Here is a 55,848-nt window from a genome sequence, read left to right as displayed (position 1 = left end):
AGTCCGGCAGGCGCCTGCCAACAGGGCCCGATTTGGCCACTGGAGGGCTGCGCGGCTGATGGGGCTGGCAGCAGACCCCCGAGCATTCCCTGGGGGCGGGTGTTTGCAGAGGCCCCGTTTGTAACAAAAAAGGTGAATGGTCCTCTTTCCATTGTCGGGGAATTTGCCGACAAGGCAGCATGACCGATACGTCCCGTCCCCCCGCCAAAGGCCTGCCGCCACATCTGCGCCGGCTGTTTGCAGGGCTCATCCTGTCGATGATCCTTGCCGCGCTCGACCAGAGCATCGTCAACACCGCCCTGCCGCGCATGGCCGGCGATCTGGGCGGGCTTGCGCATCTGAGCTGGGTGGTGACGGCCTTCATGCTGGCCTCGACCTCGGCCACGCCGATCTTCGGCAAACTGTCGGACATGTTCGGGCGCAGGGCCTTCCTGATCGGGGCGATCAGCCTGTTTCTGGTGATGTCGATGCTTTGCGGTCTGGCGCAATCCATGCCGCAGCTCATTGCCTTCCGTTTCCTGCAAGGGGTGGGGGCCGGGGGGATCATGACGCTGACCCAGACGGTGATCAGCGATGTGGTCACCCCGCGCGAGCGGGTGCGCTATCAGGGGTTCTTCTCTGCGGCCTTCGCCTTCTCGAGCCTTGCCGGTCCCCTGCTGGGGGGCGGGCTGACGACCGCGCTCTCGTGGCGCTGGGTGTTCTATATCAACCTGCCGATCGGTCTTCTGGCGTTGGCGCTTCTGTGGCGCGCGCTGCCGCCACCGCCGCCGCGCAAACCGCACCGGATCGATTACGAGGGGGCCGCACTTCTGGTGACGGGCGCCTCGTCGCTCCTGCTGCTCTTCAGCCTCGGTGGTTCGCTCTTTGCATGGGGATCTGTGGCGTCCTTCGCTCTTGGCGGGCTCGGCCTGCTGGCGATTGCGCTTTTCCTTTGGGTCGAGACGCGGGCCAGAGAGCCCGTGATCACGCTTCCGCTTTTCCGGATCGGGGCCTTCTCGACGGGGGTTCTGACCATGGCCTGTATGGGCTTTGCCATGATGAGCGCGATGGTCTTTCTGCCGCTCTATTTCCAGCTTGTTCTGGGGCTCAACCCTGCGCAGGCGGGCGCGATGATGCTGCCGCAGATCCTTGCGATGGTCCTGACATCGATCTTTGGCGGCAGGCTATCCGCGCGGCTGGGGCGGCCCAAGGTCTTCATGGTCACGGGGATCGGGCTCGAGGCGCTGGGGCTTGGCACATTGGCGGTGCTGGCCACCTATGCGGCGCCTGTGCCCGCCTTCTGGGGGGCGCTGGCCATGCTGGGCTTCGGGATGGGCATCGCCATGCCCAATGCCACGGCCATCGTCCAGAACGCGGTGCCCAAGGCCAGTATCGGCAGCGCCACCGCCACGATGTCCTTCCTGCGCTCGCTGGGCGGGGCGTCGGGCGTGGCGGTCTCGGGCGGGGTGATGGCGCAGGGCCTCTCGCAGGGCTTGCGCCATCTGGGGGGCGATGTCGATATCGGCGCCATCGTGAATGGCGGGATGGAGGCGGTGGCACAGCTCCCCGCAGCCATGCGCCCCGAGATCGAGGCGGCTTTCCGCCATGCGATCACCGGCTCCTTCGAGATCGGGGGGGCGGTGATGAGTGTGGCCTTCATCCTGGCGCTGACGCTGCGCAATACTGGCTTTGCACCTGCAGATATGCCCCACGAGGGAAGGAAGCCGGCAACAGACCGCAACGTCTAGTCCTTCGACATTTGGACCATCAAACCCGCCCCGCCCGCGGCTGGATCAGTGCACATCCCGTCGCGGCGCATTGCAAGACGCTCTTCGGCCAGGATCACGCCGGGGCGGGTATGGATATGCCCGACAAGTTCTGTGCGCCGGAAAAGCCGAGCGCTACATTTGGCCGGTTGTTCCGAGACGTCGATCCCAAAGAGGCCTACTGGGGTAGCCCGCTCGGGCAGGTCAATCATCTTCGCCATGATGGCGCGGTTTGCAACCCTGCGTGGTCTGCTCGCGTAAGGCGGCCTCGCAGCCCGTGAGGATGGAAACCTTCCGCTGCTCCAGATCCGACGCCACGGGCCAGCTGTCGTGGCCCCGCTTGCCATCGGTGTCCAAAAGCAACCGGTTGTCGTGACGTTCCCGTTAATGGGAAGGCTCAGGAACAGCGCGGAGCGATGCTTGCGCAGGCATCCGATGCCCTTCCTTTCCCAGACGGGCGGCATTTATAGGGTCGAGTACCGGACGTCGCGGGGAGGTTCCAGAATAATAAGATGCCAGAACCATAATCTTCCCGAGGGCAGGGGCAAAAAGGATATATGCCGGTGGTCAAGCCTTTGCCGGTATATCTGCGGATACGGATACGGATGGTGGCGGGTCTTGATCAAGATCTACAGGCCAAGGCAATGCGCCGTGCGCCCCTGCACATCCCAGATTCGGAAGGTCGAAATTACGCTGAGCGGTTCGCCCCCGGCTTTTCAGGCGGGACGGGATCGCAAATGAGGTAATATCACATTGCCTATATTTTATCACAATCGGTGAAATATTAATCACAACAATCCTGCCCGATTGGAGGCTATGCAAGGATTTCATGTCAGGCTAGCCGAAGTTTCCAATATTAATCGATATTTTCCAAATGGATAGCGGGTTTCTGATCCAGTCAAGACACATGCGGGTCTCTATATATAAACAGATCAAATATGATGAGTTAAAACATAATCCAGTTCTATATTGGAATCCGGTGCGGATGCTGGCGAATATTGCGGGGTAGGGACGCGACCCAACAAGTGTCCCCCTCCCGATCCGGCAACAGGAACCCATTATGACCCGCACCCTCCTTCTTACGACTGCCGCCCTTCTCGGGCTTGCAACCTCCGCTCTGGCCGAGCCCGCAGCCATCAAATCCGATGGATATAAAGTGGCGCTCGACGGCACTTTCGCCCCCCATGCCATGCCCACGATGTCGGGCGAGGTCGAGGGCTTCAATATCGATCTGGCCAAGGCGATCGGCGAGAAGCTGGGTGTGCCGGTCGATGTGACCGCAGCGCAATTCTCGGGTCTGATCCCCGCGCTGCAGGCCGGCACCTATGATTTCCTCGTGGCCCCCGTGACCGTGACAGAAGAGCGTGCCTCGAACCTGCTCTTCTCGGAAGGGTTCATGGATACCAATTTCAGCTTCGTCGTGCCCAAAGGCTCCGATCTGTCCGGTGCGGCAGGGCTCGATGCGTTCAAGGGCAAGACCATCGCTGTCAACAAGGGCTCGGTCTATGAATCCTTCCTGAGCGAGCACGCGGCGGACTATGGCTGGACGGTCGTGACTTTCGGCACCACGAGCGACGCCATCCAGGCCGTCACCTCGGGACGTGCGGATGCCTCGCTCGGCGGCTCGACCAGCGCTGCATGGGCGGTCAAGAAGAACCCTGCGGTCGCGCTGTCCTACGAATACCCGACGGGTCTCGTCTGGGCCTTCCCCTTCCGCAAGGATGACGCGCCCACCCGGGATCTGATCGATAGCGTTCTGGAATGTCTCAAGACCGATGGCACTATGGCATCGCTCTCCGAGAAATGGTTCGGCGTCGAGCCGACCAAAGGCACCACTATCGTCACCCCCACGCCGGGTTATGGCACGCCGGGCTTTGATGGCTATGACCCGACCGAGCACGACGTCACCTGCACGTTCTGATCCATCGGAACGGATGTGACGTCACAGGCGAGCCCGTCGTCCTCCCCCGGACGGGCTCGCCCCTTTGGGCCCCGCGGGCCCGCAAGACCCAAGTTCCCGAAGAGGCACCCGATGACCCAGCCCCGCACCATGCTCGAGATCCACGCGCTCGAGAAACGCTTCGACCAGACCGAGGTGTTGAAGAATATCGACCTCAAGGTGCGCGAGGGCGAGCTGGTATTCGTGATCGGTCCGTCGGGGTCGGGAAAATCCACCATGCTGCGCTGCTGTAACCGGCTCGAGGAGCCGACCTCGGGCGCGATCATGATCGATGGAGAGCGCATCACCGACATTCCCCGCCGCGATCTGGACAAGATGCGCCTCAAGGTGGGTATGGTGTTTCAGGGCTTCCATCTCTACCCGCATATGTCGGTGCTGAAAAACGTGATGCTGGCGCAGGTCAAGGCTTTGGGGCGGTCCAAGCCCGAGGCGGAGGCCCGCGCGCTCGAGATGCTCGATCAGGTCGGGCTCAAGCACAAGGCCCATGCAAAACCCTCCGAGCTGTCGGGCGGCCAGCAGCAGCGTGTGGCCATCGCCCGCGCGGTGGCGCTTGATCCCAAGGTGATGCTGTTTGACGAGCCGACCTCTGCGCTCGATCCCGAACTGGTTGGTTCGGTGCTCAAGGTAATGAAGGAGCTGCGCGAAAAGGGCATGACCATGCTGGTGGTCAGCCACGAGATGGCCTTCGCCCGTGAGGCCGCGGACCGGGTGGTGTTCATGGATGGGGGCTATGTCATCGAACAGGGCCCGCCGGAGGAGATCTTCGGCAATCCGCAATCGGAGCGCCTGAAGACGTTCCTGTCGCGTGTTTCGGGGCATGAGGCGGCCTGATGCGGTTTCTCGATACGTTTTTCAACCCCGCCGTGATCGACAAATACCTGCCGCAGGTCGTGGCGGCGATGGGCGTCACGCTCTATCTCGCGGTGGCCACGATCGTGACCGGCGTCGTGCTGGGCGGGCTGCTGGCCTGCCTCAGGGCGGCCAATCTGAAAGTGGTGAACTTCTTCATCATCGTCTTCGCCGATATCATGCGCGCGTTGCCGCCGCTGGTGCTGATCCTGATCTTCTATTTCGGGATGCCCTCGGTGGGGCTGAACCTCTCGGCCGAGGTGGTGATCTGGCTGGTGCTCTCGGCGGTGCTGACAGCCTTTGCCGAAGAGATCTTCTGGGGCGGTCTGACCTCTGTCTCCGCAGGCCAATGGGAGGCCGGTCGTGCCACGGGCCTCTCGAAGTTGCAGACGCTGGCCTATATCGCCTTCCCGCAAGCGCTGCGCATGGGCATTCCGCCGCTCGTCAACCGCGTGCTGGCCACCACCAAACTCACCGCGCTCGGCTCGGTGATCGGGGTGAAGGAGATCCTCTCGGTTTCTTCCTCGGCGCAGAGCTTCTCGGGATCGGCTACGCCGCTGACCATGGCCGCGCTTGCCTATCTGGTGATTTTCATCCCCGCCGTTATTGCGTCCCACTGGGTGGAACGCCGTTTCACCTACCGGACGTAAGGGGCGCCCCATGGATATGTTCCTGACCACATTCTTCAATATCGACATCATGATGCAGGCGCTGCCCCTGCTTCTCAAAGGCGCCGTCACCACGCTGGAACTCTGCGCCGTGGTGATCGTCTGCGGTCTCTTTGGCGGGCTAATGCTGGCGCTCGGCGCGCTCAGCCCGCGGGGCTGGCTGCGTTGGAGCGCGGTGGTCTATATCGACCTCTTCCGCGCCATCCCGCCGCTTGTGCTGCTGATCTTCGTCTATTCGGGGCTGCCATTTGCGGGGATCGAGCTGTCGCCCTTCGTGGCGGTGGTGATCGCCTTCTTCATGAACAACTCGGCCTATTTCGCCGAAGTGTTCCGCGCAGGCATCAATGCCGTTCCCAAGGGCCAGACCGAGGCTGCGCGGGCCACGGGTCTCTCATCCACACAGACCATGGTCTCGGTGGTGCTGCCGCAGGCTGTGCGCAACGTGTTGCCTGATCTTCTGTCGAACACGGTGGAGGTGGTGAAGCTGACCTCGCTCGCCTCCGTCGTGTCGCTATCCGAGCTGCTTTACTCGGCCAATATGGCCCGCTCGGTGACCTATAACGCCTCGCCCCTTGTTCTGGCGGCGCTTCTCTATCTGGCCGTGTTGTGGCCGCTGGTGCGGGTGATCTCGCGCTTCCAGCGTGGCCTGGCCGTGAAATAACCCGAAAGGAAGACTGAAAATGACCAAGATGATTATCGGCGGCGCCCAGATCGGCGGCATCCAGAAAGCGGAGACCCGCGAAGAGGTTGTCGCGCGGATGATGGCGCTGATGGATCAGGCGCATGAGAAGGGCGTCGAATTCCTGACCTATCCGGAGATGACGCTCACAACATTCTTCCCGCGCTTCTATGTCGAGGATCGCGCCGAGTTCGACCACTGGTTCGAGACCGAGATGCCGAACCACGCCACCGCGCCGCTCTTTGCCAAAGCCAAGGGCTACGGTATGGGCTTCTCCTTCGGTTATTGCGAACTGACGCCCGAAGGCGAGCATTTCAACACCTCGATCATCGTGTCCCCCGAAGGCGAGATCGTGCTGAAATACCGCAAGACCCACTTGCCGGGCCATGCCGAATACGAGCCCGAGCGCAGCCACCAGCACCTTGAAAAGCGTTACTTCCTTGCGGGCGATACCGGCTTCAATGTGGTGCGCAATCAGGGTGTGATCATGGGTCTGGCAATCTGCAATGACCGCCGCTGGCCGGAAAGCTGGCGCGTGATGGGGCTGCAGGGCGTACAGCTCGTGACCATCGGCTATAACACCCCTTCGCAGAACAATCTCTCGAAGGACGAGGGCATCGAGCGCCGCGTCTATCACCATGAGCTGTCGGTCTGTGCAGGCGCCTACCAGAACTCGACCTATGCGGTGGCCGTGGCCAAATGCGGCATGGAAGACGGCAACCATATGTTCGCAGGCTCGATCATCGTCGATCCCGACGGGTTCGTGATTGCGCGTGCGACAGGCGAGGGCGACGAGCTGATCGTGGCCGAGGCCGATTTCGACAAATGCGCCTTCGGCAAATCGACGGTGTTCAATTTCGAGGCCCATCGCCGCACCGAGCATTACGGTCTGATCGTGTCGCAAACCGGCGTGAAAGAACCCGCGCAATGACATTCGATACCGTGATCCATGGAGGGACCGTGGTCACCGCCGACGGCCTGTTCAAAGGGGATCTCGGTATCAGGGACGGCCGCATTGCGGCCGTCTGCGAAACACTGCAGGGAGGCGCGCGCCGGATCGATGCCGGCGGACGTCTCGTGATGCCCGGCGGGATCGAAACCCATGCCCATATCGCACAGGAAAGCTCCTCGGGCGTGATGAGCGCCGATGACTATCTCTCCGGCTCGATCTCGGCGGCCTTCGGCGGCAATTCCTCTTTCATCCCCTTTGCCGCACAGCATCGCGGGCAATCTGTGGATGAGGTGATCGCGACCTATGATGCGCGGGGTTCGCGCTCGGTCATCGACTATAGCTATCACCTGATCATTTCCGACCCGACCGAAACCGTGCTGCGCGAGGAACTCCCCCGCGCATTCGCCCGTGGCATCACGTCCTTCAAGGTCTTCATGACCTATGACCTGATGAATTTGGGCGATGGGGGGATGCTCGACATCCTGAGCGTGGCGCGCGCGCATGGCGCGATCACCATGGTCCATGCCGAGAATAACGACATGGTCAGTTGGATGAATGGGCGTCTGGCGGCCAAGGGGCTGACCGCCCCCAGATATCATGCCATTTCCCGTCCCGAGCTGGCCGAGGAAGAGGCGATCAACCGCGCGATCCAGCTGGCCAAGCTCGTCGATGCGCCCCTGTTTATCGTCCATGTCTCCACCGCGGGCGGCGCCGAGATCGTGCGGCGCGAGCAGTGGAATGGCGCGAAACTCTATGCCGAGACCTGCCCGCACTATCTGGCGCTGACGCGCGATGATCTCGATCGTCCCGGTATGGAGGGGGCGAAGTTCATGTGCTCGCCGCCGCTGCGCGATGCGGCCACGCAAGAGGCGCTCTGGAAACATATCCGCATGGGCACCTTCGTGGGGGTCCATTCCGACCACGCGCCCTACCGCTATGACGAGACGGGGAAATTCCTGAACGGAGCCGATGCTCCCTATCCCAAGATAGCCAATGGCATGCCCGGCATTGCCGCGCGTCTTCCCTATCTCTTCTCCGAAGGGGTGGTAAAGGGCCGGATCACGCCCGAACAGTTCGTGGCGCTCTCGGCCACCAATACAGCCAAAGTCTTCGGCTGCACCACCAAGGGGCGCATCGCACCGGGGTGGGATGCCGATATCGCGATCTGGGACCCCGAGGAAACCCGCACGGTCCGGCTGGCCGACCAGCATGACAATATGGATTACACGCCCTTCGAGGGGATGGCGCTGACCGGTGTGCCGAAACTGGTGATGACCCGTGGTCAGGTGATCGTTGAGGAGGACAAACTGGTGGCGCGCGAGGGGCAGGGCCGGTTCTTCGGTCGGGCGCCGGCGGATCTGCGCGCGACCTCCGGTTATATGGCCAAGGAATTCGATCCAAGGCAGAATTTCGGAACGGAGTTACGTTGATGGGTAAGATCCTGATCATCAATCCCAATAGCGCGCAGGCGGTGACCGAGGGCATTGCCCGCGCGGTGGCGCCTCTGGGCCCGCATTTCGAGGCGGTGGGCATTGCCCATGGCCCCGCAACGATTGCCAGTGACGAGGATGTGGCTCGCGGCGGTCTCGATGTGCTGGAAATGGCGCGCTCGCGCCCCGATGCGCGTGCCTATATCACCGCCTGTTTTTCCGATCCTGGGCTGGATCTCCTGCGCGCCGAAGGGGCAAAACCCGCGATCGGCTGTCAGGAGGCCGCGATCCTGACGGCGCTGGCACGAGCCGACCGGTTCGGGATCATCGCGCTTTCCGAGCGGTCGATCCCGCGCCATCTGCGCAAGATCCGCCAGATGGGGGTTGAGGCGCGGCTTGCGGGCGAGCTGGCGCTGCCTGGTGTCTCTGCCGAAGCCTCGGGGCGCGATGAGGCCGTCTACGGTCTTGTCTGCGCGCGGGCGCGCGAACTGGGGGCTGCGGGTGCGGGGGCCATCGTGCTGGGATGTGCCGGCATGGCGCCGATCAGGGCACGGCTCGAGCGCGATACGGGACTTGCGATTATTGATCCGGTTTTGGCAGCGGCGGCAATCGCACTCGGAACGATCCTGGGGTAACATGCCTCAAAAAGGATCGACCAACATGGAAAAAATCGAGGGCCTGCCGGATATCTCCTTGCGATTGCTGGAGATATTTGCGGCCATGATGCGGTGCTCGACCACCGTGGAAACGGCGGAATTTCTGGGCATCTCACAGCCTGCGGTCTCGGCGGGGTTGCGCCAGCTGGAAAGCCAGCTGGCGTTGACGCTGTTTGACCGCACAGGGCGGCGTCTGCAGCCTACCGCAGAGGCGCGTGACCTCTTCGAGGAAATCCGCCCGCTTTTCGGGCTCTTGCGGTCGTTCTCGACGCGGGCGCGGGATATGCGCAGCGGGCGGGTCGGACGTTTGCGGGTGATCGCGACGCCGCCTCTGGGGTATTCGCTGGGCCCCAAGGCCCTGCGCGCCTTTCTGGCAAGCCGCCCCGAGGTCACCATTTCCTATGATGTGCGGCGTCTGGCGAATGTGCTGGAGGCGGTCGAGACGGGGCAGGTCGATATCGGGCTCGTGCTCAATGCCGAGCGGCTGGAGACGGTGAATTCCGAGCTGATCGAGCGCAGCCAGATGGTCGTTCTGGTGCCCGAGGAGGATCCGCTGGCGCAGGAGGTGCAGATCTCGGCACAGCAACTGGTGGGCCGTCCGCTGGTGGGCATCGATCAGGCCTCGCATCTGGGGCGGCTTGTGGCCAAGAGCTTTGCCACCGACAATGCGGCCTTCCGGCCCCAGATCGAGGTGCGCTACTGCCAGACTGCGGCGGCGCTTGCGGCGGGTGGTATGGGGGTAACGATCGTCGATCCCTATTCCGCCGAGCCCTATCTGCAAAAGGGTCTGGTGGCGCGGCCCTTCGTGCCGGCCTGCGAGATCCGCGCCTCGATCCTGACACGGAAGGGCGTTCCGCATTCGAGCCTTCTCATGGGCTTCGTCGAGGCTCTGCGCGGGAGCCTCGAGAGCTGAGTCAGGCCCAGTAGATCAGGCTCTGTGGAGCGGCGAGACGGGACGGAAGCTTCCGGCTTGGGCGATGTGCACCCGCAGCCCGAGGCTTTCGGCGCGTGCGCGGCCCTCGGGCGGCACGATCATCGTGGTGCCCTGACCCACCACCTTGCCACGTTCGAGGATCGCACGGCCCTCGCCATAGCTCAGCACCGGTTTGCGCGCGGCCAGATCGATCACCGTCACATCCGCATCCGCGCCGATGCCCAGATGGCCCTTGCTACCCGACAGGCCCATCATCCGCGCCGGAGCGACCGAGGTTTTGTGCACGAACTCCGCCAGCCTCAGCGCGCCGAGATGGACAAGTGCCAGCCCGCGCTCGCACAGATCGTTGCGCGGCAGCCCCCCGCCATCCGTGGCCAGCGCATCGATGGCGAAACTGCCATCGTCGCGTTTGAGAATGGCCAGCGACAGGCTGGTTTCGGGCGGATTGACGAAGAAACTCATACCGATATCGGTCATCGCCTCTCGCCAGGCCTGCACGGCAACTGGGCCGGTTTCCAGATGCGTGACACCATCCTCGTAGAGATGGATCCACGCCCAGCCCTCGGCAATCGCCTTGGCCATACCGTCGAGATCGGGGGTGTAGCCGCCCGCGATCAGGTTGCGCTGGGTTGCGACGCTTTCGGGGATGCCATTGGAACATTTGGCCGAATTGCCATTGATCGGGGCCAGATAGCTTTCGGACCAGATATTGGGATGGGCGCTCAGGATCCGGGTCGCCTCCCATGCCTCGAGATGGGCGGAGGCCTCGAAGCCGCGCGCATAGGCATTCACATGCGGCAGATGCAGCGGATGCCCCGCCGCCAGATCGCAGGCCTCGCGCATCCCGTGCAGGTTCTGCGGAGTTTCGAGCGTGCCTGCATGGAAGGCCACATGCGCACCCTCGCGGGCGCAAAGCTCGATCACGCGGCCAGAGGCAGTGGCCGAGAGCGGAAAATGCCCGCCAAGGATCTTGAGCCCGACCGCCCCCGCCTGGCGGGCTCTGGCCAGTGCCGCCTCGAGTTCGGGCATGTCGGGATCCGTGCCCTCGACCGTATGGCCGGGGCGGATATAGTCGATACAGGCCAGCGTCAGGCCGGTGCCGGTGCGGGCCGCGATCTCCATCACGCTGTCAATGGGGCCGGCCATGTCGAGGGCTGTGGTCACCCCCGCAAGCGCCAGCATCCGGTGGCCTGCGGCGCCGCCCATCCAGTTCGAGACATGGACATGGGAATCGATGATGCCGGGTAGGACATGCAGCCCCGTCACATCCTCGACCCTGCGCGCGGGCGCGGTGATCTTGGGGGCGACCTCGGAGATTTTACCGGCCTCGAAGGCGATGTCGAACCGCCCTTCGCGAGCGGAGACGGGGTCGCACAGGATCCCGCCGCGAAGGATCAGATCATACATGGATCACTCCTCGATCGCGTCGCTATCTGCGGGCGGGCGGTCCCCCATATGGCGCGCAACCAGATGGACGAACACCATGAGGATCATCAGGGGCACCGCGATCGCCACCCAGAAGGTGGTGAAGGGCAGCGCCTCGGCCATGGTCTTGGAATGGCGCAGCAGGAAGCCGCGGGCGAGGTTGAGGTTCGGCCCGACGAAGCAGTAGAGCAGGATCGGTCCGAGATAGATCACGACCACGATCGAGCGCAGGAGTTCCGCCCCCGTCTGCAGCCAGAGCGGGCCGCCCTTCACGCTGTTCATCAGCGCCGGATCGAAGCGGCGCTTGAAGGCCATGCTGGCGCCGATGAGGCCGGCCCAGATCATGGCGTAGCGTGCCGCCTCCTCGGTCCAGCTTGGCGGCTGGTCGAAGAGATAGCGCGCCACGACCTGCAGGAGCACGATCCCCACAAGGAGGACCAGCGCGATACAGGTGACCACGCTGGCGAGACGATCGAGAACCGCACTGGTCCTCAGGATAACGGTTCTGATCGGTCCCATGTCCCGCTCCTTACTTGCTGTCAGCTGCCGCTTTGGCATCCTGCCATGTTTTCAGCTCGTCCGCGGTCAGGGTCGTGGCCCAGAGCGGCTTGGCCAGCGCTTCCATCTTGTCACGCTCGCCTGTGGCCAGCGGGGTGATCGTCACGCCCGCTTCTTCGAGCTTGCCATCCACTTTCGAGGACCAGTCCGCAATCCACTCGCGATTGGCCTTGAAACCGGCGGCAAGCGCCGCGTCGATCTGGGTCTTCTCCTCGTCCGAGAGGCCCTGATACCAGTCATCCGAGATCATGACCGCGCGGGTCGAGGGGAAAAGATCGGCGGGGGTGTAATATTTCAGGAAGCTCGTATGGCCGGTGCGCAGCGAGGAGGAGGGCGGATTGAAATAGCCATCGGTCACGCCGGTCTGGATGGCGTTGGCCACCTCGGCCCAGGCGATCACGGTGCCATGGGTGCCGAGCGCTTCCATCAGCGAGAGCTGCTCGCCATTGAGCGCGCGGAAGCGCAGATCCGACAGGTCCTCGACGGTGGATACGGGGTGCTTGGAGTTGTGGATACCCATCGGCGTGCCGATGATGTTGAGACCCTCGAAGCGCACACCGGTTTCGAGCATGGGGGCGTTGAAGGCCTCCATCATCGCGGGCTCGCTGGTTATCTTGTCCATCTCCGCGTCATCGCTGAAGAAGAAAGGCAGGGTCGCGCCCTTGAGCAGCGGCGAGAGCGAATAAGCGGTGGAGATCGCGCCCAGATCGATCTCGAGAAGGCCGGTCGAGACCTGGTCGAGGCGTTCCTTTTCCTTGCCCAACGTATCGGAGGGGAAGAGCGAGACGGTGAAATCGGTGCCTTTGAGCGCATCGCGGAAGCCATGGGCGAAGGCGGCCTCGCCATTGATCTCGGCATCATCGACATTGTTGAAGCCGATCTTGATCTCGGAGGCCTGCAGCGCGGTGGTGCCGAGAAGGAGGGCCGCAGTGGCCATGAGGGGAGCAAAACGGGTCATAGGGAAGATCCTTTGGGTGGGAGGGTCAGTGCAGGCCAAGCGCATGGGGAAGCGCCAAGGTCAGGGAAGGGACATAGGTCAGCACGAAAAGCAGCGCGATTTCGGCCACGAGGAAGGGCAGGGTCACGCGGATGAGCGTCCAGTATTCGAGCTTCACCACGGTCGAAAGGATCAGCAGGACCGACCCCAGCGGCGGCGACAGCAGACCCACGGTGATATTGAAGCAGATCACGATCGCCAGATGCACAGGGTCGATGCCCATTGCCAGTGCCGCAGGCACGAAGATCGGGGCGAAGAGGGCCACAGCCGCTTTTACATCCATCACCATACCGGCGCCGAGGAAGATCGCGTTGATGAGCATCAGATAACCGATCGGGCCCAGGCCCCATCCCTGCACGAGATGCTGGATCGCCTGCGGCCATTCCTCGAGGGCGGCGATATAGGAGAAGGTGGAGATGGCGCAGAGCAGGATGAAGAGCCCACCCAGCATGACGGCGGTGCGCATCAGGCTATCGAGGATGCCGCGGAAGGTCAGATGGCCGTAGCCCATCCCGACGACAATGGCGGCAAGCACGGCCACCGCAGCGGCCTCGGCAGGCGTCATGATGCCGAAAAGCGTACCGCCAAGAATGATCGCGGGCAGCATCAGGGCCGGGATGGCGCGCAGGAGCGACGGCCAGAACCGCGGAAGATCCAGATCCTTGCCGCCCGGATGGTCGTCGCGATGGGCAAAATAGGCGTTCATTGCCATCAGCATGACCGCGAGCAGGAGGCCCGGAACGATACCAGCAGCGAAAAGCGCGGTCACATTGGTGCCCATCAGCGCGCCGTAGAAGATCATGATCGAGGAGGGTGGAATGATCGGCCCGATGATCGAGGAGGCACCGGTGATGGCCGAGGCATATTCGCGCGTATAGCCGCGGCGTTCCATCTCGGGCACAAGCGAGTTGCCGAGGGCCGCCGCATCCGCCGTGGCCGAGCCCGAGACACCGGCAAAGAAGACGGATGTTACCACATTCACATGTCCGAGCCCGCCTTTGAGGCGGCCGAAGACCGCCATCGAGAATTCGATCAGCGCATTGGCGACGCCGCCGCGGTTCATCAGGTCCCCTGCCAGAATGAAGAGCGGCATTGCGAGGAAGGCGAAGCTGTCGAGCTGGCTGAAGAGGCGTTGGGGAAGCACGGCGAGAAACTGGTCCTTGCCGACGGCCAGGAAGGTCAGGACCGCAGAGGCTCCGATCAGGTAGGCGATGGCCGAGCCCGCCACAAGCGAGATGGAAACAAAGACGATGATGAAGAGTGCGGGCAAAGCCAAGTCCAATCACAGGTAAGTTTTCTGCGACACAGTCAGTATCGCCGCTGGATGGAAAGAGGGAGGAGCTTCTAGAAGTATAGTCCAGGTTTATATTAACAACATTAATATAACTTAATTTCCCTATTTTCAGCGTTTTACCGCTTGGTCTTCCGCCGGTGGTTTTGCAAGTGGATTCAAAGCCTATCTGCCTGATTGGGTGTTTTTTAAGCGGAATGACTGTAAATCGTGCAGCCCTGTAAGCCGCGGCGCGCCGGAGAGTAACCATACAGAGCGGTGACCGGTCGTTGGTTGGATCTTGCGGACATCATCCGTGCGGGATTTCAGGCGGTCAGGGCAGCGGAGGAATGTTCAGCGATCCACGCGCCGGATATCTCGTCTTTCGTCGCGGCTTGGTGCCGTAAGCCGGTCATGCGCCATTTATTTTGCACATATGTGCAAATTGTCACTTCCCTGTCATGCGCTGCTCCTAGAACAGCCCCGACAACAGGACGGGTGGGCAATGATCGGGTTCGATACAACAGCAGGCAAAGCGGCGCGGTTGCGCCACCGGTTCGCCGTCGCACGGCAGGATCCGACACTCGCGATCGGGCTCGTGCTGCTGGCAGTCTTCTGCGCGCTGATCGTGGCGCCCGTGTGCACCATCCTGTCGGATATCTTCGTCACGCAGGCCGGTGATACGGCGCGCACAGGCGGAGAGGCCGGCAGCTGGACGGGCTATTATCTCGGACGTGCGCTGTTCTCGCGCATGTCGCAGATCCTCTTCTGGACGCCATTATGGAACACGCTCGCCGTGGCAGGCCTCTCGACCGCGCTGGCGCTGGGGATCGGCACGGGGCTCGCATGGCTTCTGGTGCGCTCGGATCTCCGGGGCAGGCGCTGGCTCTCCACCGCACTCATCGTGCCCTTCATGCTGCCGGCATGGACCTTCGCCCTCGCATGGACTGTGCTCTTCAAGAATGCCACCACCGGTGGCCAGCCCGGCTGGTTCGAGGCGATGGGGCTGCAGCTGCCCGACTGGATCTCCTATGGCGCGGTTCCGACCATCGTGATCATGGTGCTCAACTATATCCCCTTCGTCATCCTGCTGGTGGGCAATGCGCTCAAACGCATGGACAGCCAGCTCGAGGAGGCGGGGCGGATGCTGGGTGCGGGACGGGGCACGATCGCGCTGCGGATCGTGGTGCCGTTGATGCGGCCTGCGGTGATGTCGGCCTGCCTTCTGATGTTTGCCGATGCGGTGGGCGAGTTCTCCGTGCCCTATGTTCTGGGCCTGCCCGTACATTTCGAGACGCTGGCAACATCGCTCTACCGTGCCATCGGCACCCAGCAGACCGGCATGGCGGCGGTTTTTGCGGGGGTGATCATGCTGGTGGGGATGGTGACGCTGGGCATCGATACATGGATGATGCGCGAGGCCAGACGTTTTGCCACGATCGGAGGCAAGGGGGCGATGGAGCGCCGCCGCACTCTGGGGCGCTGGCATCTTCCGGCATTCGGGCTCGTCCTTGGGGTGGTGCTGGTGTCGGTGGTTGTGCCATTGGGGGTGCTCGCACTCTCGACGGTGATGATCCTGCCGGGCCGCTTCAATGCCGCCAATTTCACGCTGGCCTACTGGATCGGCACCGGGCTCGACACGGTCGCGCTCAAGACCGGCATCCTGCGCGCGCCCGAATTCTGGGCGGCGGTCTGGAATTCGGTTCGCATTGTGGGCGCGGCCTCGCTGATGGCGGGCCTCGCGGGGCTGCTGGTGGGCTATGTGGTCACCCGCGTGCCGGTGCGGGCGGTGGGTGTGGCGCTGCGGCAGGTGACCTTCTTCCCCTATCTGGTGCCGGGTATCGCCTTTGCCGCGGCCTTCCTGTCGCTGTTTGCCGTCCCCCACGGGCCGATCCCGGCGCTTTATGGCACGCCCTATATCCTGCTTCTGGCATTGGTGGCCGACCAGATGCCCTTTGCCTCGCGCGCAGGGATTGCGGCGATGACGCAGCTGGGGCGCGAGGTCGAGGAAAGCGCGCGGATCGCGGGGGCGGGCTGGTTGCACCGCATGCGCGCCATCATTGTGTCGATCCAGAAAGGCGCGCTGGTGAGTGCCGTGCTCATGCCTTTCATCTCGGGGATCAAGGGGGTCAGTCTCTTCATCATCCTCGCCGTGCCCGCGACCGATGTGCTGACCACCTATTCCCTACGCTTGATCGATTACAACTACACCCAGGCCGCCAATGCCGTGGTGCTGATGATCGCGCTGATCGCCCTTGCGGGCACGATCGTGATCAACCGGCTCACCCGCAACGGACTGGCCCAAGGTCTGGAGAGCTGACCGATGCCGATGATCCAACTCGACCATCTCGAGAAACGCTATGCCAAAGGCGCGGCCCCCGCGGTCGATGACCTCACGCTCAGCATCGAGCATGGCTCCTTCACCTGTATCCTCGGCCCCTCGGGCTGCGGGAAATCGACCACGCTCAGGATGATCTGCGGGCTCGAGGCCACGACGGGGGGCGAGATCCGCATCGGTGAGCAAGTGCTCGACAGCACCGCCAAAGGCATCTTCGTGCCGCCCGAGAAGCGTGGGCTGGGGCTCGTGTTCCAGTCCTATGCGCTCTGGCCGCATATGACGGTGGCCGAGAATATCGCCTTCGGTCTGAAGGTCGCCCGAATGCCCAAACCTGCGCGCAAGATCCGCGTGGCCGAGATGGTGCGGACCCTGCGTATCGAAGGGCTGGAGAACCGCTATCCCGCCCAGCTGTCGGGCGGGCAGCAGCAGCGGGTGGCGCTCGCGCGCACTCTGGCGGTCTCGCCCGGGGTGCTTCTACTCGACGAGCCGCTGTCCAATCTCGATGCGGCGCTGCGGCTCTCGATGCGGGCCGAACTGGCGCGGCTGCATCGCGATTTCGGCACCACCATCGTCTTTGTGACCCATGACCAATGGGAGGCGATGACGCTTGCCACCCATATAGCGGTGATGGCCGGGGGACGCCTGCAGCAATTCGGGCGCCCCGACGAGATCTATGGTCAACCTGCCAACCGCTTCGTGGCCGAGTTCATCGGCAACCCGCCGATCAATCTGATCCCCGCACGCAGTCATACCGCCCGTGCGCTGATGCAGGGCGCGCATCCGCAGGGCGAGATGCTTGGTCTCCGTCCGGAGGGGATCTCGCTCGGACACGAGAGCGGCCTTCCGGCGGTGATCGAGGAGATCCTGCCCACGGGCGGGGCGTGGATCATCACCCTCCGCCTTGCCGACGAGGCGGGACCGCTGACGCTGACCCATACCACGCAGCTGCCGCCACGCTGGCAATTGGGGGCACCCGTCTATCTGCGGGCGCGTCCCGAGGCGCTGCATCTTTTCTGTGCGCAGGGCCATGCCCTCGCGCCCCTTGCCTCGCGGATGACCGCAGGGCCTTCCCACTCCCGCGCGCTGGCGGGGCTGGCCTGACCCTTTGTCTAGGAGAGACAGATGAAATCCCTTCCTTATATCGCGGCGCTGACCACCGCGCTTACGTCCCCAGCCTTTGCCGACGGTTTCGACGAGGCGGGGCTTCTGGCCCGTGCCAAGACCGAGCCCGCGCTGACTGTCTATGACAGCACCGGCAAGATCCGCGAACAGGCGGCGGCCTTTGCCAAAGCCTACGGGCTCGAGGCGACCGGCACCAAGGCCAAGGCCCCGCAGATCATCAAGATCGTCTCGGGCGAGGCCAAGGCGGGCAATGTGCAGGCCGATGTGGTGATCCTCTCGGATCTTCCGGCGGCCACCGCGCAGCTCATCAAGCCGGGCTATGTGACAAGCTATGTCCCCGAGGATATGGTGGGCAAGATCGATGCGCGCTATCAGAGCCCGCTCGTGGTCTCGAACGCGCCCGTGGTCTGGGCCTATAATACCGGGCTCAACCAGAGCTGTCCTGTCGATAATATCTGGGCACTGACCGACCCCGAATGGAAGGGGCATGTTTCCATGCCCGACCCGCAGGCCAAGGCGATGTATACCGACTGGTTCAACCAGCTTGCCATGCATTACGATGCACAGGTGGCCGCCGCCTATGAGGCACATTACGGCAAGCCCCTGAAGACCGGTTTTGCTTCCGCGACCGAGGCCTTCGTGGCCGCACTGGCGGCCAATCAGCCGCTCCTGACCAATTCCGATAGTGACGTGGCCGCAGCCGTGGGCGCCCCCGATACCACTGAGAATTTCATCGGGATCATGTCGACCGCCAAGTTCCGCGAGAACGAGAACGGGATGAAGCTCGGCATCTGTGCCTCGATGTCGCCGATGGTGGGGCTGTTCTATCCGAGCTTCATGCTTACCATGACCCGGACTGACAGCCCCGCCGCCGCCAAGCTGTTCACCCATTATATGCTGACCGAAGCGGGCTGGGCACCACAGGCGGCTGATGGCAAGATGTCCACCAATCGCGAGAATGCGGTGCCGGCCGACGAACCCTCCGGTGTGGCCGGTTATGCCGACAAGATGCTGAACTATGACACTGCCACCTCGGGCGATGACTGGGTGGCGCGGCAGGACTGGCAGGATCTCTGGGCGCTGGCGCGTGCAGGCCAGCTGGGCCAGTAACCGACGACCCGTTGATCGGGTCCGGTATGCGCCGGACCCCTTTACAGAAAGACCGACCTTGACCCAGATCCCAGACCTCGACGCCCGCGAAGCCTTCCTGTCCGACATGATGGCGCGTGCCACGGCCCTCGCGCTGAATGGCTTCCGCACCCGTAATACGGGCGATTTCTCCCTCAAGGGGGCTCAGGATTTCCTGACCGAGACCGACCTCGCCGTGGAGGCGCTGATCCGCGCGGAGATCGCGGAACGCTTCCCTCAGGATGCCATCCTGGGCGAGGAGGGCGGCGGCACGCCCGCCCATGCCACATGGGTAATCGACCCGATCGACGGCACCGCCAATTTCGCGCGTGGCGTGCCGCATTTCTGCGTGATCGTGGCCTTCTGCCTTGCGGGCGAGGCCGTGCTGGCCGCGATCCACCAGCCGGTAACGGGCGAGCGCTGGCAGGCGCGGCGCGGGCACGGTTGCAGCCTGAACGGGGCGCCCGTCCGCGTGACAAGGACGCCCGATATGGGCACGGCCTGTCTCGAGATGGGCTGGTCGCGCCGTCATCCGCTGGCACCCTATCTGCAGGCGCAGGAGGCGGCGATCACCGCGGGCGCGAATATCCGGCGCTCGGGCTCGGGCGGGCTTGCGCTGGCCTATGTGGCCTCTGGCCGCTCCGACGGCTATCTGGAGATCTCGATGAACAGCTGGGATTGCGTGGCGGGCCTGTTGATGGTGCGCGAGGCCGGCGGGGTGGTGGCGAAGGTGCCGGAGGGCCTCTCACTCCTCGACACGCGCCCCGTGCTGGCCGCCACCCCCGGGATCGCGGCGCAAATGGCGGGGATATCGGGGCTTGATCTGGCCCTGATCTTCCCCGCAGAAGAGGGAGATCGCGATGAATGATCTTGACACGAGCGCGTTACAGGAGGCCTTCCGCAAGGCCGATATCGGGCGCGCGCCACTGCACAGGGTCCATACCGATCCGGCGGGGATCGACCTTTATATCGGCAACAAACACGCAGCCTCCGATCCGGCATTGCTGGCGGCGCACGGGATCGGCACGGTGCTCAATTGTGCCGTGAACCTCGATATCAATATGGTCACCCGTCCCGATCCCGAGGCGCAGGAGCTGCCCTTCGGCTGGGGACCCGTGCGCTATTACAAGCTCGGCATCATCGATGGTGCGGGCAATCCCGCGCCGATGCTGCTGGCGGGCTATTACCAGCTGAAGGGGCTGATCGGTCAGACCCTTCCCGACAAGCCCAGCTATCCGTGGCAGGGGACCGGCAATATCCTCGTGAACTGCCGTGGCGGTCGCTCGCGATCGGTGACACTGGTGGCGCTGTTTTTGCATCTCGAATGCCCCGACACCTATCCCACGCTGCAGGCGGCGATCGACCATATCCGTGTGGCGCGCGCGCTGCACCCTTCGGAATGGCCGCAGGCGCCCAAGCAGGTTCTGGTGGACGCGGCCCTCTGGTCGGCCAGAATGGCACGGATGATCACGCCGTATCTGCCAGAGGGCTAGACATGTCCGACCCCGCCCCGCGCCCTGCCTCCGCCGCCGAAGTGGCGGCCCTTGCGGGGGTCTCGCGCTCCGCTGTATCACGCACCTTCACCGATGGGGCGAGCGTCTCGGCGCGCACGCGGGCCAAGGTGATGGCGGCGGCCGAGGCGCTGAACTATCACGTCAACCATCTGGCGCGGGGATTGTCGAAAGATGCGAGCCGCCCCGTCTGCCTGCTCGCCTCGAACCTGACCCGCCCCTATCACGGGCTGTTGCTCGACGCGCTGACGCGCCGGTTGCAGGCGGCAGGCCGGATGGCGATGGTCATCAATGTCAGCACCGATCCGCAAAGCGCCGGCGCGGCGCTCGCGCAGGCGCTGAGCTACCGCGCCTCGGCGGTGGTCGTGATGTCGGGCACGCCTCCCGCAGATATGGTCACCGCCTGTATCGATGCGGGCCAGAAGGTGATCGCGATCAATCGCGGCGAGGAGTGGCCGGGGGTGCATCATATCCGCATCGATTACCGGCGTGCGATGCAGGAGGCGGTCACGGCGCTACGGGCGGCGGGCTGCGGACGGATCGCGCTTGCGGGCTCGCGCAAGGGCACACCGAGCCTTGCTGCGCGCGAGGCGTTCTTTATCGAGGCCTGCCATGCGCAGGGGATCGATCCGGTGGTCTGGCGCGGCGATGGGTCGGGCTATGCGGAGGGGCAGGAAGCGGCGCAGGCGCTGCTGCAGGGGCAGGTGCCTCCCGAGGGCATCTTCTGCCTGACGGATCTGATGGCCTGTGGGCTGATGGATATGGCCCGCGATACACTGGCACTTGCCATTCCCCGCGATCTTTGCGTGATCGGTTTCGACGATATCCCGCAGGCGGGATGGGCGGGCTATGGGCTGACCAGTTTCGCCCAACCTTATGACCGCATAGCGGCACGGGTCGAGGAGATCCTTCTGGGCGAGGAGCCTGCAAGCCGGTTGGAGACTCCGCTCATCTGGCGGCAAAGCGTGCGGTCGGCGAAGGAACCACCACGGGGCTGAGGTCAAACGGGTCCAGCTTTCGGGGTAGTTTGATCCGTATGGTGGAGGACGCCCTGAATGGCAGGCAAAGGCGCGAAGCTGGCAAATTTGGTCGTTAGATCGCGTGACCCGCGCCTGACTTCCTTCCATGAGCGGCACGAGGGGATGCCATGCGGGAAGCGCAAGATGGCCTCCGGAGAGATGCCCGACGCGTTGGCAGCTCTCGTTCTCCTCCGAGGTCCGCCCGAGTTCATAGGGGCCGCGTTGCCCATCATGGTGCTATCGGCCAGCAGCACTCGAAAGTGTCATGCTTACAGACCGGCGGCCTAAAACGCTCAAACGGCAGGCTATGCACTGGCTGAGGTTCAATGGGTTCGATCCGAATCCGATACGAACACTTTTGATCCTCTCGAAACAGCATTCGGTCACCGCGGCCATGTTGGATATAATTGTGAGCTATGTGCGGCCAAGGGTGATCGGGGCCATCACGCTGGCCGCGCCATTCGTGGTGATTGCCTAAATCGTCCAGCGCAGTCCCCTGATCGTGATCTCTGCGGCCTGCGTCAGGCAGGCGCTGCTGTATGCGGGCGAGCTCGAGGTGCTGCCGCTGACCTTCGGGGGCCGCGGACCGACATCCATCCGCTTCGCCAGAGCGATGCTGTTCTGGCGGGCAGCCGCCTCCGGCAGAGGATGAGCCAATAGAAAAAGGATGCGGAGTTTGCTTGAAAATGGCGCATATTTACGTGATGGTATCTTTAAGAAAAGATAATTTATTGGAAATCCAGATGGCCTATTCTGTCGATGAGGAACGTGACTTTGTAGACGAGGCGATCTCGCTCTGGACGGAGGAGGTCCCCTATCTGGATACCTCCGGCAAGCAGATCACCGGGCGGATCCTGCGGCTGGCCGAAGCCGTCAACGACCGGATGAACGGGGTGCTGCATGGGCATGGGATCAAATATGGCACCTATGCCATTCTGGCGACCCTGCGCGCGAGCGGTGCACCCTATGCGATGACACCGAAGTCGCTGCAGGCGACCTTGGTGGTCACGTCTGGCGGGCTTTCCAACCAGATCGCCCGGCTCGAAGCCAAGGGGCTGGTGACACGCGAGGTCGACCCTAGCGATGGGCGCGGTGTGCTGGTGAAACTGACGCCCGAAGGGTGTGCATTGGCCGACAGGACCATGCCACCGCAGGCACAGGCCGAGCGCGATTTCGTGCGGATGCTCTCGCCGGAGGAGCGTCAGCAACTCGAGAACCTTCTGCGGCGTGTGCTGCTCCTTAACGCGCATTCCTGAGGGCATAATGTGTAAATAACAGGCAGGTCCACTCTACTTGCCTTTTGTTTATCTTTCACAAAAGATAAATCTAGACAGAACGATCTCCTCGTCGCAGGTTTGACCCATAAAAACCGACAACAGGGATCAAGATGAAACAGTTTGCAGTTTTCGGCGCGATTCTCGCAGCCGTTGCCACGCCGGCTCTGGCGGAGGATGTTGTGGTGGGCACGTTCGGGGGCTCGTTTGGCGAGGCGGTGGCGCAATGCCATATTGCGCCCTTCGAGAAAGCCACGGGTGATGAGGTCATCACGCAGGAAGGCAGTTCCTCGCAATTCGCCTCGATGGTACGCGCGACCGGAGGTCACAGCGATTTCGACGTTCTTTACATCGACAATTCCTTTGCCACGCAGCTTGGCTCGGAAGGGCTGGTCGAGCCGCTCGATCATGCGAAACTGTCCAATTCGGCTAAGCTCGATCCCAAGGTCTGGGGGCCTGCGGACAGCTTCGTGCAGTTCATGTGGGCCGCGACCGCTATCGCTTATAACCCAAAACTGGTGAAAACCCCGCCCACCAGCTGGAGCGCGATCTTTGATCCGGCCTATAAGGGAAAAATCGCTCTACCGGATATTTCGGGCACCTCGGGCGTGCATTTCCTGATCGCGGCGGCGCGGATGAATGGCGGCAGCATTGACAATCTTGATCCCGGATTTGAGGCAATCGCCAAGCTCGCGCCGGATGTACAAGCCTATTACACGCAGGCAGATCAGCTGATCGGCATGTTCGAGCGTGGCGAGATCGCAATGGCGCCGTGGTATAGCGACCGCACCGCCTCTGCTGCAGCCAGCGGCGTTCCGGTGAAGATCGCCTATCCCGAAGAAGGCGGGATCGGGATCAATGTGACGCTGGTGATCCCTAAAGGCGCTGCCAATCCCGAGGGCGCCTACAAGTTCATCAACGAGATACTCTCGCCCGAGGCGCAATCCTGTCTGGCCGAGAAGATGTATGAAGGCCCCGTGAACCCCGACACCAAACTCGAGGGGGCAGCCGCCGAAGCGGTGCCTACCGCAGTCTATCCGACGCTCTATTTCCCCGATCCCGAGAAGGTCGCGGCAAATGTCGGCGACTGGCGGGCGCGCTGGCAGCGCGAGATCACCCGCTAAGCCAACTTTCTTACCTTGTTTACCTTATCCCCCTGCCCGTAATCGGGCGGGCAGGGGGCGCATGACCAGAAGCCCTACGGAGACCGCCGTGTCCTCACTTTCAATCAAGAACCTCACCAAACGATATGACGATCTGACCGTCGTGAATTCGGTTTCTCTGGAGGTCGGACAAGGGGAGTTTGTTTCTCTTCTCGGGCCGTCGGGCTGCGGTAAAACGACGATTCTGCGCATGATCGCGGGGCTTCTGGACCCGAGCGTGGGGCAGATTCTGTTCGGCGATCAGGACGTGACCCGCCTGCCGCCTAACAAACGCAATATCGGGCTGGTCTTCCAGAGCTATGCGCTGTTTCCGCATCTGACGGTGCATGAGAATGTCGCTTTCGGGTTGCGCCGCCAGAAGGTCAGCGGGCGCGAGCTGGACATGCGGGTGGGAGAGGCCCTCGAGCGGGTCCGTCTGGGCCAGCATGGCGCGCGCTATCCGCGCCAGTTGTCGGGTGGTCAGCAGCAGCGCGTGGCGCTGGCCCGGTCCATCGCACCGCGCCCCTCGATCCTGCTGTTCGACGAACCGCTCTCCAATCTGGATGCACAGCTGCGCGAGGAGATGCAGATCGAGATCAAGCGCCTGCAGGCCGAGCTGAAGATCACCTCGCTCTTTGTCACCCATGACCAGCATGAGGCCATGAGCCTTTCCGACCGGATCTGCCTGATGTCGGGCGGCGATATCCAGCAATTCGCGAGCCCCGAGGATGTCTATTTCCGCCCGGCCAACGGATTTGTCTCGGGCTTTGTCGGCAGTCCCAACAAGTTGTCGGGGCAGGTGCGCGGCGGCCGTGTCGCGCTTGCCCATGGGGTAGAGCTGGATCTGGACCGGCCCCTGACCGAGGGCATGGCTGTATCGGTCACCCTGCGGCAGGAGGATATCCATCTCGTGCCGGGGGCCGAGGGGCCGCTTGCGGGTACGATCAGCCTGCGTATCTTCGAGGGCGCGCATGTGCAATATGTGATCGCGCTGGGGCAGGGGATCGAGGTGCTGGCGCGGGTCAATTCGCGCGGACCGTTGGCCAATCTGGTGCCTGGCACGCAGGTGGCGCTCGATATCGCCCCCGACCGGATCTTCGTGGCGCAGGCGGAGGGTGTGGCATGACGTCCTCGCGTTGGCTGGGTGCGGGGCTGGTTCTGCCCGTGACCGCACTTCTATTGCTGTTCTTTCTGGCTCCGACCCTGTTGATGGGGTTGATGAGCCTGCGCAATTATACGGCAGGCAGCGGCATCGGTGCCGACTGGACGCTCGGCAATTATTTCTCGGTCCTGAGCGACGGCTTCTATATCGAGATCATGCTGCGGACGCTGTTTCTGGGGCTGGTGGTGACGCTGGCAACGCTGGTGCTGGGCTTCCCGCTGGCGCTGTTCATCCTGCGCGCCCGTCCTGCGGTTCAAACGGTGACGATCCTGCTGGTGATATTCCCGCTGCTTTGCAATATCGTCGTGCGCTCCTTTGGCTGGATGGTGCTGCTCTCGCCCAATGGGGTCGTCAACGAGACACTCGAATCCTTGGGGCTGATCTCCGGTCCGCTCGATCTGATGTATAACCTGCTGGGTGTGGTGATCGGGCTGACGCAGATCTATCTGCCGTTCATGGTGCTGCTTCTGGTGCCGGCGCTACAGAACATTCCCGCCGATGTCGAAGCAGCGGCCCTCGGGCTCAAGGCGTCGCGGGGGCGGGCGTTCTTCACCATTATCGTGCCGCTGGCCTTGCCCGGTATCATCACCGGCTCAATCCTCGTCTTCGTTCTCAGCATTTCGGCGCTGGTGACCCCGCGCATGCTGGGCGGCCCGACCTACAAGGTCATGGCGACCCAGATCTATGACGAGTTCATGACCAATCTGAACTGGCCTGCAGGGGCGGCGCTTGCCTTCATCCTGACGGCGATCACGCTCGGGCTCATCTGGGGCGCAAACCGTCTGGCGGCCCGCTATACGAAAGGATTACAGGCATGATCCCGCGTAAATCCTCGCTTTTGCTGACGCTTTTCGCCCTTCTCGTGCTGGTGTTCATGAATGCGCCCACTGTCGTGGTGGTGCTGGCCTCCTTTACCAAGACGAGCTACCTCACGGTGCCACCGCAGGGCTGGACGCTCGATTGGTTTGCCGAAGTGCTGACCGATCGTGGCTATCAGCGCGCGATCTCCACCAGTCTGACACTGGCGGCAGGGGCCACGGCGCTGTCGATCCTGCTGGGGACCGCGGCGAGTTATGCGCTCCATCACCGGCTGGTGCGCGGGCGCGATCTGATCCTGTCACTGGTAATGGCGCCGCTGGTCTTTCCCGCGGTGGTGATCGGGGTGGCGCTGCTGCAGTTCATCTCCCTGATGGGGCTGCGCGGACAGTTCTGGGTCCTGATGCTCGCGCATGTTCTGATCACGCTGCCCTATGTGGTGCGCTCGGCCATGTCCTCGCTCACCGGCCTCAATCCGCAGCTCGAGGAAGCGGCCATGGTGCTCGGCTCGGACCGCTTCACCGCCTTCCGGCTGGTGACGCTGCCGCTTCTGAAACCGGGTCTGGTGGCAGGCGGGATCTTTTCCTTTGTCACCTCGCTCGACAATGTGCCGGTCACCATCTTCCTGCTGACCCCGCGCGAGACGACGCTGCCGACCAAGATTTTCGCCTCCGTCGAGCATGGCGTTGATCCCTCGATCGCGGCGGCCTCGACGCTTCTGGTGCTGGGCACCGCCATCGTTCTTGTTCTGGCCCAGAAATGGGTCTCCTTCACCCGCTTTTTCTGAATTGGAGAGATTATGAGCTTTACCTCCAAAGGCTTCCCGATGATGCTGACCTTCGATCTCGACTGCGAGACGATGTGGACCGCCCGCGACCCCGACGCCCATAAACGCCCGATCCTGATGTCGCAGGGCGCCTATGGCTGGAAACGCGGGGTCTGGCGGGTGATGGACGTGCTCAAACGCCACGAGATCACCTCCACCTTCTTCGTGCCGGGGCAGGTCGTGGAGGCGCATCCCGAGGTGATCGAGGCGCTGCTGAAAGACGGTCACGAGATTGCCCATCACAGTCATACCCACCGCTGGATCGTGACGCTGACCCCCGAGGAAGAGCGCGAGGAGATGGAACTGGCGCAACAGGCGATCATCAAGGCCACGGGCGAGGCGCCGCGCGGCTGGCGCAGCCCGGCCGCCGAAGTGACCGATGTGACCATGGATCTGATCAAGGAATACGGGTTCTCCTACTCGTCGAATTTCTTTGATGACGATGCGCCTTATTTCCTCAAGGTGCGCGGCGCGCCCATCGATTGTGTGGAGCTGCCCTTCCGCTACATCAATACCGACAGCCCCTATTTCCAGTTCGCCAAGATCCTGCCGGGCCGCACGATCACCTCGCCGCCCCAGGTGGTGGACACATGGAGCTGGGAGTTTGACACGCTTTATGCCGAAGACCGGATGATGGTCACTGCCATGCATCCCGAATTCATCGGCCAGCCCTCGGGGGCCATCGTGCTCGACCGTTTCATCCAGCATATCCGCAAACATGATAATGTCTGGATCGACCGCTGTGACCGGATCTCCGCCGATATGGCGGCGCAGATGAAGGCTGATGCATGAGCATGTTTGCCGGATATCGCGCGGTCATCGTGGGTGGATCGGCCGGCATCGGCCGGGCGACGGCCCTGATGCTGGAGGGGCGCGGCGCGCAGGTATTTGTCATTGACCGGAATGACGCCGCGCCTTTCGCCTGTGCGAGGGCCGATCTCGCCGACGCAAGCGCGGTGGAGGCCGCTATGGAGAGCGCCGCGCGCGCGCTTGGCGGGATCGATATCCTTGTCAATTCGGCAGGGATCGACCTCGAGACCCCGAGCGAGGCGGGAAATGACGACGACTGGTCGCATCTTCTTTCGGTCAATCTCTCGGGGCCTATGCGGACCGCGCGTGCGGCCTTCCCCTATCTGGCGGCGTCCGGTCATGGTGCGATTGTCAATGTGTCTTCGGGGGCGGGGCTCAAGCCCATCCCCGATCGCGCGGCCTATTGTGCGTCCAAAGCGGGTCTCGTGATGCTGTCGAAATCCTTGGCGCTGGATTGGGCCGAGGAGGGTATCCGCGTAAACACCGTCTGCCCGGGCGCGGTCCATAGCGATCTGTTCGACCAGTCATGGGCCAACGCCCCCGATCCGCAGGCAAAGCTCTCGGAGATCCGCGACCGCTATGCGCTGCGCCGGATCGCGCAGCCCGAGGAGTTGGCCGAAGCGATCGTCTTTCTTGCCGGTCCCGCCGCCTGTCATATCACCGGCTCCACGCTGGCGGTAGATGGCGGACGCACCTTCTATTGAGGCACTTTAATGCAGCGTTTCCACAACAAGACCGTGCTTGTCACCGGCGGTGCCGGTGGCATTGGCGGAGCGACAGCGCGGCGCTTTGCCGCCGAGGGCGCACGGGTGGCCGTATTCGACCTCCACCCCGCCGAAGCGCCTGCAGAGGCGCATCAGGGTTGGCTGTCGCTGGCCTTCGATGGCACTGACGGAGCGGCGCTGGCCGAAGCCGTGGCACAGGTCGAGGCCGAGTTCGGCCCGGTCGATGTCCTGTTCAACAATCTCGGTCAATCAGGGCGCGAGCGCTCTGCGCTCTTTTGCGAAAGCGAGGAGGAGGTCTGGCGCTTTGTCATGGAGATCAACCTGCTCTCCACCATGCGGGCCTGCCGTCTTATCGGGCCGCAGATGAAGATACGGGGCGCGGGGCGGATCATAAATATGTCCAGCGATGCGGCGCTCTCTGGCGATCTGCGTCTGTCGGATTACGCTGCGGCCAAGATGGGCATCGTGGGCTTTACCCGCGCGCTCGCACAGGAGCTGGCCCCGCATGGTGTGACAGTCAATGCCGTCTGTCCCGGGGCCATCGCGACCGAGGCGCATAACCGCATCCCGCGCGCGACGCTCGATGCGTTGGTGGCTGCCACGCCTGCAGGCTTCATCGCGCAGCCCGAGGAGGTTGCTGGGCTTGTGGCCTATCTCGCCTCCGCCGAGGCGCGTTTCATTACCGGACAGACGATCGCCATCAACGGCGGTCGCAACATGCTCTAGAACCGAGGACCTGATGACAGATATTGCCGATCTGAGCGCCGTGGCGCAGGCACGCGCCATTGCCGCGCGCGAGATCTCGCCGGTAGAGGCCGTGCAGGCGGCGTTTGACCGGATCGAGGCGCGCGCCGAGCTGAACGCCTTTGTGACGCTCTGCCCCGAGCGCGCGCTTGCAGAGGCCCGTGCGGCGGAGGCCCGTATCGCGAAAGGCGCGGCCCGACCTCTCGAAGGCGTGCCTTTCTCGGTCAAGGACCTGATCGCAACCGAGGGTGTGCGCACCACGCAGGGCTCGAAGATCTTTTCACAGAATGTGCCCAAGGAAGATGGCGTGTCGGTGGCGCGCGCGCGCGGGGCAGGGGGCATCCTGATCGGCAAGACCACGACTCCCGAATTCGGACATAAACCCGAAGCGACATCGCCGCTTTCGGGGCGCACGCTCCATCCGACCCATCCCGACCGCACACCGGGGGCCTCCTCTTCGGGCTCGGCGGTGGCCGTGGCGGCCGGGATGGGCCCGCTCTCCATCGGCTCCGATGGCGGGGGCTCGATCCGTATTCCGGCGGCCTGTTGCGGCATTGTCGGGCTCAAGCCCACGCTGGGTATGATCCCGCATCTGTCGCTGCCCGATCTGTTCGGCGCCAATTCCTATGTCGGGCCGATGGCGCGCGACGTGGAAGATACGGCGCTCTTCTTCGAGACGATGGCGGGTTTCGATCCGCGCGATCCCTGGGGGCAGGGGGCGCTGCCCGTGGTCAAGCCCTTCGCGGGGTTCAAGGGGCTGCGGGTCGGCTGGCTCCCCAATGGCGGTGCGCAGGTCGAGCCCGAAACCGCGGCGGCCACCCGTGCCGCCATCGACGCCATGGCGCGGGAAGGTGCCGAGATCGAGGAGATCGAGATCGATTTGCGCGCGGTGGAGCCCGCTTTCCTGACCGTGCTGCGTTCGGGTCTGTCGGCGCGGATGGGCGCGCATGTTGCGCGCCATGGTAATGATATGGATCCGAGCCTTCTGGTGCGCATCATCGAGGGGCGCGATCTTTCAGCCTTTGATATGTCGCAGGCAAGCTTCGAGCGCACCAGAACCTTTAACGCGCTGCAGGAGGTTCTGGCGCGATGCGATGTCATCGTCTCGCCCGTGCTGACCGCACCAGCCATCCCGATCACGGTCGACAGTTCGGGCGATGTGGAGATTGCGGGCAATCGCGGGCCGATCCGTGGTGCGTGGTATCCCTTCACCTATCCGCTCAACCTCACGGGCCATCCGGCGATCTCCATGCCCTGTGGCCGGACCGCGTCGGGTCTGCCCATCGGCTTGCAGATCATGGGCCCATGGTATCAGGACCGTTTCCTGTTGCAGCTCGCGGCGCAGGTCGAGACGCTTCTGGCAGTCAGTCGCGTCTGAGACGCTTTTCCCCGGGGCGCGCGCAGGCCCGCTCGAGCGCCTCTGCGGCCGTTTCTACTGGAGAGCGTTCTGCCGTGTCGGCGCGGCCCGTCGATGGGGGGACGGCATGCCTCCGGCGAGCCCGTGGCGCATGGTGCCTGCAAGGCAGAACGTTATCTGGGTATCGGTCGCGCCGTAGGTCATGCCAAGCGTTGCAGACTACCGGCGCAGCCGCTTCTCCGCCAGCATCAGCCCGTCATGGATAAGAAGCGCCAATAGGCCTGTGATCACGCCACCCTGCACGACGAATGCGGTGTTATTGGTCAGAAGTCCCGCGATGATCACTTCTCCCAGCGTGCGCGCGGCCACCGTCGAGCCGATCGTGGCGGTGCCGAGCGCGATCACCACCGACAAGCGCACCCCTGTCAGGATGACCGGTGCCGCAAGGGGGAGTTCGACCGAGATCAGGCGCTGGCGAGGCGACAGCCCGATACCGCGTGCGGCCTCCATCGTGACGGAGGGCAGGTTTTGTAGTCCCGTCACCGCGTTATCAAAAATCGGCAGAAGCCCGTAGAGGAAAAGCGCCACCAGTGTCGGCCCCGCGCCAAAGCCCATGGCAGGTACGGCGAGCGCCAGTACGGCCACCGGCGGGAAGGTCTGGCCGATATTGGCCAGCATTCTCGAAAGCGGCAGAAACCCTGCGCCCGCCTTACGCGTGACAAAGATAGCAAGCCCCACCGCGACCACCGTGGCACATCCCGAGGCCAGCGCCACGAGCCCCAGCTGGCTGAGGGTCAGTGACAGAAGCGATGCACGTTCGTAGATCACTGGCCCGCCCTGCGGGGCAAGCGGCGCCAGAAGCGGCGCGAACCACGCGGGCCGGAGCACCATCGCCAGCAAGAGCGCGTAGAGCGCGGGGCGCAGGACCCATCCGGCCTTCATGCGGGGGCCTCGGCGCGCGCGCGGATCGCGCGGAGCGTGACGACGCCTCCGCCGGTCACGGGCAGCGCCTCGCGCCCCGACCAGAGGCAGAGCGACAGCGCCTCGCGCAGGGAGGCCTCGGGGCTGACGGCTGGTCCCGTCGCCTCGCCCGCCTGCACGATCTCGGCGACCCGCATCAGGGACAGACGGCGCAGCGGACGGTCCAGCTCGCCCAGCATATCGGCCACGAAACCGCTTGCGGGATGGGCGATAATCTCGGCGGGCGGCGCATACTGGATCAACCTGCCGCCATCCATCACCGCCACCCGGTCCCCCAGCCGGATCGCCTCGTCCATATCATGGGTGACGAGAATGATCGTGGATCCCAGCTGGCGCTGGATGCGGGCCAGATCCTCCTGCGCGCGCTGGCGGATGATCGGGTCGAGCGCGCCGAATGGCTCGTCCATCAGTAGAAGATCGGGGCGCGAGGCCAGCGCACGGGCCACACCTACGCGCTGCTGCTGCCCGCCCGACAGCTCGGCCGGATAGCGGTCACGGAAGGTCTCGGGTGGCAGCGAGAAGAGATCCAGCAGCTCGTCCACCCGCGCGCGGATCTTGGCCTTGGGCCAGCCCAGGAGCCGCGGCACCGCGCCGATATTGCGCGCGACCGTGTGATGCGGGAACAGGCCGTGGCCCTGAATGGCATAGCCGATCCGGCGGCGCAGCAGATGCGGTTTCATCCTGTGGGTCGGGTCGCCATTGAGGCGGACCTCGCCGGAGCTGGGTTCCTCGAGGCGGTTGATCATGCGCAAAAGCGTGCTCTTGCCCGAGCCGGAGGTGCCCACGATGGTGGTGATCGTGCCGGTCTCGACCACCATCGAGACGGCATCCACCGCAAGATCGGGGCCGAAACGCTTGGTCAGATTGGTGATCTCGATCATTGTTCAGCCTTCTGCCGGTCGGGTGGCGGAGCGCGGGCTGGCCAGCTCGACGGCGATATCCATGACAATTGCGGCCACCAGCGCCAGCGCCACCGTGGGCAGCGCGCCCAGCAGGATCAGGTCTGTAGCGGTCTGGTTGAGGCCCTGGAACACGAACCCGCCAAAGCCCCCGCCGCCGATCAGTCCCGCAATCACCGCCAAGCCGATATTCTGCACCATGACGATACGGAGACCGGCCAGCAGCACCGGCAATCCCAGAGGCAGCTCGACCTGCCACAGGCGTTGGCGCGCGGAAAGCCCGATACCGCGTGCGGCCTCGGCCGTAGCAGGTGGCACCGCTTCGAGCCCCGCGACGGTATTGCCCACCACCGGCAGGAGCGCATAGAGCACCAACGCCACAAAGGCAGGCGCAAAGCCGATGCCCGCGATCCCCAGCCCCGCCAGAACGGGCGCGGCAGTGGCAAGCCCCGCCAGAAGCGGGATCATGATCCCGAACATCGCAAGCGAGGGGATGGTCTGCAAAAACCCTAGCATCGGCAGAAGGAGCCGCCGGAGCCCCGCATGGCGATGGCACAGGAGCCCCAACGGGAAGCCGAGAGAGCTGGCCACCACAAGCGAGCCGAGCGCCAGTTGCAGATGGCGCAGGAGCGCCTGCCAGAATGCGGCAGATCTTGCGCTATATTCCTGCGCGATGGACAGACCCGCAAGCCAGCCAGAGGAGAGCACCGTGGCCACCGCCACGCCGCCCGCAACGAGCAGGAGCGCGCGCATCAGGGCGCGCGGACGCATTGCGTTGAGCGCATCGACCATCAGGAGGGCAAAGACCGCCAGTAATCCCCAGACCCCCGCGGCAGGCCCGCTGCGCGCATAATCACCGGCATCGGCCAGCAGATCGGCGCTGCCTTGCGAGACTGCCCAGACAAGACACCCAAGCCCCAGCGCCCCGCCTGCAAGCCGCAGGGCAGGGCGCGGTGACAGCCCCGCAACAAGCGCCAGAGCCATCCCGGATGTTGCCCCCCAGAGCCCTAGCGTCCAGAGGCGCACGCCCTCACCCGCCACGATACGATTGGCCGCGATGGTCATGAAGGGCAGACAGAGCAGCCCGCCACCGGCAAGCGCGAAGACCAGACCGGCGGGAGAGACCCGCGCCATGGCCTTAGCCCAGCACACCCGTCTGGGTCAGATAGTCGCGCGCCACGGCCTCGGCCGGCTCGCCCCCCACCTGAATGCGGCCGTTGAGCTTTTGCAGCGTTGTCATGTCCAGCTTGTCGAAGATCGGGTTCAGGATCCCGGGGATCGAGGGATAGTCGTCGAGCACCTCGGTGCGGAGGATCGGGGTGGGCTCGTAGACGGGCTGCACGCCCTTGTCATCCGTCATCACGACAAGTCCCGTGGCCCCCACGCCGCCATCGGTGCCATAGACCATGGCCGCATTGACGCCCGAGGTGCCGCGCGCCGCCGCCTGAATGGTCGCCGCCGTATCGCCGCCCGACAGGATTACCGTCTGGTCGGGTGTCAGGGTGAAGCCATAGGTCGTCTGCATCGCGGGCAGCACGCCGGGCGAGGAGACGAATTCGGTCGAGGCGGCCAGTTTGACCTCGCCGCCATCCGCGACCCATGCCCCGAAATCGCTCATGCTCGCCAGATCGTTGGCTTGCGCCACAGGGCCCGTGACCGCGATGGCCCATGTGTTGTTGGCGGGCGCGCTGTCGAGCCAGGTGATGCCATCGGGCGCATCAAGCTCGGCGGCACGGTCATGGGCCGAAGCCGGATCCTTCCAGACATCGCTGCCCGCCTCGTTATGGAAGAAGGCCGCATTGCCAGTATATTCGGGATAAATATCGATCTGGCCGGCCTTGATCGCCTCGCGCACGATCTGGGTGCCGCCCAGTTGCAGGCGCCGCTCGACGGGCAATCCCGCATTCTCGAGCGCGAGCGCGATGATATTGCCCAAGAGCCCGCCCTCGGTGTCGATCTTCGAGGAGACCGTGATATCGGCCTGCGCGGTGGAGGTGAAGCCTGCCACAAGCGCGGCGGCAACGAGGAATTTGGACGTCATGAGTGGCTCCTGCGCCTGAGGTCGATGGGGCGGTGGGTCAGGGCATATCGCACCCGGCTCACAGGTAATTGTAGGAACCTTGCGCGGTTTTCCAAGCGATCTGCAGGAAAAAAGCCTCACCGCCGTGGCGGTAGGGGCGTAGGCGTTGCAGGAAAAGGCACCGTTAGCGCCCCTGCGCGTCAGATCTGGCACACATAGCGATCAGCGCCATGGCGATTATGACCACGCCATAGCCGATGGTGGTCGTGGTCAGCCCGAATGTGCTGACGAGGGCACCGGCAATGACCACCGGCACGCCGAAGGCCAGATAGCTGAGCGTGAAGATGGCCGCGAAAAGCTCACCCCGCTCATGGGGTTCGGCCAGCGGTGCCAGCGAGCGGACCGCGCCATAAAAACAGGTGCCGAACCCGATCCCCGCAAAGGGCAGCGCCACGAGATAAGCCCAGAGACTGCCCTGTTGTACCGCAATCAGCGTCAGGAGTGTGCCCGAAGCCAGTGCCACGATCCCCAGACGCAGGGTCGCGGAGGCCGAGATATGCCGTGCAAAGAAGCAGGCTGCGGCGCCGGTTCCGGCCAGCGCGGTGACGACGGCCCCCTGTTCCAGCCCGTGGGTCAGGCCGAAGACATGGCTCGAGATCGATACGCCGAGCGAGAGGTAGAACCCGCCCGTGGCCCATGTGGCAAAGAGGGCAGGGGCCACGCGCCAGAAGACGGGCCGCGCGTTGTCCGGTATCCGCACACGCGGGCGCAGCGCGGAGACAAGGCCTTCATGGCGTGGCGAGGTTTCGGGCCAGAGCCAGACGCCTGCGGCAAAGAGCACGCTGATCAGCGCAAGCCCGATGAAGAACGGATGCAGCGCCAGCGAGGACATATCGATCGCCCCTCCTGCCAGCAGCGCGCCAAGTGCAAGCCCCGCAAGCGGCAGCGTCGAATTGCAGATCGCGGCAAGGCCGGGCCTGTCGGTGGGTTCCAGATCGACGATGGCCGCAGAGAGGGTCGAAAGAAGCAATCCGCCCGCCACCCCCTGCAGGGCACGGGCCAGTACGAGCCCGCCCACGCTATGGGCCTGCGAGAAGATCAGCGCGAAGACCGCCAGAAGCAGGAATCCCAACGAGAGCGTCGGTCTGCGGCCGAGATGGTCGGAGGCCGAGCCGAAGGTCAGCAGGGTCGCCAGAAGCGTGATCGCATAGATGGCGAAAATACCGGTGAGAACCACAGGCGAGAACCCGATCTGGGCCTGAAGTTGAGGGTAGAAGGGCGAGGGAGCACTGGCGCTGGCCATAACGAGCGCGCTGCCGAGTGCCGCGAGGGTAAAGCTTGCCGGTCTGGCAAGGGGCTGGCGGATGGCAAACATGGGGGCTCCTTGGTTCGAATCTCTTCGAACCTTACCTAGGTTGCATCCTTCGATGGTTCAACTATATTCGAACCATGAGTGAGACACCGACAGATCTACCCCATCCCGCCAAGGACGAGCTGCGCCTCGAGACCGTTCTGTTCGCGCTGAGCGATCCGGCACGTCTCGATATCGTGCGGCAACTGGCCGATGGTCCGCTCGAGATGGCGCGGTGTCATCTGACGGACCCCGATATCCCCAAATCGACCAAATCGCATCTGATGAAGGTGCTGCGCGAGGCGGGCATCATTCTCAACTTGCCCAAAGGGCGCGGGCGCGTCCTGTCGATCCGGCGCGAGGAGCTTGACGAACGCTTCCCCGGCTTGCTCGATGCGGTGCTGAACGCGCCCTGAGTCAGCCTATTCCAGCGGCAGCCCCACATAGTTCTCGGCAATCGAGCGCGATGCGGCCTCGGAGCCCGCGATATAGTGGAAATCGGCCTGCTGCATGCGCTTCTCGAAGGGGCTGCCTCCGGGGAACTGGTGCATCAGCGTGGAGAGCTGCCACGAGAAACGCTCGCATTTCCAGACGCGGTCGAGCGCCTTTGCCGAATAGGCCTCAAGCCGCGTGTCATCGCCCTCGTAATGCGCAACGAAGGCCCGCGACAGCAGCCGCACATCCGCCACGGCGGCATTGAGCCCCTTGGCGCCGGTGGGCGGCACGATATGGGCCGCATCGCCGGCAAGAAAGAGCGCGCCATACCGCATCGGTTCGGCGACGAAGGAACGCAGGGGGGCGATGGATTTTTCAAAAGACGGGCCGGTGCGCAGCCCGTCGGCCGCAGGCCCCAGACGGTTGGAGAATTCCTCCCAGAACCGGTCATCGGACCAGTCCTCCACCCGATCCGACAGATCGCATTGCACATAATAGCGCGAGCGCGTCTGCGAGCGCATGGAGGCCAGCGCGAAGCCGCGCGCATGGTTGGCATAGATCAGTTCATGCGCGACGGGCGGTTGGTCGACCAGGATCCCCAGCCAGCCGAACGGGTAGACGCGCTCGTAGGTCTTGAGAATATCGGCCGGGATCGCCTGCCGCGAGACACCGTGATAGCCGTCGCAGCCCGCGATGAAATCACAAGAGACCTCATATCGGTTGCCGTTCTGGGTGAAGCCGACACTGGGGTCGCCGCTTTTGAGCCCGTCGAGGGTCACATCCTCCACATTATAATAGAAAATCTGCCCCTCTTCGGTCCGCTTGTCGAAGAGATCCCTGGTGATTTCGGTCTGGCCATAGACCATGACCTGCTGACCGGTCAGCCCCTTCAGGTCGATCCGGTGACGCTCACCCTCGAAGGCCAGCTCGAACCCGTCATGGGCGATGCCCTCGCGGTGGAGCCGCTCGGCTACGCCCGCCTCCTCGAGTGTGGTCACCGTGCCCCATTCAAGGATACCGGCACGAATGCGGCCCTCGATATAGGCGCGGTCCTTGCGGTCGAGAACGATGGTATCGACGCCCGCATTGGCCAGAAGCTGGGCCAGCAGAAGGCCACTCGGCCCCGCGCCGATGATGCAGATTTGGGTTTTGATCGTGTTCATGGGGAGACCTCAGAATAGTCGGGTCAGCGCCAGCGACAGGCCGGGCACAAGCACCAGCAGGCCGACACGGACCAGTTCGATGGCGAAGAAAGGCGCGACACCTGCAAAAATGCGGGTGATTGGCGTCTGCGGAGAGAAGGATTTTATGACAAACACATTCATGCCAACGGGCGGGGTAATCAGCCCCAACTCGACGACAATCAGCGCAAGGATGCCGAACCATATCTTCAGATCGGCATTGCCCATGCCGAAGGCGGCGGTTTCGGCGGTGATGTAATCTCCGCCATTCAGCTCGACGAGCACCGGCCAGAAGAAAGGCACCACCACGAGGATCATCGACAGGCTCTCCATGAAACAGCCGAGGATGATCAGCGCCACCAGCATCGCCACAAGGATCACATAGGGATCGAGCGTGGAGGCCGCCGCCCAGTCCGAGAGCGCCGATGGCAGCCCCGTGCGGGCAAAGAACCCCTTCAGGATATCCGCCGAGAAGAGGATGAAATAGATCATCGCGGCGGTTTTGGCTGTGGCAAGTAGCGCGTCCTTCAGCCGTGCCCATGTCAGCCCGTCCTCGTCCGAGAACCGCCGCAACACGAGCCCGTAGACAAGGATCAGGAACACCCCGATCGCGGCCGCCGGTGTCGGCGTGAAGAGCCCCATGCCGAGGCCGAGAATGATCGTGCCGAAGATCGCGGCCACAGGGGCCAGTCTGTGGATCGCGTGGCGCACCTGCGCGGCAGGGATCTCGGTCAGTGGGGGCACAAGCGCGGGGTTGCGGGCGATGCGCAGGCGGATCACCACCAGAAACAGCACCACTGCCATAAGACCCGGCAGGATCGCTGCGCGGAACATCTCGAGGATCGACGCCTCGACCACGATGGCATAGATTACCAGCGCCACCGAGGGCGGGATCAGGATGCCCAGCGTGCCGCCGGCCGCCAGAACGCCGGTCGCCAGACCCTCGTCATATTTCAGCCGCCGCAATTCCGGCAGGGCTACGCGTGACATGGTCGAGGCGGTGGCGATGGAGGAGCCGCTGACTGCGCCGAAGCCGCCACAGGCAAGGATCGTGGCCATTGCGACCCCGCCACGGATCCGGCGGGTGAGCACCGCCAACCCTTGGAACAGATCACGCGACAGGCCGGTTTCGGCGGCGAGATAGCCCATCAGCACGAAGAGCGGCACGACCGAGAGATCGTAATTGGCCACCGAGTTCCACAGCGCGGTCTTGAACTGTTTCAGATAGGGCGCGAATTTTACAAAGGGTGAGGCGAGGCTCAGTGCATAGGTGCCGATGATGCCCGTCAGCAGCATAGCCAGCGCCACCGGAATGCGGAGCAGGATCAGGGCGAAGAGCCCCCCCAGCCCCAGAAGGCCGATCAATTCAGGCGCCATGGGGCATCTCCGGTGCAAAGGTTTCCATCAAAGCCGCCAGTGCCCAGAGCAGGCAGGAGATCACGGCCGTGGGCATGAAGATCCAGACAGGCCAGCCCAAAACGGCGGTTTCCACATTGTCGCTGCGGGTTTCCAGCGTGCCTAGCACCAGCATATAGGCCATCCAGAGTGCGATGGCCGTAACCACCAGCCCCGAGAAAAGCGTGACCAGCCGGTTGGCCCAGCGGGGCGCCTTGTCCATGAAGACATCGACCGCCGCATGGCCGTGATGGAGCTGGCAATAGGGGAACATTGCAAGCCCAGCGACGCCCGCCAGCATGGTCACGCCATCCTCGTAGCCCGACAGTCCCGCGACATCGCCGCCCCAGAGCCCCGCGATCATATCGGCCAGAAAACCGGCTGCATTGAGAGCCGTCGCGCCAACAATGACGAGCAGCACGAGGCCGCCCGTCACTGCCCAAGCCGCGATGACCCCGTGGAAAAGGGATCTCTTGGTCATGGGTTACTCGCTATGGCTTGCAACGGCAGTTCTGGCTTTTTCGATCAGCGCGTCACCGTCGATCCCCAGCCCGTCGGCCTCCTTGGTCCAGCGGGCGGCGACGGCGGAGAAGGGGGCGTCGAACTCGGCCGAGGCTTCGGGCGAGAGAGCGATGACGCTGTTGCCAGCCTCTTCGGCCATCTTCACGCCAACCGGCTCGATCTCGTTCCATGCCGCGCCCATCTCCTCGGCCAGTGCCGCGCCGGAATGGTCATCAATCACTTTCTGCAGATCGGGCGGGAGCGATGCCCATGCGTCCTTGTTCATCGCGAAAAGGAAAGTCGATGTGCCGAAACGGTGCCCCTGATCCAGCTCGATCGTGGTCTCGGTCAGCTCCGACAGGCCCAGCGGAATGGCCACCTCGAAGGGCACCAGCGCGCCATCCACAACCTTTTTCGAGAGGGCTTGCGGCAGGGCGGGCACGGGCATCGCCACCGGTTCGGCGCCCAGCTCCTCGAGCACCCAGGCTCCGGTGCGCGAGGGGCTGCGGACCTTCAGCCCCTTGAACCCCGCGACCCCGTCGATGGAACCACTTGCCAGATGCAGCGCGTTGCCGGCATGCACATGCACGAGGATCGGATGCACATCTTTGAAATCCTCGGCCAGATCGCCCATCATGTCCTGAATGGCCAGATTGGTCGCGCGGGCATCGCCGCCATGGACATCGGGTAGCTCGAAGACCTCGAGACGCGGGAAGGTGCCGGGCGTATAGCCGGGCAGGGTCCATGCCAGATCGACCACCCCGTCACGCACCTGCGAATAAAGCTCGGGCGGCGCCCCTCCAAGCGCCATCGACGGAAAGATCTCGAAATGGATGCGCCCGCCGGAGGCCTCTTCCACCGATTTCGCCCATGGCTCGAGCAGGAGCGTCTGCACGGGGGCCTTGGGGCTCAGGAAATGGTGGATCGAAAACTGGAAATCCTGCGCCTGCGCTCCGGCGGCCATCAGCGCGCCAAAAGCCGTCGCCAGACCCAATGCGGGTAGACGTGTTAGTTTCATGGTTCTCCTCCCATAAATATGGATCGAGGATCACCTTTTTCAGGGCTGGCGTGGAATGGACGTGGCGAACAAAAATTTGTATTATTCGATCAATCTGGTCCGGAGGAGCGAAAAAGGGGGATGTCATGTCGCGGATGATCCCGATCTACGAACTCTATGGCGAACTGCTCTCGGGGGCGTTTACCGACCCGATCCATCACGAGACGATCTTCGAGCGTTCGAGCCAGAATGACTGGACGATCCGGCTCCACCGCCATGCGAGACTGGTGCAGGTCTTCCTGTTCCGCACGGCGGGGGTGCGGCTGCGGATCGGCGAGGTCGACTATCACAGCAGCACGCCGTTGGTGCTGCTGGTGCCGCCCGAGACGCCGCACGGGTTCCGTTTTCCGGAGGCGATCGACGGGGATGTGCTCTCGATCCCCGTGGCCGAGATCGCTCCGCCGGTGCTGGAGAAGCTCCGGCAGGTGATGCAGTCCTCGGGCGGTATCCTGACCGGCCCCGCCGCGCAGCGTTTCGAGGCGATCGACATGCTGATGCGCCAGATCAGGGATGTCTACCACTCGATGGGCAGCGAGCGGGCGGCGCTTCTGGGAGCATTGACCCAAGCAACGCTCCTGTCGCTGATCGGGGAGTTGCGCCGGATCGCGCCGGTCGGCGGCACCGCGTTCCATAGCGAGATGAACCGTCACGAGCTGCAGGCGCAGGCATTTTGCGAGCTGGTCGAGGCGCATTTTACCCAGAGCATGCCGATCCCCGACTACGCCCGCGCCATGGCCGTCTCGCCGCCGCATCTGACACGCGTATGCCGGCGTATCCTCGGCACCTCGCCCAACGAGCTGATCCGCAAGCGCCGGATGCTGGAGGCCAAGCGCCTCTTGGCCTATACGCGGCTCTCGGTGCAGGATGTGGCGCAGCGTTCGGGCTTTGCCGATATCACCTATTTCAGCCGCACATTTACCAAGACCATAGGGATGACCCCGAATGCGTTCCGGCGCAGTGGCGAGGGGCGCCCCTGATAGATCGGGGCGGGTGGCGGCCCGATGGGCCACCACTTATCTGGGGTAGTCAGCACTGATCCTGCGCCTGCGCGGAGGTCGTGCACAGTGTGTCCTCGAACCAGTCACACAGATCCCCCACGACCTCTTCCGAGATCCAGTGACCCAAGCCCTTATAGATCCGCAGACCGGCGTTCGGAATGCGCGCGGCCGCCTGCTGGCCCAATTGCAAGGGAAGGCAGGGATCGGTTGTCCCATGGACCACAAGCGCCGGCAGGTCGAGCCGGCCCAGACCGCTCACCCAATCGGGGCTGTCGGTGATGGCCATGGCCTGTCGCAGGTAGCCGCCGCCATTGCCCCCGCCCAGATCGGACCGGTCGAGCAGCGCCTTCGCCCCCGCCCGCGTCCGCGGATCATCGGCAAGCATCGTTCCGCCCGAGTAATATTCGGCGCTCTCGCAATAGGTCTGCATTTGTCCTTCGCGATCGGCGGGCAGCAAAAAGAAACGCTCGATCATCACGGTGTTCTCGGGGGTGCCTTCGGCCACCGGCTCGCCATCCGCGCTCGACAGCGACACAAGCGCCGTCACCCGCCCGGGGGCCTGCATCGCGACATGCTGCGCGATCATGCCGCCCATCGAGAAACCTGCACAGGCAAAGCGCTCGATGCCCAGATGATCGGCCAGCGCCAGCACATCATCGGCCATATCGCTAAGGTGATAGGGGGCAGCTATGGCATGGCGGCTGATCCAGCGAAACCCCTCGGGCACCTGCGCAAAGGGCTGTCCCATCCGCTGCGAGAGGCCCATATCGCGATTGTCGGGCCGGATCACGCGGAAGTTCCGGGCCAAACCTGCGACCAGTGTTTCGGGCCATTCCGTCAGTTGCATCCCGAGGCCGGTGACCAGAAAGATGGCAGGCGCATCGGCAGGGCCGTCCATGCGGTAGCACAGACGGACCCCGTTGACCTGCGCGAAACGGTCTGCCGCCTCGCTCACAGCCCGAGCCCTTCCCTGACGGCCGGCAATGCGGGGTTGCCGTCGCGGGTGGTTACGCCCGCCAGCCAGCCCTCCAGCATATCGCTATGCTCGCCGAGCAGCTTGCGGGCCGCATCGGTCGGTGACATGCCGTCATTGAGGATATAGCCCATGCCGATATTCTCCATATCGACCGTGAACTTGAGCTGCGAGAGCAGCTTGCCGGTATTGGGGCATTCCTCCGCATAGTCTTTGCGGAACTGTGTATGAACAGTGGCACCACCAAAATCGGGGCCGTAGAACTTGTCACCGCCCGTCAGGTAGCGCATGTCGAATTCCGTATTCATCGGATGCGGCGCCCAGCCCATGAACACGATCCATTTGCCGCGTTTCACATCGCTTTCCACCTGCGCGAGCATGCCCTGCTCGGAGCTTTCGACGATCTGCCAGTCCTCGAGACCGAAGCCACCATTGTCGCGCGCGTCGATCATGCTGTCATTCGATCCCGGCGAGAGGCCGTAGAGCTTGTGGTCGAATTCGTCGCCATGCGCGGCGATATCGGCGAAATCATGCACGCCCGCCTCATAGACATAGGATGGCACGGCCCAGGTATATTTGGCGCCCTCGAGATTCTGGGTGACCGTCACGACCGAGCCATCTTCCTTGAACGGCTTGTAATACTGTGCCATCGCCGGATCCCAGTAGCCAAGGAAGGCGTCGACATCCTTCTTGGCCATGAATTGGTAGATGATCGGGATGCTCAGCAGCTCGACATTGGCACTATAGCCCAGCTGTTCGAGAAGAACCTGCGCGATGCCCGAGGTCAGGGCCGTATCGGTCCAGCCCGGCTCGGCGAGCTGGACCTTGCTGCAATCGGCTTGTGCAAAGGTGGCGGAGGCAAGGAAAGCGCTGGCAGCGAGCGCCGCTCTGGCGGTCATCATATTCGTATATCCTATCCTGTGGTCTATAAGCTGACTCTGCGGTCAATATACGCATTGTTAAGATAAGTTGACCTATCGGTCAATCTACTCTACCGAAAACGTCCCGATATAAGAAGGAGGGCTGCTTTTGGGACGCAGACCGTTATCGCAGATCCGGCGCCGCGAATTTGCCCGAGCCGCGCATCAATGCCTTGCGCGTTACGGCATGGCGGGCACGACGCTTGCGCGTGTGGCCGAGGAGGCGGGGGTCTCGAAAGCCAGTGTGCTGCATTATTTCGGCAATAAGGACGATCTGCTTGAGGCGGCCTTGCGTCATGGCAACAGCGCCCTGCGTGACGAGGTTTCGGCGCTGATGAAAGTGGCGCGAAATCCGTGGCAGCGGATCTATGCGGTGGTCGAGGCCAACCTCTCGCCTCGTGCGTTCCGCCCCTCGATCGCGCAGGGCTGGATGTCGCTCAGCGCGGCCGTGCCCTATAACCGGCAATATCAGCGTATCCAGACGGTGATCTATGCCCGCACCCGCAGCAATCTGATCGGCCCCCTGCGCAGCCTGTCCGAGGCGCAGACCGCCGAAGGCATGACCGATGCGCTGATTTCCGTAATAGATGGTGTCTGGATGCGGTGCGGATTGAGCCTCGGCGGGATGACGGTAAAGGACGCCCGTGACCAGATCGAACTTCTTCTCGACGCGCGCTTTGCGGATACGCCCGAGCGCCGTGCCGCGCGCCAATGCATGGCCGAGGCCTGCCGTGTGCTGATGCTGTCCAAGGGGATCACGGACTGATGGGGGCGGTTCTGCCGCCCGTCAGCTCCTGAACCGCAGCCGGTCGATCAGCAACCTCAGGGCCGAGCTGAGGTTGTGCCGGCCCATATAGCACAGGTGATAGCCCGCAAAGGCCGGACAGAACTCCGCGAGCACACGCCGCAGCTCTCCGGTCGCGAGATCGGCGCGGACCTCCGGAAGCGGCAGGAAGCCGATGCCGTGGCCGGCGCGCACGGCCTCGCGCACCAGAGCCGGATCGTTGAGGATGAATGGGCCGGTCAGCTTTTTCACGATCTCGGTGCCATCCGCCTCGAATTCCCAGTCATAGACAGGGCCATCGGCACGGTGACGCATCAGAAGGCAGTCATGCTCTTCCAGATCGTCGGGATGGAGGGGGGTGCCGCGGCGTGAAAGATAATCGGGCGCGGCCACGGCGGCCATTTCCAGCGGGGGCCCGACCGGCACCGCGATCATATCGGGGCTCAGATGCTCGCCTAGCCGGATTGCGCAATCGAAGCGGTCCTCGGCCAGATCGGAGAGCCGTCCGTCGCTGCTGATCTCGATCCGCACCTCGGGATAGTCGCGCACCAGCTGCGAGACCACCGGCCAGAGGTAATCGCGCGTGGCAGGCGCGCTCGAGGTCACGCGCACCAGCCCCGAGGGGCGCTCGCCCAAGGTGCGGATCTCCTCGATCCGGTTGCCCAGCTGCGCGAAGCTTGGCGCGAGCGCCGCCAGAAGCTGTGCCCCCGCATCGGTGGGCGTCACCTTGCGCGCGCTACGGTTCAGCAGCCGGATGCCGATCCGGTCCTCGAGCCGCCGGATCGTATGGCTGACAGCGGATTGCGAGATGCCCAGCCGGTGTCCGGCGCGGGTGAAATTGCCCTCCTCGCTGACGGCCAGAAGGGTCGAGAGATCACCGAGCAGTTCGCGGTCCATGAATATCTCCTGAAGTTCGGTCATGCTGTGACCAGTTTGTCAGATGTTCTGCCGGAAATCTTGTCCCATTGCATGAATCCTGTTCATGGGGCCGATGCCTGATGGCGGCCTTATCCAGCGGGCCGGATCGCGCCAGATTGGGGGCAGGACGTATATGATGATGGAGTTTCCCATGACCGAGCAGACAGATCCCGCAGATCCCGCCCGTCGCGACCTTCTTCTGGGGGCGGGCCTCGGGGCCGCAGCCCTGGGCATGATCACCCTGAGTGCCGAGGCCGCGCTCGCGCAGGCCACGCCCGAATGGGACAAGACCTTCCCCCGAAGCGCGCGTGTCGATCACCGCAAGGTCGCCTTTACCAACCGCTACGGCATCGCGTTGGTGGGCGATCTCTACCTGCCAAAGGAGCACCGTGGGGCGCTGCCCGCCCTTGCCATCGCCGGCCCTTTCGGCGCGGTCAAGGAACAGGCGGCAGGCCTTTACGCGCAGGAGATGGCCGAGCGCGGCTTTGCGGCGCTGGCCTTCGACCCGTCCTATATCGGCGAGAGCGGCGGTGTGCCGCGCTATGTGGCCTCGCCCGATATCAATACCGAGGATTTCATGGCGGCGGTCGACTTCCTTGGCCTTGCGCCGGAAATCGACCGCGAGCGGATCGGCCTCATCGGCATTTGCGGCTTTGGCGGCAAGGCGCTGAATGCGACCGCCCCTGACAAGCGGGTAAAGGCGGTGGCGGTGACCTCCATGTATGACATGAGCCGCGTGATGGCGCATGGTTATAACGATGCGATGAGCGGCGAGGCGCGTCAGGCCGCCCTCGAGGCGATGAGCCGCCAGCGCTGGGAGGATGCGGCCTCGGAGGCGGCGCCGGAACGGGCGGGCGGATTGCCCGACAGTCTGGAAGGGATCGATAATCCGGTCATCGCCATGTATCATGGCTATTACAAGACGGATCGGGGCTATCATCCGCGCGCGCTCAACTCGAATGGCGGCTGGAACACCACCTCGCCCCTGTCCTTCATGAATATGCCACAGCTGACCTATCTCGACGAGATCTCGCCGCGTCCGGCGCTGATCATCGCGGGCTCGGAGGCGCATTCGCGCTATTTCAGCGCAGATGCCTATGCGCGGGCGGCCGAACCGAAGGAATTGGTGATCATCGAGGGCGCAGATCACGTCGACCTCTATGACCGCAAGGAGATCATTCCCTTCGACCGGCTTCAGGGTTTCTTCGAGACCCATCTGGCCTGAGCGCCCTCCGCTTGCCTTCTCCGCAGGCTGGCCGCAACTATGCAGGGCACGCCCCGCCGCAACACAGCGGGCAGCCCTATCCGGTGGAGCGGTTTTCCGCGCCATCCAACCCGAGGAGACAACCATGAAAATCATCCGCGCAGGCAGCACGCCCTCCGCTCCGGGCCCCGAGGCCTATTTCACCGGCACCGTGCGCATCGACCCGATGTTCCAAGCCGACGCACCGGGCCGCACGAGCGGTGCCCATGTCACGTTCGAGCCCGGCGCGCGAACCGCATGGCACACCCATCCCGCAGGCCAGACCATCATCATCGCCTTCGGGCGCGGGCGGGTCCAGCGCGAGGGCGGGCCGGTCGAGGAGGTGAGCACCGGCGATGTGGTCTTTTTCCCAGCAGGGGAGAAACACTGGCATGGGGCAGCACCGCAAACCGCCATGTCCCATATTGCCGTGCAGGAGAGTATCGACGGCTCCCCCGTGACATGGCTCGAGAAGGTGAGCGATACCGATTACGGTGCCTGATCGCGGTAGGCACGGGGAGCGCGGATTTCGGGTGGCTGTTCCTTGTCATCCACCCGCGCCGCGCGGGCATCTTCCATCCGGCAAAAGCTGAGGACCGCCTCCCCGAGGTGGAAGACGGGCACGGTTATGCGGCGCCTTGCGGGAAAGAATGCGAGCAGTTCTGCGGAGGGCGCGAAGACGAGCGCCCCCCCCGAGGGCCGCGCGGCGAGCCGGATCGCATCGAATTCAAGCACCCGCCCGACACTTGGATAGACCGCCTTGTAGACGCTTTCCTTGGCCGAGAAGACCGCAGCCGCCTGCCAGAGCAATGCATCGCTGCCATGATCGAGGAGCGCACGTTCGGACGGGCCCAACGCGACCGAGAGGATGTCTTGCGCGGTCTGCCACTCCGGCACGCCTTCGATATCGACCCCCCAATGGCAGCCGGTCCCGCGATGGAGCAGACAGAGCGTGAATGGCCCCCAATGGCTGAGGCTGCCCCGCGTGCCCGGAGGCCAGTCGCGGGGCGCGCGGGGCCGGCAGGGCACGCGGCTCGCGGGCAGGCCGAGTGCCTGTTGGCCCTGCGCCACGAGCCTGTCGGCACGCAGATGCGCGGGACCGTCATCATGGCCTGTCAGCAGGATGGTCATGGAATCGGGGCGGCACAGGAGCCTGTCGGCATGTCGCGGCAGGCGCATGGGTCAATGCTCCGGCCGCTGCGGCTCGAGCACGTCCTGTAGCTGGGCATGGACACGGGCGATGATCGCATTGATGCGGGCGGGCGAAAGACCCTCGCGCGTGGCCAGATCGCGCTGTCGTATCCCGCCCAGCCTGTGGTCCAGAAAGATGCTCCGGTCGCGGTCCGGCACGCGGGCCAAACCTTGCTCCAGGAGATCCAGGCGCTGTCGGTCGAGCAATAACCGCTCGGGATCGGCCTGCGGGCAAGGAAGTTCGGTGACCGGCTCCGCTCCCGGTTGGCGCTTTGTGCGGCGATACTGGTCGATGGCGAGATTGCGGACCATGCAGCCAAGCCATGCCTGCGGACGGGCGATCTGCTCGCGCCGCAACGGACAGTCGAGGCAGCGCAGCGCCGCTTCCTGCAGGACATCCTCGGCCTGATCGCGGTTTCCCAGCACGCGCATGGCCTGACATAGAAGCCGTTCGCGTCGTGACTGTAGCGTATCGAGCAGATCCGCCCGCAGGGCGGTATCGGGCAAGGAAGGGGGGGCAGCAACGGGCATGGCATCACCTGAAAAGGGAGGGATCATCTGCCGGGCGCGTCGCTGAGTAGATGGGCCAGACCTAGCACGGGCAGTGTTTTACAGACAAGGCTCTCCACAAGTCAGGCGGCGCCCTGACGCCGCGGCATGGGCAGGAGGCCGCCGGATGCGGCCTCCCCTCCCGCTCACTCGGCGGCGAGGCTGTGGCGGCGCGCCTGCGCCAGCCCGATCAGGCTCTGTGCCAGCTCGTCCGCGCGCAGCGCCAGCACCGACAGGAGCGTATCGCTCAGGCCATGGGTGCTCTCGCTGAACCCCTGCACGAAAATGCCGGGGGCAAAGCCGTTTTCCATCGGTAGGCGATAGCTCCGGTCGGGCAGATCGCCCGTCCAATGCGGCGCCAGATCGCCCAGCAACCGCCCGTCGATCCGGCGCTCGAACCCGGTGGCGAGGATCACCAGATCGGCGGCGATCTCCTTGGGCCCCTGTGGCCCCGCAAATGCCAGCACCACGCCGTTTTGCCGCCTATGGGCGCCGGTGAGCCGCTGTTCGGGATGCACGCCCAGACGGTCCTCGCCGGTGACGCTCTGCTCGTAGAGCCGGTCATAGAGCCGCTCGATCAGATCGGCATCGGCCACCGAATAATTGGTGGCGGCCAGCGCCCTGAGGGTCTCGTGCCGCTCTGTCTCGGAGCGGGCATGGAACCGGTCGGTGCCTGCGGGGTCGAAGATCTCGTTGACGAAAGGCGTATCGTCGGACGGCCGCAGGGCGGTCGCGCGCAGCACTAGATCGATCCTGGGCGCTTCGGGGCGGCTGGCCAGATCGTCGAAGATCTCGGCCCCGCTCTGGCCGCCGCCGATCACCGCCACCCGCATGCCGGGCTTCAGGCGGGGCAAAGCGCGGGACAGGTAATCGCGTGAATGGATGACACGCGGATCATCGCGCAGGGCCTCGATCGCGGCTGGCCAGCGCGGCTGGCCACCGGGCGCGAGGATGAGATTGCGCGCCGTCTCGGCCCATTGCCGCCCCTGACGGTCCTCGGCAATCACCGAGACCGCGTCGATCCGCCCATGGCGCTTCACGGGGGCAAGCCCCACCACCTTGCGGTCATAGGTGCAGACAGGTAGCTGGCCCGCCACCCATGCCAGATAGTCATTGAACTCGACACGGCTGGGGAAGAAGGTCTTGCGGTTGATGAACCGCCCGAGCCGCCCCTTGGCATGCAGATAGGCCACGAAGGAAAACGCGCTTTGCGGATTACGCTGACTGACCAGATCCTTGAGGAAGGAGACCTGCATATCGGCGCCTTCAATCATCATTTCAGGATGCCACGCGAATTGCGGGCGCGCTTCGAGAAAACGGGTGCGCAGCCCCGCATTCCGCTCGTGCAACGCCACGGCAAGCGCGAGGTTCGAGGGGCCGAAGCCCATGCCGATCAGATCGAATTCACTATCGTGAGAAGTCATTACCAGTCTCCTTTATCCAGAAGGCGCGCGGCCGATAGCCGGAGCGGCTGGCCGTCTGTGGGCGCGGGGCGCGCCCATGCGCGGGTCTCGAAGAAATGCTGGCGGTCGAGGGCAACGAGGCTGGCACGTTTATGGGGGAAGTCGAAATCGCGCAGATGGGCAAAGCCCGCCCGCGCCAGATTGCGAAGCTGCTGGGCATGGCTGGCCTTCGGCTCTCCCATGATGCGGGCACAGCGCGGCTCGGACAGGAACATGTAATGCATGAGCGAGGGCAGCCATGCGGTGATATAGTCCGCCCCGCGCACGCTCTCCTCGCCCACCAGCACATGCCAGCCCCGATCAAAGGGGCCTGCCTCGTAATGCGCGCCGATCCGGTTCTCGCGACACCAGTACAGCTCGAAATAGGCGAAGGGCATGTCATCGAGCATCCCGATCACCCCCGTCATATGCGGATCGGCCAAAAGCCGCTCGAGATAGGCCTGATGGGCCTCGAGGCTGCCCGCCTCCTCGAAAAAGGCCGCCACGCGCGGGTCGTTCTGCCAGCGGTGGAACAGGGGCAGATCGTCCATGGTGAGCGCGCGCAGGCCGAATGTCTGGCCGAGCCAGGGAATATAGCGGCGATAGAGCTGCCCTTCCGGCGCAGGCGGGCGCAGCGGGTGGCGGCCATGGGGGCCCTGCCGCCAGACCAGCGGATAGGCGGGCGCGTCATGGCACAGCCAGAGATCGGGCACCTGCCAGAGCGTTTCGGGCAGAACGAAATCCCCGCCCGCGCAGGCCAGCGCCACGCCCTGCGCCCTGAGCCGCGGGAGCAGCGGCGCCCATGCCGCCCCATCAAGACGCAGCGCCACCTCCGGCCCCTGCGCGGTCAGGCGCTCGCAGGCGGACAGCGTTTTGGCGAAAAGCTGATCGGGGGGCATAGGGATTTCAGGGGCCGCAAGCGCAAGCCGCCCCTCGCCATGATCGCTGACCGCGAACACAGTGCCGCAGGGCAGGGTGACGGCCTGCGGGAAGGGAGAAAGATCATCAGGCATGGGTTGGCTCCTCGGGGGGCAGGGCAAAAGCCCAGTGCAGGGCGCGATTGATGGCAACAGGCAACACCGACATATGGGTCTCGCCGGCATAGGTCTCGTAGTGCGTCTCGATCCCCATGGCGGCGAGCGTCTGGGCCATCTCCTGTGCGGCCGCCACGGTGCGGGTGCGGGCTTTCTCGGCCAGACGGAACTCGGCATCGGGGGCCGCGCGCTGGAAGGGAGCAAGGATGTCCCCCTCCCATTCGCCCGCCGACAGGTGCACACGCGGCGCGGTGGTGGTGGGCGGGGTGAACCCTGCCAGATGTTCAAGAATGAAGCTCTCCTCCCATGTGATCGCGGGGCTTGCCGCAATCACATGGCGGAACGCGGCCGGTTGCGTAAACATCAGCCACAACGCGAACAGCCCGCCAAAGGAATGGCCGAATAGCGCGCGGTTGTCCGGGTCGAGCGGGGCGATTGTGTCGAGGAAGGGGCGGACATCTTCCAGCAGGAACCGCGCCATCTCGGCGCCCCCGCCCGTGCGCACCTCCGGCCCGCCTTCATGGAAGGGCGGGTAGCTGCGGCCCGGCGGCGGGCCCAGATCCCAGCTGCGGCGGAAGCTGTCATAGGGCGCATCGCTCGGATAGCCCACCGCCACCAGCGCGCCCCAGCCAAGCCCCGTACCCGTCGGCCAGAAGGCCTGTGCCCGCATCGCATCAATGGCGGTGCCGATCACCGCATTGCCGTCAAGCATCCATAGCGCGGGCCAGCCCGCCTGTGGCGCGGGGCCTTCGGGGAGCCAGAGGAACACCCGCCTGACCGCGCCGGTGATGCTGTCCTCGAGGTCGAACCACCGTGTGCGCGGCGCGAGCCCCTGTCCTTCGGCAAGCAGCTTGGGGCTCATTGCGCAGCCTCCATCTGTTGGGCGGCCGCAAGCGCCTGCGTCAGATCCGCCGCGAGGATCTCGACCGGCTCGAGCCCCACAGCCAGCCGGATGGTGCGCGGGCTGACCCCGAAGTAGCGGAAGGAATTGGCCGCCCCCGCCAGACCGCAAGCCGCACTGCCCGGCACGATGAGGCTCTCGGGCCCACCCCAGCTGACCCCGATCCGGATCGTTTCGAGCGCATTGCAAAAGCGCGCCACATCGATCCCCTCGTGCAGATCAAAAGCGAAGAGCCCGCCATAGCCGGCAAGCGCGGAGGCCGCCCATGGCGCGAGCCCCGGATGATTGACGGCGCTGATGGCGGGATGCGCGGCCAGTTTGCGCGCCAGCGACAGCCCCGAGGCCATATGACGCCCCATGCGCAGATCGAGCGTGCGCATGCCGCGCAGGATCAGGAACGCATCCATCGGCGACATGCGCGCGCCGTAAAGATGGGTGGCCTCGTGATCGATCCGCGTGATCAGCTCCCGCGATCCCGCCACCAGCCCGCCCAGCGTATCGCTATGGCCCGAGAGATATTTCGACGCGGCATGGACCACCAGATCGATGCCCAGCGTCGCGGGCTTCTGATAGAGCGGCGTGGCCCAGCTGTTGTCGATGACGCTGAGCGTGCCTGCCGCGCGGGCCGCTGCGGCCAGCGTGGCCAGATCCTGCTCGTGGAAGGTCCAGCTGGTGGGGCTCTCCAGATAGAGGAGGGCCGCCTGCGGCAGGGCCTCCATCAGGGCATGGGTGTCGCGCCCATCAATATAGACGGTCTCGATGCCAAAGCGTTTCAGCACGGTCTCGCAAAGCCGGAAGGCATCGGAATAGAGATGGCGCACGGCCACGACCCTGTCTCCGCTTTTCACGAAAGGCAGGATCGCGCCACAGATCGCCGCCATACCGGAGGCAAAGCCGCGCGCGGCCTCGGTCTGTTCAAGCCGCGCGATCAGCCCCTCCAGCTCGCTCACCGTCGGATTGTCGCCGCGCGAATAGATAAAACGGTCCGAGCGCCCGGCGAACACATCGGCGATCTGGTCATAGCTCTCGAAAAGGAAGGAACTGGACTGGAAGATCGGGGGCGCGGAGGCCGCCAGCGCATGGGGGCGGGCAGGGCTGATCAGGTCATCAGGCCCGTTCGCTGTGTCAGGCCCGATCTCTAGGTCAGGCCCGATCTCTAGGTCAGGATTGAGGGTCATGGGACATCTCCCTTGGTTGGAATGGGGTGGGGGCGCTGCGCATCATCCAGAGCGCGAGCGCACCGCCGAGGAGGGTGGCAAGGGTCAGTGCGGGGGCGAGCCCCGCCACGCCGAGGAGGGGCAGCATCAGCGCCAGAAGCGGCCAGAGCAGCCAGCCCGCAGGCGCAAGGCCCAGACAGCTGGCGCGCAGCGGGTCGATCCGTGACTGCAGCAGGATCTGCACCTGCAGGCGCAGCGCGAGGGCGGGCAGCCCCAGCGCGAGCCAGCGCAGGAGCGGGACGGTCTGGCCCGCAAGATCCGGACCTGGGGCAAGGAGCGCGGCGAGCAGGGGGGCCAGCAGGAGGATGGCCACGCACGTCCCCGCCCCCGCCCCGATCAGGGCGCGCAGCCCGTAGCGGAACACCGCGCGCAGGCGGGCGGGATCGCGCGCGCCGATGGCATGGGCCAGAAGCGGCTGGAGCCCCAGCGCGAACCCTTCCATCGGGAGCTGCACGATCAGCAGCAGTCTGAGCGCAAGCCCCAAGGCGGCCAGAGTGGCGGTATCGCCCAGCACGAGCGCCAGATGCAGGACCGCCATCATGCTGAGCGTGGTCAGCAGCACAGATCCCGCCTCCGGCAACCCGATCCGCGCCATATCGGCCAGAGGGGCGATACGGTCCAGACAGGGGCGGCGTGAAAGGGGCGCAAACCACAGCGCCCAAGCGCCAAGCGTGACACTCTGCGCGCAGAGCGTTGCGATCGCCGCCCCCTCGAGCCCGTAGCCAAGCCCGAAGATGAAGAGCGGATCGAGCGCGATATTCAATCCGAAACAGAGCGCCAGAAGCTTGAGGCTCGTGGCAGAGGCGCCGCGCCCGATGGCCAGAAAATCGCACTGGATCTGCATGAGCGAGCCCGCCATGGTCAGGATGAGGAACGGGAAATATCCGCGGGCAAGCCCCGCGAGAGGGTCGGTCTGCTCCAGCCCCAGAAGGCCCAGAACCGGTGCCTGCGCCAGCCAGAGCGCGCTACAGAGCCCCGCCGCAAGCCCCAGCGCCGTGACCAGCGCAAGCCCTGCAACGGCCCGCGCCATCTGTGTATCCGCCGCCCCCAAGGCGCGCGCCGTCAGGCTGGCCGCGCCGATGCCGATCCCGATCCCGAGCGCCGCCACCAGTCCCGCAAGCGGTGCCATCAGCGAGAGCACGGCCAGAGGCTCGGTGCCAAGGCGCGCGACGAACCCCGCATCGACCACCTGATGAAGCGCATTGAGCGACAGCCCCGCCATGACAGGCAGGCCGAGCTTGCGGGCAAGTCGGGGAAGATCGGGATCTGAAAGGTCTGGGGGGGCCATCTGGGCGCCTCGGTTTGGTCGGTCCTGCTCCCAAGACGCGCCAGCCGCTCCGGAATTCACCCCCACACGCAAAAATAATTTTTTCGCGCGGTGTGGTGAATTTCGCGCCCCCCGTGGCGTCTAGGGAAATGACCGCCGGCCCTAAGGCTCCGCTCGGCCGCTCCGATTGCATCGAAGGACAAAGACGATGACCGATCCTCTCTCCGCGCCGCTCTGGCGTATCCTGCGCAACCATGAAGGCCGCTTCGGGCTGTCGAAGGCCCATCATCCGGTGCCCCTTGGCTGGGAGCCGGTGGGGCCCGCGCTGCCGCATGAAGCGGCCCTTGCCGATCTGCGCCAGCGCTGGTGCGATATGCGACCCCTCGCGCTGCAGGAGGTCCGCCCATGAGCAAGGATCTTCCGTTCGAGACCATGCGCGCGCTCAGCCCGATCGAGCGCCGGATTTATGCCCATGCCCGCGTGGGCGAACTGGCGCCGTTCACCCCCGAGATGCTGGTGCTGGAATTCGATCACGATGCGCAGAAGGGGCTCGATGCGGCGTTGGCGCAGGTGCTGGCCCGCCATCCGCTCTTTACCGCACGGCTCGAGCCGCAGGCGGGCGGCGAGGTGCTGCGCCATCAGGATGGCCGGACCCTGCCCGAGCCCTGCGCGCCCGAAGACTGTCTGCCCGCGGCGCTGGCGCGGCTGACACCCGATCTCGAGACGGCCCCTGTCCGGGTGCTGGTCAGTGGGAGGCAAGATGGCGGACGGATCGTTGCGATCCGTGCGCATCCCCTTTTGGCCGATGACGGGGTGTTCGCCTCGGTCGAAGCCGCACTCTGGGAGGCCATGGGGTCGGGGCCGGAACCGCGTGATACCGCTCCGGCGGCCCCGGTGTCTCTCGAGGACCGCCGCAGACGTCTGGCGGGATGGAAGGCGCGGCTGGCGAGCTATCCTGTCGCGCAGCTCCCCGCCATGCCCGTCGATCCCGCCATAGCCGCGCGGGCGGCGCGCTCTACGGCGCAGGCGCAATTCGACCTGCCTGCGGGGCTTGCGCCCGAGGACGTCGAGACAGCACTGGCCACGGCCCTTGGTGTCGTGCTCGGACGTTATGGCGAGGGGGAGACCGCGCTGCGTTTCGTGCTGGGGCAGGGACCGGAGCGCTCCGTGGACCGGCAGGGCACAATCCTGCCGCTCTGTCTGGCCCCCGAGAGGATGCGTGGCTTTGGGGCGGCCTGCACTGATACCGCCCGCCGGATCACGGAGGCGCGCGCCAATGCGCTTCCCGCGGAGCTGCTGGAGCAGGAAGAGTTGGCGCGCGAGGGCGGACCGCTCGGGGCGGTAGCGCTCTATCTTCGGCCCTTGCGCGCTCTGCCGCAGGGGGTCGGGCGGCGCGCGCGTGCCATGCCACCACTGGCCGAGGAGGTGGTGATTGTGGCCGAGCCGGGCGAGGGAGTGCTGCACATGACGGCCAGCGCCGATGCCACCCGCCATACGCCGGCGCAGATCGAGGCGCTTTTGCACCATATCGGGCGGGTGCTGACGCAGGGCATGGCCGCACCCGAGGCGCCGCTTGCCCGTCTGCCGCTGCTGACGCTCCCCGAACTCGACCGGCTGTCGGCCCCCTATCCCGATACCGGCCCCATCGATCCGCGCCCGACCCACGAGATCATCGCATGCCATGCGCGTCGGACCCCCGACAAGACGGCCATCATCTGTGGTGACACGCAGCTCAGCCATGCGCAAATGGAGGGGCAGGCCAATGCGCTGGCCCACCGGCTGGTGGGTCTGGGGGTCGGCGCGGATGTGCCGGTGGCGATTGCCATCGAGCGCGGGGCCGAGGCCGTAGTGGCTATTTTGGCGGTGATGAAGGCGGGTGGGGCCTATATTCCGGTCGAGCCCGACCATCCGGCGGCACGTAACCACCATATCCTGCGCGATGCGGGGGTGCGGGTTGTGCTGACGCGCAGGCGCTATGCCGACCGTCTGCCCGAAGGGCTCGAAGCGGCGGTGCTCTGTCTCGATGATCTGAACGACGCGCCGCGCCCCGATGCGCCGCAGGTGCGGATCCATCCCGACCAGCTGGCCTATATCATGTATACCTCGGGCTCGACCGGCAAACCCAAAGGGGTGGCCGTCGAGCATGGGCCGCTCTCGCATCACAACCAGACCACCGCGCGGGTCTACGAGATGAGCGAGGAGAGCCGCGAGCTGCCCTTCCTGCCGTTTTCCTCGGATGGCGGGCATGAGCGCTGGATGGTGCCCCTGATGATGGGGGGCTCGGTGGTGATCCCCGATGGCCCGCTCTGGACGCCCGAGCAGACGCTGGACGCGATGCGCCGCCACGGCTGCAACAATGCCTCGATCCCCACCACCTATCTGCAGCAGCTGGCAGAATGGGCCGAGGAAACGGGCAGCGCCCCACCGATGCGCCTTTATTCCTTCGGGGGTGAGGGACTGGCGCAATCGACCTTCGATCTGTTGTCGCGCGCTC

At 64.5% G+C, this 55,848-nt stretch carries 55 protein-coding genes (1 of these 55 only partly in view); 31 read left to right on the top strand and 24 right to left on the bottom strand.

The genetic code is table 11. The annotated features are described in order from the left end of the window. Nucleotides 1-179 precede the first annotated feature (179 nt). Entirely contained in the window at nucleotides 180-1,727 is a 1,548-nt protein-coding gene (locus ABEB22_RS19865) for an MDR family MFS transporter (protein WP_349295071.1), read from the top strand. A gap of 222 nt (nucleotides 1,728-1,949) precedes the next feature. Here the strand turns inward: ABEB22_RS19865 and ABEB22_RS19860 are convergent, their stop codons facing one another. After that, a complete protein-coding gene (locus ABEB22_RS19860) occupies nucleotides 1,950-2,108 on the bottom strand; it encodes a hypothetical protein (RefSeq protein ID WP_406871202.1) in 159 nt (52 codons plus the stop codon). A gap of 697 nt (nucleotides 2,109-2,805) precedes the next feature. On the opposite strand from ABEB22_RS19860, the gene ABEB22_RS19855 reads away from it, so the two are divergent. The 8 genes from ABEB22_RS19855 to ABEB22_RS19820 all read left to right on the top strand — a co-directional run bounded on the left by ABEB22_RS19855 (nucleotide 2,806) and on the right by ABEB22_RS19820 (nucleotide 9,852). Further along, a complete protein-coding gene (locus ABEB22_RS19855) occupies nucleotides 2,806-3,666 on the top strand; it encodes a transporter substrate-binding domain-containing protein (RefSeq protein ID WP_339115122.1) in 861 nt (286 codons plus the stop codon). Nucleotides 3,667-3,795: 129 nt separating this feature from the next. Next, a complete protein-coding gene (locus tag ABEB22_RS19850; protein WP_339115613.1) occupies nucleotides 3,796-4,536 on the top strand; it encodes an amino acid ABC transporter ATP-binding protein in 741 nt (246 codons plus the stop codon). Next, nucleotides 4,536-5,204 carry an ABC transporter permease subunit gene (locus ABEB22_RS19845; RefSeq protein ID WP_349295070.1) on the top strand — a complete coding sequence of 223 codons (669 nt, stop codon included), beginning with the start codon at nucleotides 4,536-4,538 and terminating at the stop codon, nucleotides 5,202-5,204. Before ABEB22_RS19850 ends, ABEB22_RS19845 begins: the two co-directional genes overlap by 1 nt. Before the next feature lie 10 nt (nucleotides 5,205-5,214). Continuing rightward, a complete protein-coding gene (locus ABEB22_RS19840; protein WP_339115120.1) occupies nucleotides 5,215-5,883 on the top strand; it encodes an amino acid ABC transporter permease in 669 nt (222 codons plus the stop codon). 19 nt (nucleotides 5,884-5,902) lie between these two features. Beyond that, complete coding sequence (locus tag ABEB22_RS19835) at nucleotides 5,903-6,832, top strand: nitrilase-related carbon-nitrogen hydrolase (RefSeq protein ID WP_339115119.1); 930 nt, start codon at nucleotides 5,903-5,905, stop codon at nucleotides 6,830-6,832. Further along, on the top strand, nucleotides 6,829-8,283 hold the full coding sequence (hydA, locus tag ABEB22_RS19830) for a dihydropyrimidinase (protein ID WP_349295069.1): 1,455 nt from the start codon (nucleotides 6,829-6,831) through the stop codon (nucleotides 8,281-8,283). The genes ABEB22_RS19835 and hydA overlap by 4 nt, the downstream gene beginning before the upstream one ends. After that, entirely contained in the window at nucleotides 8,283-8,918 is a 636-nt protein-coding gene (locus ABEB22_RS19825) for an aspartate/glutamate racemase family protein (RefSeq protein ID WP_349295068.1), read from the top strand. The genes hydA and ABEB22_RS19825 overlap by 1 nt, the downstream gene beginning before the upstream one ends. A gap of 25 nt (nucleotides 8,919-8,943) precedes the next feature. Continuing rightward, nucleotides 8,944-9,852, top strand: coding sequence for a LysR family transcriptional regulator (locus ABEB22_RS19820; protein ID WP_339115601.1), 909 nt, complete (start codon nucleotides 8,944-8,946; stop codon nucleotides 9,850-9,852). 15 nt (nucleotides 9,853-9,867) lie between these two features. Here the strand turns inward: ABEB22_RS19820 and ABEB22_RS19815 are convergent, their stop codons facing one another. Genes ABEB22_RS19815 through ABEB22_RS19800 form a run of 4 tightly spaced genes read right to left on the bottom strand, consistent with a single transcriptional unit; the run spans nucleotide 9,868 to nucleotide 14,123 of the window. Next, complete coding sequence (locus ABEB22_RS19815; RefSeq protein WP_349295067.1) at nucleotides 9,868-11,280, bottom strand: amidohydrolase family protein; 1,413 nt, start codon at nucleotides 11,278-11,280, stop codon at nucleotides 9,868-9,870. Between the two features lie 3 nt (nucleotides 11,281-11,283). Further along, on the bottom strand, nucleotides 11,284-11,817 hold the full coding sequence (locus tag ABEB22_RS19810) for a TRAP transporter small permease subunit (RefSeq protein WP_349295066.1): 534 nt from the start codon (nucleotides 11,815-11,817) through the stop codon (nucleotides 11,284-11,286). Nucleotides 11,818-11,827: 10 nt separating this feature from the next. Beyond that, the gene (locus tag ABEB22_RS19805) at nucleotides 11,828-12,814 is read right to left on the bottom strand and encodes a TRAP transporter substrate-binding protein (protein WP_349295065.1); all 987 of its coding nucleotides are present in this window, start codon (nucleotides 12,812-12,814) and stop codon (nucleotides 11,828-11,830) included. Nucleotides 12,815-12,839: 25 nt separating this feature from the next. Next, the gene (locus ABEB22_RS19800; RefSeq protein ID WP_349295310.1) at nucleotides 12,840-14,123 is read right to left on the bottom strand and encodes a TRAP transporter large permease; all 1,284 of its coding nucleotides are present in this window, start codon (nucleotides 14,121-14,123) and stop codon (nucleotides 12,840-12,842) included. Between the two features lie 505 nt (nucleotides 14,124-14,628). On the opposite strand from ABEB22_RS19800, the gene ABEB22_RS19795 reads away from it, so the two are divergent. The 15 genes from ABEB22_RS19795 (at nucleotide 14,629) to ABEB22_RS19725 (ending at nucleotide 30,118) form a co-directional block, all read left to right on the top strand. Further along, the gene (locus tag ABEB22_RS19795) at nucleotides 14,629-16,443 is read left to right on the top strand and encodes an iron ABC transporter permease (protein ID WP_349295064.1); all 1,815 of its coding nucleotides are present in this window, start codon (nucleotides 14,629-14,631) and stop codon (nucleotides 16,441-16,443) included. A gap of 3 nt (nucleotides 16,444-16,446) precedes the next feature. Further along, entirely contained in the window at nucleotides 16,447-17,562 is a 1,116-nt protein-coding gene (locus ABEB22_RS19790; protein WP_339115595.1) for an ABC transporter ATP-binding protein, read from the top strand. A gap of 21 nt (nucleotides 17,563-17,583) precedes the next feature. Next, the gene (locus tag ABEB22_RS19785) at nucleotides 17,584-18,693 is read left to right on the top strand and encodes an ABC transporter substrate-binding protein (RefSeq protein WP_349295063.1); all 1,110 of its coding nucleotides are present in this window, start codon (nucleotides 17,584-17,586) and stop codon (nucleotides 18,691-18,693) included. A 58-nt stretch (nucleotides 18,694-18,751) separates the two neighbouring features. Continuing rightward, entirely contained in the window at nucleotides 18,752-19,579 is an 828-nt protein-coding gene (locus ABEB22_RS19780; protein WP_349295062.1) for an inositol monophosphatase, read from the top strand. Continuing rightward, nucleotides 19,572-20,204: a dual specificity protein phosphatase gene (locus ABEB22_RS19775; RefSeq protein ID WP_349295061.1), complete on the top strand. Its 633-nt coding sequence runs from the start codon at nucleotides 19,572-19,574 to the stop codon at nucleotides 20,202-20,204. The genes ABEB22_RS19780 and ABEB22_RS19775 overlap by 8 nt, the downstream gene beginning before the upstream one ends. 2 nt (nucleotides 20,205-20,206) lie before the next feature. Then, a complete protein-coding gene (locus tag ABEB22_RS19770) occupies nucleotides 20,207-21,220 on the top strand; it encodes a substrate-binding domain-containing protein (protein WP_349295060.1) in 1,014 nt (337 codons plus the stop codon). 764 nt (nucleotides 21,221-21,984) lie between these two features. After that, complete coding sequence (locus ABEB22_RS19765; protein ID WP_339115590.1) at nucleotides 21,985-22,497, top strand: MarR family transcriptional regulator; 513 nt, start codon at nucleotides 21,985-21,987, stop codon at nucleotides 22,495-22,497. Nucleotides 22,498-22,628: 131 nt separating this feature from the next. After that, nucleotides 22,629-23,639: an ABC transporter substrate-binding protein gene (locus ABEB22_RS19760; RefSeq protein WP_339115589.1), complete on the top strand. Its 1,011-nt coding sequence runs from the start codon at nucleotides 22,629-22,631 to the stop codon at nucleotides 23,637-23,639. Nucleotides 23,640-23,727: 88 nt separating this feature from the next. Beyond that, a complete protein-coding gene (locus ABEB22_RS19755) occupies nucleotides 23,728-24,783 on the top strand; it encodes an ABC transporter ATP-binding protein (protein ID WP_406871201.1) in 1,056 nt (351 codons plus the stop codon). Continuing rightward, entirely contained in the window at nucleotides 24,780-25,637 is an 858-nt protein-coding gene (locus tag ABEB22_RS19750; protein ID WP_349295058.1) for an ABC transporter permease, read from the top strand. The genes ABEB22_RS19755 and ABEB22_RS19750 overlap by 4 nt, the downstream gene beginning before the upstream one ends. Then, nucleotides 25,634-26,422 (top strand): ABC transporter permease, encoded by a 789-nt coding sequence (locus ABEB22_RS19745; RefSeq protein ID WP_339115586.1) that lies wholly within the window; start codon nucleotides 25,634-25,636, stop codon nucleotides 26,420-26,422. Before ABEB22_RS19750 ends, ABEB22_RS19745 begins: the two co-directional genes overlap by 4 nt. Nucleotides 26,423-26,434: 12 nt before the next feature. After that, nucleotides 26,435-27,253: a polysaccharide deacetylase gene (locus ABEB22_RS19740; protein WP_339115585.1), complete on the top strand. Its 819-nt coding sequence runs from the start codon at nucleotides 26,435-26,437 to the stop codon at nucleotides 27,251-27,253. Further along, the gene (locus tag ABEB22_RS19735; RefSeq protein WP_339115584.1) at nucleotides 27,250-27,975 is read left to right on the top strand and encodes an SDR family oxidoreductase; all 726 of its coding nucleotides are present in this window, start codon (nucleotides 27,250-27,252) and stop codon (nucleotides 27,973-27,975) included. Before ABEB22_RS19740 ends, ABEB22_RS19735 begins: the two co-directional genes overlap by 4 nt. A 9-nt stretch (nucleotides 27,976-27,984) precedes the next feature. Beyond that, nucleotides 27,985-28,722, top strand: a complete 738-nt coding sequence (locus tag ABEB22_RS19730) for an SDR family NAD(P)-dependent oxidoreductase (protein ID WP_339115583.1) — start codon at nucleotides 27,985-27,987, stop codon at nucleotides 28,720-28,722. Nucleotides 28,723-28,735: 13 nt separating this feature from the next. Beyond that, a complete protein-coding gene (locus tag ABEB22_RS19725) occupies nucleotides 28,736-30,118 on the top strand; it encodes an amidase (protein ID WP_339115582.1) in 1,383 nt (460 codons plus the stop codon). A 198-nt stretch (nucleotides 30,119-30,316) separates the two neighbouring features. Here ABEB22_RS19725 and ABEB22_RS19720 read toward each other — a convergent pair whose 3' ends face one another. The 5 genes from ABEB22_RS19720 to ABEB22_RS19700 all read right to left on the bottom strand — a co-directional run bounded on the left by ABEB22_RS19720 (nucleotide 30,317) and on the right by ABEB22_RS19700 (nucleotide 35,372). Then, nucleotides 30,317-31,039, bottom strand: coding sequence for an ABC transporter permease (locus tag ABEB22_RS19720; protein WP_349295057.1), 723 nt, complete (start codon nucleotides 31,037-31,039; stop codon nucleotides 30,317-30,319). After that, nucleotides 31,036-31,959 carry an ABC transporter ATP-binding protein gene (locus tag ABEB22_RS19715; RefSeq protein ID WP_349295056.1) on the bottom strand — a complete coding sequence of 308 codons (924 nt, stop codon included), beginning with the start codon at nucleotides 31,957-31,959 and terminating at the stop codon, nucleotides 31,036-31,038. The genes ABEB22_RS19720 and ABEB22_RS19715 overlap by 4 nt, the downstream gene beginning before the upstream one ends. 3 nt (nucleotides 31,960-31,962) lie before the next feature. After that, nucleotides 31,963-33,111: an ABC transporter permease gene (locus ABEB22_RS19710; RefSeq protein WP_339115579.1), complete on the bottom strand. Its 1,149-nt coding sequence runs from the start codon at nucleotides 33,109-33,111 to the stop codon at nucleotides 31,963-31,965. A 4-nt stretch (nucleotides 33,112-33,115) separates the two neighbouring features. Further along, complete coding sequence (locus ABEB22_RS19705; protein WP_349295055.1) at nucleotides 33,116-34,018, bottom strand: ABC transporter substrate-binding protein; 903 nt, start codon at nucleotides 34,016-34,018, stop codon at nucleotides 33,116-33,118. 163 nt (nucleotides 34,019-34,181) lie between these two features. Beyond that, nucleotides 34,182-35,372: an MFS transporter gene (locus tag ABEB22_RS19700; RefSeq protein ID WP_349295054.1), complete on the bottom strand. Its 1,191-nt coding sequence runs from the start codon at nucleotides 35,370-35,372 to the stop codon at nucleotides 34,182-34,184. A 74-nt stretch (nucleotides 35,373-35,446) separates the two neighbouring features. Between ABEB22_RS19700 and ABEB22_RS19695 the strand changes: the two genes are divergently transcribed. Then, a complete protein-coding gene (locus ABEB22_RS19695) occupies nucleotides 35,447-35,764 on the top strand; it encodes a transcriptional regulator (RefSeq protein ID WP_339115576.1) in 318 nt (105 codons plus the stop codon). 6 nt (nucleotides 35,765-35,770) lie between these two features. Here the strand turns inward: ABEB22_RS19695 and pobA are convergent, their stop codons facing one another. The 4 genes from pobA to ABEB22_RS19675 are packed head-to-tail and all read right to left on the bottom strand — an operon-like array spanning nucleotide 35,771 to nucleotide 39,878. Next, the gene (pobA, locus tag ABEB22_RS19690; RefSeq protein WP_339115612.1) at nucleotides 35,771-36,937 is read right to left on the bottom strand and encodes a 4-hydroxybenzoate 3-monooxygenase; all 1,167 of its coding nucleotides are present in this window, start codon (nucleotides 36,935-36,937) and stop codon (nucleotides 35,771-35,773) included. An 18-nt stretch (nucleotides 36,938-36,955) separates the two neighbouring features. Continuing rightward, nucleotides 36,956-38,341: a TRAP transporter large permease gene (locus tag ABEB22_RS19685; RefSeq protein ID WP_339115575.1), complete on the bottom strand. Its 1,386-nt coding sequence runs from the start codon at nucleotides 38,339-38,341 to the stop codon at nucleotides 36,956-36,958. Next, nucleotides 38,331-38,840 (bottom strand): TRAP transporter small permease subunit, encoded by a 510-nt coding sequence (locus ABEB22_RS19680; protein WP_349295053.1) that lies wholly within the window; start codon nucleotides 38,838-38,840, stop codon nucleotides 38,331-38,333. Before ABEB22_RS19680 ends, ABEB22_RS19685 begins: the two co-directional genes overlap by 11 nt. Before the next feature lie 3 nt (nucleotides 38,841-38,843). After that, nucleotides 38,844-39,878 (bottom strand): TRAP transporter substrate-binding protein, encoded by a 1,035-nt coding sequence (locus tag ABEB22_RS19675; RefSeq protein WP_349295052.1) that lies wholly within the window; start codon nucleotides 39,876-39,878, stop codon nucleotides 38,844-38,846. 125 nt (nucleotides 39,879-40,003) lie between these two features. On the opposite strand from ABEB22_RS19675, the gene ABEB22_RS19670 reads away from it, so the two are divergent. Next, nucleotides 40,004-40,894: a helix-turn-helix domain-containing protein gene (locus tag ABEB22_RS19670; RefSeq protein ID WP_349295051.1), complete on the top strand. Its 891-nt coding sequence runs from the start codon at nucleotides 40,004-40,006 to the stop codon at nucleotides 40,892-40,894. 49 nt (nucleotides 40,895-40,943) lie between these two features. Here ABEB22_RS19670 and ABEB22_RS19665 read toward each other — a convergent pair whose 3' ends face one another. After that, entirely contained in the window at nucleotides 40,944-41,870 is a 927-nt protein-coding gene (locus ABEB22_RS19665; RefSeq protein WP_349295050.1) for an alpha/beta fold hydrolase, read from the bottom strand. Continuing rightward, nucleotides 41,867-42,790 (bottom strand): choline ABC transporter substrate-binding protein, encoded by a 924-nt coding sequence (gene choX / locus ABEB22_RS19660; protein WP_349295049.1) that lies wholly within the window; start codon nucleotides 42,788-42,790, stop codon nucleotides 41,867-41,869. Before choX ends, ABEB22_RS19665 begins: the two co-directional genes overlap by 4 nt. A 127-nt stretch (nucleotides 42,791-42,917) precedes the next feature. On the opposite strand from choX, the gene betI reads away from it, so the two are divergent. After that, nucleotides 42,918-43,574: a transcriptional regulator BetI gene (betI, locus tag ABEB22_RS19655; protein ID WP_339115569.1), complete on the top strand. Its 657-nt coding sequence runs from the start codon at nucleotides 42,918-42,920 to the stop codon at nucleotides 43,572-43,574. 21 nt (nucleotides 43,575-43,595) lie between these two features. Here betI and ABEB22_RS19650 read toward each other — a convergent pair whose 3' ends face one another. Then, the gene (locus ABEB22_RS19650) at nucleotides 43,596-44,489 is read right to left on the bottom strand and encodes a LysR family transcriptional regulator (RefSeq protein WP_339115568.1); all 894 of its coding nucleotides are present in this window, start codon (nucleotides 44,487-44,489) and stop codon (nucleotides 43,596-43,598) included. 172 nt (nucleotides 44,490-44,661) lie between these two features. Between ABEB22_RS19650 and ABEB22_RS19645 the strand changes: the two genes are divergently transcribed. Then, nucleotides 44,662-45,735 carry an alpha/beta hydrolase gene (locus ABEB22_RS19645; RefSeq protein WP_349295048.1) on the top strand — a complete coding sequence of 358 codons (1,074 nt, stop codon included), beginning with the start codon at nucleotides 44,662-44,664 and terminating at the stop codon, nucleotides 45,733-45,735. Nucleotides 45,736-45,859: 124 nt separating this feature from the next. Continuing rightward, entirely contained in the window at nucleotides 45,860-46,255 is a 396-nt protein-coding gene (locus tag ABEB22_RS19640; protein ID WP_349295047.1) for a cupin domain-containing protein, read from the top strand. Here the strand turns inward: ABEB22_RS19640 and ABEB22_RS19635 are convergent. From ABEB22_RS19635 to ABEB22_RS19605, 7 genes are all read right to left on the bottom strand, one after another. Next, nucleotides 46,243-46,932 carry a 4'-phosphopantetheinyl transferase superfamily protein gene (locus tag ABEB22_RS19635; protein ID WP_339115565.1) on the bottom strand — a complete coding sequence of 230 codons (690 nt, stop codon included), beginning with the start codon at nucleotides 46,930-46,932 and terminating at the stop codon, nucleotides 46,243-46,245. The two genes, ABEB22_RS19640 and ABEB22_RS19635, sit on opposite strands and share 13 nt — an antisense overlap. A gap of 3 nt (nucleotides 46,933-46,935) precedes the next feature. Further along, entirely contained in the window at nucleotides 46,936-47,475 is a 540-nt protein-coding gene (locus ABEB22_RS19630) for a sigma-70 family RNA polymerase sigma factor (protein WP_339115564.1), read from the bottom strand. Between the two features lie 164 nt (nucleotides 47,476-47,639). Continuing rightward, nucleotides 47,640-48,917, bottom strand: coding sequence for a SidA/IucD/PvdA family monooxygenase (locus tag ABEB22_RS19625; protein WP_349295046.1), 1,278 nt, complete (start codon nucleotides 48,915-48,917; stop codon nucleotides 47,640-47,642). Continuing rightward, on the bottom strand, nucleotides 48,917-49,948 hold the full coding sequence (locus ABEB22_RS19620) for a GNAT family N-acetyltransferase (protein WP_349295045.1): 1,032 nt from the start codon (nucleotides 49,946-49,948) through the stop codon (nucleotides 48,917-48,919). Before ABEB22_RS19620 ends, ABEB22_RS19625 begins: the two co-directional genes overlap by 1 nt. Continuing rightward, on the bottom strand, nucleotides 49,941-50,831 hold the full coding sequence (locus tag ABEB22_RS19615) for an alpha/beta hydrolase-fold protein (RefSeq protein ID WP_349295044.1): 891 nt from the start codon (nucleotides 50,829-50,831) through the stop codon (nucleotides 49,941-49,943). The genes ABEB22_RS19620 and ABEB22_RS19615 overlap by 8 nt, the downstream gene beginning before the upstream one ends. Further along, nucleotides 50,828-52,048 carry a PLP-dependent transferase gene (locus tag ABEB22_RS19610; RefSeq protein WP_349295043.1) on the bottom strand — a complete coding sequence of 407 codons (1,221 nt, stop codon included), beginning with the start codon at nucleotides 52,046-52,048 and terminating at the stop codon, nucleotides 50,828-50,830. Before ABEB22_RS19610 ends, ABEB22_RS19615 begins: the two co-directional genes overlap by 4 nt. Continuing rightward, nucleotides 52,032-53,375 (bottom strand): MATE family efflux transporter, encoded by a 1,344-nt coding sequence (locus ABEB22_RS19605; protein WP_349295042.1) that lies wholly within the window; start codon nucleotides 53,373-53,375, stop codon nucleotides 52,032-52,034. The genes ABEB22_RS19610 and ABEB22_RS19605 overlap by 17 nt, the downstream gene beginning before the upstream one ends. Nucleotides 53,376-53,562: 187 nt before the next feature. Here ABEB22_RS19605 and ABEB22_RS19600 point away from each other — a divergent pair, with 187 nt between their 5' ends. Both ABEB22_RS19600 and ABEB22_RS19595 read left to right on the top strand, forming a co-directional pair. Beyond that, nucleotides 53,563-53,763: a hypothetical protein gene (locus ABEB22_RS19600; RefSeq protein ID WP_349295041.1), complete on the top strand. Its 201-nt coding sequence runs from the start codon at nucleotides 53,563-53,565 to the stop codon at nucleotides 53,761-53,763. Next, on the top strand, nucleotides 53,760-55,848 hold the 5' portion of the coding sequence (locus ABEB22_RS19595) for an amino acid adenylation domain-containing protein (protein ID WP_349295040.1). It continues 1,757 nt past the right edge of the window; the window shows 2,089 of its 3,846 coding nt (coding positions 1-2,089); its start codon is at nucleotides 53,760-53,762; its stop codon lies beyond the right edge, outside the window. The genes ABEB22_RS19600 and ABEB22_RS19595 overlap by 4 nt, the downstream gene beginning before the upstream one ends.

The sequence above is a fragment of the Thioclava sp. 'Guangxiensis' genome (genome assembly GCF_045348365.1).
Classification (GTDB): Bacteria; Pseudomonadota; Alphaproteobacteria; order Rhodobacterales; family Rhodobacteraceae; genus Thioclava; species Thioclava kandeliae.
The sequence above is the reverse complement of the archived record's forward strand: the minus strand, read 5'-3'. Positions and strand labels throughout refer to the sequence as shown.

Coding starts and splice junctions, on each gene's coding strand:
- ABEB22_RS19865 (WP_349295071.1), top strand. CDS start 180: ATGACCGATACGTCCCGTCCCCCCGCCAAAGGCCTGCCGCCACATCTG.
- ABEB22_RS19855 (WP_339115122.1), top strand. CDS start 2,806: ATGACCCGCACCCTCCTTCTTACGACTGCCGCCCTTCTCGGGCTTGCA.
- ABEB22_RS19850 (WP_339115613.1), top strand. CDS start 3,796: ATGCTCGAGATCCACGCGCTCGAGAAACGCTTCGACCAGACCGAGGTG.
- ABEB22_RS19845 (WP_349295070.1), top strand. CDS start 4,536: ATGCGGTTTCTCGATACGTTTTTCAACCCCGCCGTGATCGACAAATAC.
- ABEB22_RS19840 (WP_339115120.1), top strand. CDS start 5,215: ATGGATATGTTCCTGACCACATTCTTCAATATCGACATCATGATGCAG.
- ABEB22_RS19835 (WP_339115119.1), top strand. CDS start 5,903: ATGACCAAGATGATTATCGGCGGCGCCCAGATCGGCGGCATCCAGAAA.
- hydA (WP_349295069.1), top strand. CDS start 6,829: ATGACATTCGATACCGTGATCCATGGAGGGACCGTGGTCACCGCCGAC.
- ABEB22_RS19825 (WP_349295068.1), top strand. CDS start 8,283: ATGGGTAAGATCCTGATCATCAATCCCAATAGCGCGCAGGCGGTGACC.
- ABEB22_RS19820 (WP_339115601.1), top strand. CDS start 8,944: ATGGAAAAAATCGAGGGCCTGCCGGATATCTCCTTGCGATTGCTGGAG.
- ABEB22_RS19815 (WP_349295067.1), bottom strand. CDS start 11,280: ATGTATGATCTGATCCTTCGCGGCGGGATCCTGTGCGACCCCGTCTCC.
- ABEB22_RS19810 (WP_349295066.1), bottom strand. CDS start 11,817: ATGGGACCGATCAGAACCGTTATCCTGAGGACCAGTGCGGTTCTCGAT.
- ABEB22_RS19805 (WP_349295065.1), bottom strand. CDS start 12,814: ATGACCCGTTTTGCTCCCCTCATGGCCACTGCGGCCCTCCTTCTCGGC.
- ABEB22_RS19795 (WP_349295064.1), top strand. CDS start 14,629: ATGATCGGGTTCGATACAACAGCAGGCAAAGCGGCGCGGTTGCGCCAC.
- ABEB22_RS19790 (WP_339115595.1), top strand. CDS start 16,447: ATGCCGATGATCCAACTCGACCATCTCGAGAAACGCTATGCCAAAGGC.
- ABEB22_RS19785 (WP_349295063.1), top strand. CDS start 17,584: ATGAAATCCCTTCCTTATATCGCGGCGCTGACCACCGCGCTTACGTCC.
- ABEB22_RS19775 (WP_349295061.1), top strand. CDS start 19,572: ATGAATGATCTTGACACGAGCGCGTTACAGGAGGCCTTCCGCAAGGCC.
- ABEB22_RS19770 (WP_349295060.1), top strand. CDS start 20,207: ATGTCCGACCCCGCCCCGCGCCCTGCCTCCGCCGCCGAAGTGGCGGCC.
- ABEB22_RS19765 (WP_339115590.1), top strand. CDS start 21,985: ATGGCCTATTCTGTCGATGAGGAACGTGACTTTGTAGACGAGGCGATC.
- ABEB22_RS19760 (WP_339115589.1), top strand. CDS start 22,629: ATGAAACAGTTTGCAGTTTTCGGCGCGATTCTCGCAGCCGTTGCCACG.
- ABEB22_RS19750 (WP_349295058.1), top strand. CDS start 24,780: ATGACGTCCTCGCGTTGGCTGGGTGCGGGGCTGGTTCTGCCCGTGACC.
- ABEB22_RS19745 (WP_339115586.1), top strand. CDS start 25,634: ATGATCCCGCGTAAATCCTCGCTTTTGCTGACGCTTTTCGCCCTTCTC.
- ABEB22_RS19740 (WP_339115585.1), top strand. CDS start 26,435: ATGAGCTTTACCTCCAAAGGCTTCCCGATGATGCTGACCTTCGATCTC.
- ABEB22_RS19735 (WP_339115584.1), top strand. CDS start 27,250: ATGAGCATGTTTGCCGGATATCGCGCGGTCATCGTGGGTGGATCGGCC.
- ABEB22_RS19730 (WP_339115583.1), top strand. CDS start 27,985: ATGCAGCGTTTCCACAACAAGACCGTGCTTGTCACCGGCGGTGCCGGT.
- ABEB22_RS19725 (WP_339115582.1), top strand. CDS start 28,736: ATGACAGATATTGCCGATCTGAGCGCCGTGGCGCAGGCACGCGCCATT.
- ABEB22_RS19720 (WP_349295057.1), bottom strand. CDS start 31,039: ATGAAGGCCGGATGGGTCCTGCGCCCCGCGCTCTACGCGCTCTTGCTG.
- ABEB22_RS19715 (WP_349295056.1), bottom strand. CDS start 31,959: ATGATCGAGATCACCAATCTGACCAAGCGTTTCGGCCCCGATCTTGCG.
- ABEB22_RS19710 (WP_339115579.1), bottom strand. CDS start 33,111: ATGGCGCGGGTCTCTCCCGCCGGTCTGGTCTTCGCGCTTGCCGGTGGC.
- ABEB22_RS19705 (WP_349295055.1), bottom strand. CDS start 34,018: ATGACGTCCAAATTCCTCGTTGCCGCCGCGCTTGTGGCAGGCTTCACC.
- ABEB22_RS19700 (WP_349295054.1), bottom strand. CDS start 35,372: ATGTTTGCCATCCGCCAGCCCCTTGCCAGACCGGCAAGCTTTACCCTC.
- ABEB22_RS19695 (WP_339115576.1), top strand. CDS start 35,447: ATGAGTGAGACACCGACAGATCTACCCCATCCCGCCAAGGACGAGCTG.
- ABEB22_RS19685 (WP_339115575.1), bottom strand. CDS start 38,341: ATGGCGCCTGAATTGATCGGCCTTCTGGGGCTGGGGGGGCTCTTCGCC.
- ABEB22_RS19680 (WP_349295053.1), bottom strand. CDS start 38,840: ATGACCAAGAGATCCCTTTTCCACGGGGTCATCGCGGCTTGGGCAGTG.
- ABEB22_RS19675 (WP_349295052.1), bottom strand. CDS start 39,878: ATGAAACTAACACGTCTACCCGCATTGGGTCTGGCGACGGCTTTTGGC.
- ABEB22_RS19670 (WP_349295051.1), top strand. CDS start 40,004: ATGTCGCGGATGATCCCGATCTACGAACTCTATGGCGAACTGCTCTCG.
- choX (WP_349295049.1), bottom strand. CDS start 42,790: ATGATGACCGCCAGAGCGGCGCTCGCTGCCAGCGCTTTCCTTGCCTCC.
- ABEB22_RS19650 (WP_339115568.1), bottom strand. CDS start 44,489: ATGGACCGCGAACTGCTCGGTGATCTCTCGACCCTTCTGGCCGTCAGC.
- ABEB22_RS19645 (WP_349295048.1), top strand. CDS start 44,662: ATGACCGAGCAGACAGATCCCGCAGATCCCGCCCGTCGCGACCTTCTT.
- ABEB22_RS19640 (WP_349295047.1), top strand. CDS start 45,860: ATGAAAATCATCCGCGCAGGCAGCACGCCCTCCGCTCCGGGCCCCGAG.
- ABEB22_RS19635 (WP_339115565.1), bottom strand. CDS start 46,932: ATGCGCCTGCCGCGACATGCCGACAGGCTCCTGTGCCGCCCCGATTCC.
- ABEB22_RS19630 (WP_339115564.1), bottom strand. CDS start 47,475: ATGCCCGTTGCTGCCCCCCCTTCCTTGCCCGATACCGCCCTGCGGGCG.
- ABEB22_RS19625 (WP_349295046.1), bottom strand. CDS start 48,917: ATGACTTCTCACGATAGTGAATTCGATCTGATCGGCATGGGCTTCGGC.
- ABEB22_RS19620 (WP_349295045.1), bottom strand. CDS start 49,948: ATGCCTGATGATCTTTCTCCCTTCCCGCAGGCCGTCACCCTGCCCTGC.
- ABEB22_RS19615 (WP_349295044.1), bottom strand. CDS start 50,831: ATGAGCCCCAAGCTGCTTGCCGAAGGACAGGGGCTCGCGCCGCGCACA.
- ABEB22_RS19610 (WP_349295043.1), bottom strand. CDS start 52,048: ATGACCCTCAATCCTGACCTAGAGATCGGGCCTGACCTAGAGATCGGG.
- ABEB22_RS19605 (WP_349295042.1), bottom strand. CDS start 53,375: ATGGCCCCCCCAGACCTTTCAGATCCCGATCTTCCCCGACTTGCCCGC.
- ABEB22_RS19600 (WP_349295041.1), top strand. CDS start 53,563: ATGACCGATCCTCTCTCCGCGCCGCTCTGGCGTATCCTGCGCAACCAT.